Genomic DNA, 56291 nt, shown 5'->3' on the forward strand with positions numbered 1-56291 from the left:
AGTTGCTCACCTACAAGGACGAATACGAAGTGGCGCGGCTCTATACCGACGGCAGGTTCGAAAAGCAGCTTCGCGACCAGTTCGATGGCGACTTCAAGATCAGCTTCAACCTTGCCCCGCCGATGCTCGGTGGCGGCACCGATGCGCTGGGACGGCCACGCAAGCGCGCCTTTGGCGCCTGGATGATGCCGGTATTCCGTTTGCTGGCGAAGATGCGGGTGCTGCGCGGAACCGCCTTCGACATCTTCGGTCACAGCGCCGATCGTAAGCTCGAACGCGACCTGATCGTCGGATACGAGAAGGACGTCGCCACCGTGCTCGGCCTGTTGTCGCCGCTGACGCTGGAAACTTCGGTCGAGCTGTTGTCGTTGCCGGATCGCATCAGGGGCTACGGGCCGGTAAAGGAAAAGTCGGTCAGGGATGCCAAGGCGCGATACGCGCAACTGGCCGCCGATCTCACCAATCCCCCGCCGGCGCCGCGCCAGATCGCGGCGGAGTAGGCGGCGCTCCCACCGTCATCCTGAGGTGCGCCCTGTTGCGCGCCTCGAAGGATGGGCCGCCGGCACCTCTATCGCATCCATCCTTCGAGGCTCGCCGAAAACGGCGAGCCTCAGGATGACGGCGGTGGCTGGATCGGACCGTCTCGCCCCACGGAATATTTCGGTCCTTGCCAAGGCCTGCCTGACAGGCCACAAAAACCGCCGGGAAGAAACACCAGCGGAGAGCCGTATTGAGTATCAAGGGCAACGCCTATCTGGCCGGGATTTACGAGCATCCGGCCCGGCATGCACCCGATAAGTCCACTGCGCAATTGCACGCCGAAGTCGCCAGGGGCGTCTTGGAAGATGCCGGCCTGACCAAGGCCGATGTCGACGGCTATTTCTGTGCCGGCGACGCCCCCGGCGGGGTGATGGCGATGGCCGATTATCTCGGCCTGAAAGTGCGCCATTTCGATTCCACCGATACCGGCGGCTGCTCCTATCTGGTCCATCTCGGCCATGCCGCGGAGGCCATCGCTGCCGGCCGCTGTTCGGTTGCGCTGATCACCCTGGCGGGCAAGCCGCGCACCGGCGCGATGCCGCCGCGGGCGCAGGGCGCCGAGGCCGATTTCGAAGCCGCCTATGGCGCCACCACGCACAATATCTACGGCATGTGCGCCATGCGCCACATGCATGAATTCGGCACCACCAGCGAGCAACTGGCCTGGATCAAGGTCGCCGCCTCCCATCATGCGCAATACAACGAGCATGCGATGCTGCGCGATGTCGTCACCGTCGAGGATGTGCTCAACTCGCCGATGATTTCCGATCCGCTGCACCGGATGGATTGCTGCGTCGTCACCGACGGCGGCGGCGCGCTGATCGTCACCACGGAGGCGATGGCGCGCAGCCTGAAGAAGCCGCTGGTTCGAATGATCGGCGCCGGCGAGGCGCTCAAGGGACCGCGCGGCGGCAAGGATCTCAACCTGACCTATTCCGCCGGCGTATGGTCGGGGCCCGCGGCCTTCGCCATGGCCGGCGTGACGCCAAAAGATATCAAGTACGCCTCGATCTACGACAGCTTCACCATCACGGTACTGATGCAGCTCGAGGACCTGGGCTTTTGCAAGAAGGGCGAGGGCGGCAAGTTCGTCGCCGACGGCAACCTGATTTCCGGCGTCGGCAAGCTGCCGTTCAATACCGACGGCGGCGGGCTCTGCAACAATCACCCGGTCAATCGTGGCGGCATGACCAAGATCATCGAAGCAGTCAGGCAGTTGCGCGGCGAAGCGCATCCCAAAGTGCAGGTGCCGAACTGCGATCTGGCGCTGGCGCATGGCACCGGCGGTCTGCTTGGTGTTCGCCACGCCGCCTCGACCTGCATCCTGGAGCGCGTATGATGGATTCGACCGTGAAATATCCGGCCCCGCAGGGCAACCCTGAAACCAAAGCGTTCTGGGATGCCACCGTCGAGGGCAAGCTCATGATCAAACGCTGCACCGCCTGCGGCGAGCCGCATTATTTTCCGCGTTCGATCTGTCCATTTTGCTTCTCCGACAAGACGGTGTGGGAAGAAAGCTCCGGCGAGGGCGAGATCTATACCTTCAGCCTGATGCGCAAATCCGCCAGCGGACCGTATGCGATCGGCTACGTCACGCTGAAGGAGGGGCCTTCGCTGCTGACCAATTTCGTCGACTGCGACATGAGCAGCTTGAAGATCGGCCAGAAGGTCAAAGTCGTGTTCAAGACCACCGACGGCGCGCCGCTGCCGTTCTTTACGCCGGTGTAGCTCTACCTTCTCCCCTTGTGGGAGAAGGTGGCAGCCGAAGGCTGCCGGATGAGGGGTTTCTATCCGCGGGCAAATTGTCCGCTGCACCAACCCCTCACCGGAATGAGGTTGTGATCGGCGCCGATGATGTCCTCTCCCACAAGGGGGGAGGGCGATGCGACTGGCGCCAAAAAGAGAAGTTCGGGAGAAGACCCCAATGCCGATCAAGTACGACGAGCTGATGGCGCTGAAAAATCTTGGCCAGAAATACGCCTATAGCGACCGCGAGGTGATGCTGTACGCCTATGGCATCGGGCTCGGCGCCGATCCGATGGACGAGAAGGAGCTCGCGTTCGTCAATGAAGCCGCGGCTACGCCGCGCGCGTTGAAGGTGGTGCCGACCTTTGCTTCCGTTGCGGCATGGGGCGCCGGCCCCGGCGAAATGAACCTCAATCGCGTCATGGTGGTCGATGGCGAGCGCGACATCACGTTCCACAAACCACTGGCAAGCGCTGCCCACATCACCGCCGATTCCACTGTGCTCGACGTGTTCGACAAGGGCAAGGACAAGGGCGCGGTGATCCGGCACAAGACCGTGCTCAGGGATGACAAGGGCGAGCCGCTCGCGACCTTGGTCGCCTCCCGTTTCGCGCGTGGCGATGGCGGTTTTGGCGGGACTTCCGAAGGCCAGCCCGAACCGCACAAGGTGCCGGCCCGTGCGCCGGACAAATCCATCGATATTTCCACGCGTCCGGATCAGGCCCTGGTGTACCGGCTCTGCGGCGACCGCAATCCGCTGCACAGCGATCCCGAATTCGCCAAGCGCGCCGGCTTTCCCAGGCCGATCCTTCACGGCATGTGCACCTACGGCATTACCTGCCGCGGCATCCTGCAAACCTACGCCGACTATGATCCCCATGCCTTCAGACAGCACGTCGCGCGGTTTTCCTCGCCGGTCTATCCCGGCGAGACCGTGACGATGGATCTGTGGAGGGACGGCAATGTGATTTCATTCGAGGCGAAAGTGAAGGCGCGCAACGTCGCCGTGATCAGGAGCGGCAAGACGGTGTTGGGATAGCTGCCGTCATTGAAAGGGAGAAGACGTCATGGGACTACTCGACGGCAAGGTGGCGCTGATTACCGGCGCGGGCGGCGGCCTAGGTGAGGCCTATGCCAAACTGTTCGCGCGCGAGGGTGCTGCGGTCGTGGTCAACGATCTCGGCGGGCCCCGTGACGGCAGCGGCGGCGACAAATCGATGGCGCAGAAGGTAGTCGACGCGATCAAGGCGGAGGGCGGTCGCGCGGTCGCCAACGGCGCCGACATTTCGACCATGGCCGGCGGCCAGTCGGTATTCGACGACGCCATCAGGCATTTCGGTCGTGTCGACATCCTGGTCAACAACGCCGGCATCCTGCTCGACCAGACTTTTGCCAAGGCGACCGAGGCCGCTTGGGACAAGGTGTTGAAGGTGCATCTGAAGGGCACCTTCTGCGTCAGCCAGCCGGTGTTCCGATGGATGCGGGAGAACGGCGGTGGTGTCATCGTCAATACCTCGTCGACCTCGGGCCTGATCGGCAATTTCGGCCAGACCAATTACGGCGCCGCCAAGGGCGGCATCTGGGGGTTGTCGAACGTGCTGGCGATCGAGGGCCGTAAATACAACATCCGGGTCTGGACGCTGGCTCCGGGTGCGTTGACCCGCATGACCGCCGATCTGCCGCGCTATATCGAGAATCCCGGCGCCGCTTTGGGCCCGGACGGCATTGCGCCTGCCGTGCTATATATGGTCAGCGAATTGTCGGGCGATCAGACCGGCAAGGTTCTGGGCGTCTCCGGCCCGCGTGGCGTGCGCGAGATGCGGATGATGGAAAAGCCGGGCTGGAAGCCGCCGCATCAGGGCTGGAAGGCGCAGGATATCGTCGCACATGCCAAGGAGATTTTCTTCTCCGAGGAAGAAATCAAGATGGGCGCAAGAAGGTTTTAGGATGGTTGTCATTCCGGGCTCACGCTGCGCGCCCCGGAATGACGAATGAAAATGAGAGGCGCTATGACAAAACTCACCCACAAGGCCGCAGGCACCTTCGCGATCGCGCCAACGCCGTTTCACGATGACGGCCGCATCGACGACAAATCGATCGACCGGCTGACCGATTTCTACGCCGAGGTCGGCTGCGAAGGCGTCACCGTGCTCGGCATTCTGGGCGAAGCGCCGAAGCTGGAAGCTTCGGAAGCCGAGGCGGTGGCAAAACGCTTCACCAAGCGTGCGAAAAGTATGCAGATCATCGTCGGCGTCTCGGCGCCGGGATTTGCCGCGATGCGCTCGCTGGCGCGCGCCTCGATGGATGCCGGTGCGGCCGGGGTGATGATCGCGCCGCCGCCGCATCTGTGCACCGACGATCAGATCATCGGTTATTTCAAGCAGGCCGCCGAAGCCATCGGCGACGACATTCCCTGGGTGCTGCAGGATTATCCGCTGACCTTGTCGGTGGTGTTCACCCCGGCGGTGATCCGGAAAATCGTGATGGACAACCCGTCCTGCGTGATGCTCAAGCACGAGGATTGGCCGGGACTGGAAAAGATCTCCGCACTTCGCGGCTTTCAAAAGGACGGCTCGTTGCGACCGCTGTCGATTCTGACCGGAAACGGCGGGCTGTTTCTCGATTTCGAGATGGAACGCGGTGCCGATGGTGCGATGACCGGCTATGCTTTCCCGGAATTGCTGATCGATGTCGTCAGGCTATCGAAGGCCGGCAAGCGCGACGCCGCGCACGACCTGTTCGACGCGCATCTGCCGCTGATCCGCTATGAGCAACAGCCCGGCGCCGGACTGGCGGTGCGCAAATACGTGCTGCAGAAGCGCGGCGTGATCGCCTCATCCGCACAGCGCAAGCCGGGTTCGACCATGACGGCGGCGGCCAAGGCCGAGGTCGAATATCTGCTCTCGCGGGTCGCCAGGGTCGACAAGCGCGCCAACCTGCAACCGCAATCCAGTGCCGCGGAATGATCTGATGCCCGAAGCCGTCGCGCCGCGTCCTGCGTCGACCATCCTGTTGCTGCGCGATAATGCGGCGACAACAAGCGAGATCGAGGTCTTCATGATGGTGCGCCATTATGAGATCGACTTTAACTCCGGCGCGCTGGTGTTTCCGGGCGGGAGCGTCGACAAGGGCGATCAGGAGATCATCGGCCGATCGGAGCTTTATTCCGGCGGCGAGGGGCTCGATGCCAGCGCTTTAAGTTTCCGGATCGCCGCGATCCGCGAAACCTTCGAGGAAAGCGGAATCCTGCTGGCGCGGCCCAGGGAATCGAAAACCCTGGTCGACGCGAAGCGGGCAGCCGAGATCGAAGCCGCCAATCGCGCCTCGCTGTGCGAGGGCCAGACGACCTTTCTGAAGATACTCGCCGACAACGGGATGCTGCTGGCGCTCGATCTGCTGGTCCCTTACGCCCACTGGATCACGCCGGAAGGCATGCCGAAGCGGTTCGATACCTGGTTCTTCCTGGCTGCAGCGCCTCCGGAACAGGCCGGCCGCCATGATGGCAAGGAATCCACCGATTCGATCTGGCTGTCACCACGCGATGCGCTGGCGGGCGGCGAGAGCGGGCGGTTCAAGCTGCCGTTTCCGACCACCCGCAACCTGATCAGGCTCGGCAAGCAGCCAAGCGTGAAGGCCGCGCTCGACGACAGCAGGGGCAAGCCGATCGTGACCGTGATGCCGGTCATGACCCGGCTAAACGGCGGTCGCCAGCTTCGTATCCCCCTTGAGGCCGGTTATGACGGCGAACTGTTCGAGGTCGGCGCGGTGTAACGCGATTTTTCGGCGCCAGGCGACCGATTTGAGGACGACGTTGCCGTCTTGCTCGCGATCGGGATTGTCGGCATTCTGCCGATAAATTTGCAACGTCTCCAAGACGCCGCAGAAACGATCGGGGCAGGACACACCATGAAGACATGGCGCATCGGCGTAATCGTGGGGGTGTGGCTGACCGCCCTTGCCGCTGCAGGCACCGGATATGCCCAGGAGAATTTTCCCAATCGCCCGGTGCGCGTGCTCGTTCCCTATGCGCCCGGCAGTGTGGTCGATGTGTTTGGACGCATCGTCACCCAGAACATGGCCGAGCAGTGGAATGCCTCGATCATCCTCGAATCCAAATCCGGCGCCAACGGCTCGATCGCTGCCGAGGAAGCCGCTCGCGCTGCGCCGGACGGATACACCTGGCTGATGGTGACGACGTTCTTTACCGCGAGTCCCTCGCTGTTCGTCAAGTTGCGCTGGGACCCGGTGCGCGATTTTATCCCGATCGGGCAGATCTGCCGGGCGCCGAATTTCTTCATCGTGCCCGCCAGCCTGCCGGTAAAGAACGTCGCCGAATATGTCGCCCTGGCCAAGGAAAAGCCGGGCGTGCTGAATTACGGCCATCCGGGCAAGGGATCGACCGGGCATCTCGGCTTCGAACTGTTCAAGCGGCTGGCCGGAATCGATGTCCCCGATATCGGCTATCGCGGCTATCCGCAGATGGTGTCGGATATCGCCACAGGGCGGCTCACCTCGACCTTCCTGTCGGCCAACCAGGCGCTGGCGCAGGTGCAAACCGGCGCCATCAGGATCATCGGCGCCATCAACGACGGCCGCTCGAAATATTTCCCTGACGTGCCGACCATGGCCGAGCAGGGCTATGCCGAGGCGCAGGTGACGCCGTGGTTCGGCATCGTGGTGCCGGCGGGGACGCCGCAGCCGATCGTCGAGCGCATCAGCAAGGCGCTGGAGGCGGCGCTTGCGACATCGGAAGTGCAGCATAAACTCGACATTGCCGGATGTGAGCCGAAAGCCGCGTCGCCCGGGCAATTCGCCGACATCATCAAGGCCGACGTCGCACTATGGGCGAAGGTCGTCAAGGACGCCGGGATCACGGCGGACTGAGCCGGAACCGGTTTGGATCCGCAGGCCGGGCAGGTTCCCCAACGGACGGATTCCAGCGTATATAGGCGGACTGCCCGGAGTCGGTTTCGACCATGCCTCTTGCCGCCCTTATCCAACGGATACGGTCGTTTTCGCTTTCGATCGGCCAATTGACCTTTGGCGGCTTCCTGCTGGTGCTGGCGGTTATCACCGCGACCAGCATGGCCAGCGTCATCGCCATCAGGCACATCGATGCAACCTTCGCCGAGTTGCAGCGGCTGCAGGATGTCGGCGACCTCGCCGAGGAGGTCGACCGCCGCATGAACGAATTGCGGCTCGCCGCCCGCAATTTCGTGACCAATCCGGGCGCCCAGTCCGACCAGGTCGGAGAGGCGGCGGCGGCGCTAAGCGCGCTGTTGAAGAAGACCCGGCTGGAACTTGCGCCCGAACAGCGCGACATGATCGACGGCGTCACCGCGCGGCTGCAGAGCTACCGCGACGGTATCGAACGCGTGACCGCGCTGTTTGCGCGCCGCTCCAAACTGGAAACGGAACTGGCGCCGTTGCGTGAGCGGTTTGAAGCCGCGATCACCGAAGTACCCGACCGCGCCAGCGCCGGAAATCTTTTCCGCGCGCAAAACGAGATCGCCCAGGCGTTGCTCGCGCACGATCCGGCGGCTGCCGAACAGGCCGCCCAGCGCATGCGGACGCAATCGATCGAGGATCCGGCGCTTCGCTCGGTGGTCGATGCCTATGCCGGCGCAATTATCTTGATCGCGGGCACGGACGGCGAGATCGCCGAAATCGACAAGGACGTGCTCGGTACCGAAGGCCGATTGATCGGACAGGTGACCGAACTGCTGCGCGAAGTCAGCGCGCGGCAGGGCCGGGTGCTGGCCAGCGATTTTGCCAGGACGCTCGCCGACGACAAGTGGCAAAGCATTATCCTTGGCATAGCGGGAGTAATGATCGGACTTGTCGCGGCGCTGTTTGTGGTGCGCCGGACCGTGCGTCCGCTGGCGTCGATCGCCAACTCCATTCGCGCGCTGGCCGCGGGCGAGAAGAGCGCCTCGATCCCGGATACCGATATCAATAACGAGATCGGCGATATCGCGCGCGCCGCCGAAGTGTTTCGCCGGACGCTGGTCGACGCCGATACCGCGCGCGAAGCGGCGGTTCACGCGCTGGCCGAGCAACGGCTGGCCGAAGAAAGCTACCGCAAGCTGTTCGAAGGTTCCGTCGACGGAATCTACGTGACGACCCCGGCTGGCGCGCTTCTGAATGCGAATCCGGCGCTGGCACGGATGATGGGATATGAGACGCCGGAAGCGTTGATCCGCGGCGTCAACGACGTCACCCACCAGATCTACGTCCATCCGGCGGCGCGCGCCGAATACCAGTCGCTGATGCAGCGCGACGGCATGGTCCGCGAGTTCGAATATCAGGCGCGTCAGCGCGGCGGCACCACTCTCTGGCTCTCCGACAGCGCCACGGTGGTGCGCGACGAGGCCGGTGAGGTCATCCGCTATGAAGGCACCGTGCGCGATATCACCGATCAGAAGCGCGCCGAGGATGCCATCGCCGAAGGCCGACGAATGCTGCAGCAGGTGATCGACACGGTGCCCGCCGTCATCAACGTCAAGGACAAAAACCTCCGCTATACCCTGATGAACCGCTACATGGCCGGCATCTTCGGTATCGAGCCCGCGGCCGCCATCGGCCGCACGACCACCGACCTGATGTCGCGTTACGGCGCGCAAAAGACCGACGAGAACGACAAGCGTGTGCTGGAAGCGGGCAAGGGCCTGGGATTTTACGAAGAGGAATACATCGATTCGGCGGGCAACATGCGGCAATGGCTGGTGAACAAGCTTCCGCTGCTTGATCCGGAAGGCCACATCGAAAGCATCGTCACCGTCGCGCTCGACATCGGCGAGCGCAAGCGCGGCGAACTGGAGATGCGAAAGGCCAAGGATGACGCGGAAGCGGCGCTGCGCAATTTGCGGGAGACCCAGAAGTCGCTGATCGAGGCCGAAAAGCTCGCGGCACTTGGGCGGTTGGTGGCGGGTGTCGCCCACGAGGTCAACAATCCCGTCGGCATCAGCCTGACGGTTGCTTCATCGCTGGAGCGCAAAAGCGCCAACTTCGCCGCCGAAGTCGCGCGCGGCGATGTCAGGCGTTCCTCGCTCAATGAATTCCTGGAGACCAGCCGCGACGCGTCGTCGCAATTGGTAGCCAATCTCAACCGTGCGGCCGAACTGATCCAGTCGTTCAAGCAGGTCGCCGCCGACCGCAATTATTCCGACCAGCGCAGCTTCGACCTCGGCGATCTCACCGAGCAGGTCGTGATGAGCCTGCGGCCGGGATTGCGAAAGCACAATCTGACGCTCACCGTCGACTGCCAGCCGAATCTCGTGATGAATTCCTATCCCGGCCCCTACGGACAGGTGCTCACCAATCTGTTCCTCAATTCCATGGCGCACGCCTTTCCCGACGGCAAGCCGGGGGCGATCGATATCAAGGTGAGAGAGTCCGGCAAGGACAATGTCGAGATCATCTTTTCCGACAATGGTTGCGGCATGAGCCTAGACGTCCGGCGTCGTGCGTTCGATCCGTTCTTCACGACGCGTCGTGATCAGGGCGGCACCGGACTTGGACTTCATATCGTCTACAGCATCGTGACCAACCGTCTCGGCGGCCGGCTCGATCTGGATTCCGAGCCCGGTGAAGGCACCCGGATCCAGATTATCCTCCCCCGGGTCGCACCCTTGGAGCAGGCGGCGGAATAATGAGGTTGCGGGGTCCTTGGGCGCGGCGGAGCGGACTAGTCGACCTCGGCCAGCTTGCGCAAGGTAGCCGCGAAGATCTGGCTGGCTTTGCCCACCAGGGCCGTCCCGTTCATGACCGCCGCGGTATCGGTATAGGTGCCGGTGACGCCGATACCGACCGGACTCGGGCCGCCGAACAGCGGGTTGGCGTCGGGACTGCTGGTGTGACGCTGGACCAGAACCTCGCCCTTGAAGGTGCCGTCCTTCGCCGTATAGCTGCCGGTGTAAAACAGGTAGGCATCGCCGCCGAGGATTTTGCCGTCCCGGAACATGATCACGCCACTGCCTTTGCCGGACCGGCCATCCTGCAGGCTGACATGGATCGAATACAGACCGTTCTTCATGATGCGCCGGTTACGACCTCCGTCACGGCGGTCCAGTTACGCCGTTATGCCAAAGCGGGATACGCAACGTCAACGCGGCAGGTTGACCGCGTCATGACGCCTTTACGCAAACTTTCCGGGAATCCGGAAAATGCAAGATAACAAAAGAAGACGGTGGCGCGGCGGTTTAGGCGTATTTCTTGTCGCGCTCCAGAAGCTCGACCGAGATGCCCTGCGGTCCGCGGATGAAGCAGATGCGGACCCCCGGCCGGATGGTGGTCGGCTCCTTGGTGAATTCGACGCCCTTGGCCTTGATCTCGGCCGCAACCGCATCGATGTCCTTCACCGTCAGCCCGAAATGATCGAGGCCCTGATAGGGCGTCACCGGCGGCGTATTGACGCCATCGCCTGCCGTGACTGGCGCGATGAACACATTGGCGCCGCCAAGCTTGACGTCGATCCGCCCGGGGCCGCGAACGATGAGCCCGCCCAGAATATTCTCCAGCCAGGCGGCCATCGCCTCCGGATCGGGGCTACGCAAATGGACATGGTCCCAAGTGACGATCGGCATCGCTGGTCTCTCCCTTTTGGTTCTTATGCGTCGTCCGCCGCGAGGTTATGCGCCGGCCCGGGGCGCGCGAGCCGCCGCCCACCCGAGTTTAGCGGTCACCTTCTGCCTTGGCCACCCCGCGCCCCAAGAGCGGAGGCCGCCTGGCACGTGTTTTTTTTGTTGCGTCCGGATGCAACCATTTCCAGTTTCATGTATTACTGACTAGCGGCGGAACCGCGTGAATCGGCAGTCGTATTGGGAGCCGTGCGGTGTAACGCCCGCGCGGCTTTTTATGTGCGGCGCAGCAGGTATTTCGTTCGCCGTTGTCGGATGGCATGACGATGGACATTGCACCTTACCGCTTCGACTTGAGCAGACTAGCGGCGATCAAACGCCTCAAGCCGGGATTGATCGGCCCGGTTGTTCTACTGGGCTGTCTAGGTGTGTGGCTGTGGTCCGGCTATCCCGGTAACCCGGCCCAAAGCCAACCGGTGCGGCTGTCGACGGCGACCACGGAACCACCGGCGCTGAATCCCGCCACGCCCGCTACCGACGCCGCGCGGGAAGGGCCCTTGTTTGGCGATCCTGCGATCGCACCCGACGGGACGGCGGCGATCGATGGTCTCAAGATTTCATCGCAGTCCTGGCGCCGGGGAGGGCTGGGATCGAATGCCCTGGTGACGTTCACGCTGCGCAATGGCAATGACTATGCGGTAAGGGATATCGAGATTTCCTGCGTATTCACCCGCAGGGACGGAAGTCACCTGACCGACCGCACGCGGATGATCCATGACATCGTCAACATGAAAAGCCGTAGAACCTTTGCGCGCATGCACGTCGGTTACGTCAATGTCAACGCCAACCAGGCCAAATGCGCGCTGGTTGCGGCGACCCGCATCTAGCGACGAATTGCCCTTATACGCCAAGGAAGCGGTAACTTTGTTGTTAGATTGGGCGCCGCTGCGCGCGGAACCAATCGCACCATGACCGGTTAGGCGAGTGACCCGCGCACGCCGCGCGGCGGAGCGACGCCGATGCCTATGATGCGGTATTTCTTTTTTGTCGGTGGAGCGTTGCTCGCGCTGCTCTTCATTTTGGATGCGGCGCTGCCGAAGCCGCCGGTGGCGGATGGGCCCGATACGGCGGTTGATCTGACTACGGTGCGGATACACTCCGACCGGAAATGGCCGGAGCGGGTCGTGTTCGATACCAGCGTTCCCGCGGCCGTGCCTGCGACTGTTCCCGCGTCACCCGCTCAGATCGAGGCCAATGTCTCGGCGCCGGCGATTGTGGCCGACATTTCGGCGGGCGCGCGCGTACGGGACGTATTTGCGCAATTTGTGCCGGCCTATCCAAAAAAGCCGGAACTGAAGCCGCAGCAGAAACGTAAAACGGCAACAAGCCGGCTCGGCGTCCCGATGGTTCGGGTCGCGCAGCAGCCGCGTTTTGGCTTCTTGGCGAATGATACCTGGTAACTGGCGCGCTCGGAGAGATTCGAACTCCCGACCCTCGGATTCGAAGTCCGATGCTCTATCCAGCTGAGCTACGAGCGCAGTTTCGAACGCCGTGAATATCAGACTTGCCAGCGCAGTTCCATGACCCTTGGAGGGAACGTCCAAACCTCCTGTTCAGGGAATTGGTCACTTCACTTGCGTAAAGTTATTTGGAATGAAGTGGACGCCATGTCGACGCCATATCCAAGCGGCGCGATCGCGGTCTTTGCCCGATTTAGCGTGCTGGACGCAACACCAAGCCTTTTGCTTCAGGCCGGCCGATCTGCGGCTGTGGGGGCGATGGTTTTTCCTGAAGCCTTCCTCGATCTGCGACGGCCCTATGGTTCGTTTTGGCCTGACGGGATTTAGCGTACCCGCACTGACGTCGAGGCCCTCCGCAAGCCTGGCCGTTGCAAATTGTTTGGCGTCATCTTCGCTGGTGAAGGTTTGTGAACGGCGAGAATAATGTTCCCTGGTGTCCTCACGCGGGACGTAAACCGAAACGTACCAGGTGTTCGGATGTTCCTTGCCAACACGCGCTGCCGTCGTCCCAACCGTGCAGTCATGTTTTTCGTCGCGGCGGTGCGGCATTCAGTTCATGCGGGGAATCAATATTCCGGGGGAAACGCCCGAAATTCCGCGAAAATTCCGCTGCTGGACCGGTATTTCACCCCCGATCGGACTGCTTAACGAAATTCCAACACAGTCCGGCCAGAGTTGCGCCGTCTGGTTCCGCTAGGGACCATTTTCCGCTTCCCGACCGGCTACTTCTGGCTCCCGACCCGACCCATGCGCATCACGCCCTTCGCCCTGCCGTTGCTCTCGCTTTTGGTCGCTGCGCCCGCGCGCGCCGATCTGCGGATCACCAGCGACCACGGCGGCTATGTCGAAGAATACAAGGCGAGGTATGAGCGCATCCGCGACCGCCACGAGCGCGTCATCATCGATGGCATCTGCAATTCGGCCTGCACCTTGGTGTTCGGCATCGTGCCGCTGAACAAGGTCTGCGTCACGCCGCGCGCCAGTCTCGGCTTCCACCAGGCCTACTACGACAAGGCTTTCACCTTCGGGATCAAGGTCACGAGTTCGGAAGGAACTTCCGAGCTGATGTCCTATTATCCGGACACGGTGAAGGACTGGATCCGCCGCAATGGCGGCCTTACCACCGAGATGAAGAAGATCAAGAACGGTGAGGAACTCTGGAAGATCGTCGATCCCTGTCCGGAAGCGTTCTGATCTTCTCAAGCCAGTTCGATTGTTCCCGACATTACCGGTACGCAGCGGCCGCCGATGAAGGTCGCGGTGACGGTGCCATCTTTCTTTTCGGCCTCCGCCCGCAGGATGCTCGGACGACCCATCTCCACCCCTTGGGCGATCGTCTTGGTCAGCAAAAGATTTGCTTCCGGGCGCAGCTTGGCCAGCAATCCGATGAGAGCCACGTTGGCGCTGCCGGTTGCCGGATCCTCCGGGATGTTCAAATGAGGCGCAAACATCCGCGCCCGGATGTCGATGTCACCCTCATCGACCTGCGTGTAGAGCATGATGCTGACGGCCGGATGCTTGCTGACTTCGAGCCGAAACACATCGCCGTTCGGACTGGCCGCGGCGAGCGCGGCGCGGCTCTTTAATTCGGCCAGAATGAACGGCGCGCCGCAGGAAGCGATGCATGGACGATGACCGGCATTCGCGATATCGGCGAGTGGAACGCCGCAAGCCGATGCAATCAGCTCGGCTGGAACCTCCGCGCCGACCGAGAGCGGCTGCGGGGAAGCCAGCCTCGCGCCCACCACGGTTGTGCCGTCTCTCAGGATCTCGATCGGGACCAGCCCGGCCTTTTCCTCGAACACGACGCTGTCCCCATTGATGACCCGGCCGTAACAGACGCCCGCGCGGGCCAGCACGAAAGCGGTGCCGACATTGGGATGGCCGGCAAACGGCATCTCGCTGCGCGGCGTGAAGATCCACACCTCGGCCGTATGTGTGGCGTCCTGCGGGGGCCGGACAAAGGTCGTCTCCGCCAGATTGAATTCGGCGGCGATGGCCTGCATCTGCCCGACCGAGAGCCCTTCGGCGTTCAGGACGACGGCGAGCGGATTGCCCGCAAATTGCGTGCCGGTGAAGACATCGACGGTCTGGAATTGCAGCTGCATATGCCCCCTAAAACGTCACAACGCCGCGAATGGACTCGCCGCGCTTCATCAGCTCGAACGCGTTGTTGATCTCGGCGAGCGGCATCACATGCGTGATCATCGGATCGATCTCGATTTTGCCCTGCATGTACCAGTCCACGATCCTGGGAACGTCGGTGCGGCCGCGCGCGCCGCCGAACGCGGTACCCTTCCACACCCGGCCCGTCACCAGCTGGAACGGCCGTGTCGAAATTTCAGCGCCGGAGGGGGCGACCCCGATCACGATCGACTGGCCCCAGCCGCGATGGCAGGCTTCCAGCGCCTGCCGCATCGCCGTGACGTTGCCGGTGCAGTCGAAGGTGTAGTCAGCGCCGCCGATCTGATCGGCGCCCGCCTTGGTCATGTTGACGAGGTGAGGGACGAGATCCTTGCCGAGGTCTTTCGGGTTGATGAAATGGGTCATGCCGAAGCGTTCGCCCCAGGCCTTGCGGTCGTTGTTGATGTCGACGCCGATGATCATGTCGGCGCCGGCCAGCCGCAGGCCCTGCAGCACGTTGAGCCCGATGCCGCCGAGGCCGAACACGATGGCTTTGGCGCCTTGCTCGACCTTCGCGGTATTGATGACCGCGCCGATGCCGGTGGTGACGCCGCATCCGATGTAGCAGACCTTGTCGAACGGCGCGTCCTCGCGAATTTTGGCCACCGCGATTTCCGGCAGCACGGTGTAATTGGCGAAGGTCGAGGTGCCCATGTAGTGGTGAATCGGTTTGCCCCCCATCGAGAACCGCGAGGTGCCGTCGGGCATCAAGCCCTGGCCCTGGGTGGCGCGGATCGCGGTGCAGAGGTTGGTCTTGCGCGACAGGCAGGACGGGCATTGCCGGCATTCCGGCGTATAGAGCGGAATGACGTGGTCGCCTTGCTTGACGCTGCCCACGCCGCGGCCGATATCGACCACCACGCCGGCACCCTCGTGGCCGAGAATCGCCGGGAATAATCCTTCGGGGTCGGCTCCGGACAGCGTGAATTCATCGGTGTGGCAGACGCCGGTCGCCTTGATTTCGACCAGCACCTCACCCTCGCGCGGTCCCTCGAGCTGGACGGTCGTAATCTCCAGCGGCTTGCCGGCGGCGGTGGCAACGGCGGCGCGGACGTCCATGGCAATTCCTCATTCGCGGGTTTGGTTTCGTTATGTGATACCGGGCAGGACCCCTGCGCGTTTCACGATTGCCGGATAGCATATGTTCAGGCAATCAAAGCCGCAATGAACAGGGACTTCGAGGATTTTGCCGCGCGCGCGGCGCCGGCGATCTTTGTCGTGCTCTGGAGCACCGGCTTTATTGCCACCAAATACGTGCTGTATGACGCCGATCCGCTGACCTATCTCGCCATCCGCATGACGGTGGTGGTGGGATTGATGGCTGTTATCGTCGCGATCGGGCGGCCGCGATGGCCGGATCGTATCGGTATTGCCCACAGCGCAGTTGCGGGCATTCTGGTGCATGGCTTTTACCTGGGAGGGACGGCGATCGCGATCGCGCATTCGATCCCGGCCGGACTCTCGGCGCTGATTCCCGGCCTGCAGCCGATTCTGACCTCGACGCTGGCGAACCGCTGGCTCGGCGAACGCGTCACGCCGCTGCAGTGGACCGGGCTGTTGCTCGGGCTCGCAGGGGTGGTGCTGATCCTGCACAATCGCCCCATGAGCGGGGAAGCGGGTTGGGGCTGGCTGGCCTCGGGCGTGTCGCTGGTCAGCATCACCTTGGGCACGCTGTACCAGAAACGCTATTGCGGCCAGATCGACTGGCGTGCCGGAAATCTTGTGCAATATATCGCGGTCACGGCTTTCTTCGCGACCGGCGCGTGGCTGTTCGAGGACAATGCGGTGCATTGGACCGGCGAGTTCGTGCTGGCGCTGGCATGGCTCGCGGTGGTGCTGTCGATCGGGTCGATCGGGCTGTTGTACTGGCTGATCCGGCGGCGCTCCGCAGCGACATCGGTGGCGAGCCTGTTCTACCTCGTGCCGGCGGTGACGGCGATCATGGCCTATGTCCTGTTCGGCGAGCGGCTCGACACGGTGGCGATCGCAGGCATGGTGGCCTGTGCCGCCGCAGTATTTCTGGTCAACCGGCGCGGCCGGCTCTGACGCGTCCAAAACAAAAAGCCTCCGGGCCTTTACCCGGAGGCTCTCGTGAGCCAGCGCTCAGCGCCTGGATTTCTTCGTCTTCTTCTTTTTCTTCCTGGCGGCTTTCTTCGGAGCCGCCTTTTTGGCCTTCCTGGCCGATTTCTTCGCCGAAGACTTTTTCGAGGCCTTTTTCGAAGCCTTGGCTTTCTTCTTCGCCGTCACCTTCTTCTTGGCGGCCTTCCTGGCCTTTCTGACCGCGGGCTTGGCGGCTTCTTTCGGTGCTTCGGCAGGGCTGCTCATCGCCTCGGCCGCCGGCTCTACAACAGGCTTCTCGTCGTCCATATTTGCCCCCAGAGTTTATCGTAGTAACAACGATAGCGGAATTCGCCAACGTGTTAAAGAGATGCGTCAGGTTCACGCCGCAACTTTACCGGACCTCATCCGTATTACAGTTCGACACGTTACGCGGACGGAAAGCCGGGGGAGCCAAGTGAAGCGATACATCGTTCTTTATCTGGCGACGCTGATCGTTCTTGTCCCCGTCGATTTTCTGTTTCTGGGTATCCTCGCCAAGGGCTTTTTCAGCTCGCAGGTTGGCGACATGCTGGGTGAAATCAGACCGGCGCCTGCGATCCTGTTCTATCTGCTGTACGTCGTCGGCATCCTGATTTTCGTCAGCGGCGCGACCGCTGCGACCTGGTCATCGACACTGCCATACGGCGCGTTGTTCGGCTTTTTCTGCTACGCGACCTTCGAACTCACGTCATTGTCGCTGCTCAGGCACTGGACTTGGCCGGTGGTTGCGGTCGATGTGTGCTGGGGGACATTGGTGACGGCAATATCGTCGACGCTGGGGCTATCGATCGCCAATTGGATCGCGCCGAAGGTTTGAGGCCAAGCGTCGTCACGCCCGGGACATCCGGCGCGAAGACACGCTTCGCGCCTCTTTCCGGGCATGACGATTTTCGTCAACGATTCTCCAGGAGATGCGGCTATTTTGGCTGTGGCACGATCCGGATGTAGGGTTTGGGCGACTTCCAGCCCGCCGGATAGATGGTCTTGGCTTCGTCATCGGTGACCGAGCCCGCGATAATCACGTCCTCGCCCTGTTTCCAGTCGGCCGGCGTGGCGACGCGGTGCTTTGCGGTCATCTGCAGTGAATCGATCACGCGCAGGATTTCCTGGAAATTGCGTCCGGTCGTCATGGGATAGACCAGCACCAGCTTTATCTTCTTGTCCGGCCCGATGACGAAGACGTTGCGCACGGTGGCGTTGTCGGCGGCGGTGCGGTTGTTGGCATCGCCCGAGGTGGCGGCAGGCAGCATGTCGTAGAGCTTCGAGACCTTGAGGTCGGTATCGCCGATCATCGGAAAATTCGGCGCCGCGCCCTGGGTCTCCTTGATGTCCTCGGACCATTTGGCATGCCTGTCGACGGGATCGACGCTGAGCCCGATCAACTTGACGCCGCGCTTGTCGAACTCCGGCTTCAGTTTTGCGATCGCGCCGAGTTCGGTGGTGCAGACCGGAGTGAAATCCTTCGGATGCGAGAACAATAGTGTCCAGCTATTGCCGATCCAGTCGTGGAATTTGATCTTGCCGTCGGTGGTTTCAGCCTCGAAATCCGGGGCCACTGCGCCAATTGGGAGAGCCATGTTACGACCTCATGTCATTCAAGTTGCAAGGGAATTCGTCATTTTCAGTATAGGGTGTGAAGCCGCCTAAGTGAACGGCCGCCGCCAAAAGGATAAATCCTTCTCCGGGGCAGGGAACTCCTAGCATCTTCTTTTGATCCGTGTCTCTGCGTCCGAAAAACCACAGCGGCCACTATAACCCGATTGCCCCAATTTTGCCGCTTGCACGTCCCATCGACGCCGGCCCCGGCTGCGAAGTCCCCGAACCGTGACGCGGGGTCAGAGCGACCAATCAGCAACCATCAGGAAGAGACACCGCCGAAGTTTCGAATCGTTAACCACTCGTTTACGCCCGCATGGAAATGCTGCGTCAGAAATCAAGAAAATGAAAAGAGTACCAATGTCCGCCTCTGTCGCCAAGTTAGTCGAACCGCTCGCTGCCATCGAAACCCGGATCTCCTGCCGGGACACCGCCGCCGAAGCCCTGACCATGGTCCGCGATGGCGTGATCACCGGCGAAGGCCCGACCACAAGGGGCCGCATTCATTTTTCCCGCGTGCTGGATGCCGCTGACGCCGCCTGGTGCGCACGCATCCTGACCGCGACCGCCGTTGCGCATCAGCCGGTCAGCCGGGCCGAAGCCGAGGCGTTGTTCGAGATCAACGATGCCGCCGCCGAGCGCAGCGACGACGGCATCTTCGACGACCTCCTGGCCAAGGCCGTCGTGCACCATGCGGCGTCCGCGTCCGGGCTGCCGGTGCCGCCGCGCACCGTGGCGCTGTCGCCGGAAACCGCGATCGAGAGCTGGGCGCCCACAAGGGCTGTTGGCGTCGACACCGAAGTGCTGGAATGGATCGCCAGCCAAATGCGCGGCAAGCGCCGCGGCAACCGTACCCTGATGGCGCTGGTCGCCACCATCGTCGGCGCCGCCACGCTGCCGCTGACCCAACTGCCGAACGTGTTCGACATCGGGATGTGAATTCGGTCCGAGATAGCTGGTATCGCGACGGCGGGATTATTTCCCCGCCGTTTTTTGTTTGCCGCCGTCGGCATCCAGCCCGACCGTTCGCCCCGCAAATCCTGCCGCATCGAAATAGCGCTGCGTCAGCACGCGCTGGAAGTTCAGCACGGTGCGCAGGCCGTTGGCTGACGGCTCCGACTTGACCAAGCCGTAAAATACTTTCGGCGTCGCGCCATTGGGCATTGCTTCGGTCATCACCCGGCCGATCAGGTTGCCCTTCGGCTTCGGCGTGAGGCCGAGCAGCTTTGCCGCGGTAGCTCCGACATCGGCGTTGCTGACCGGCAACCCATCGACGTAACCGGTCTTAAAATCCGGACCGATCGCGGCGGTGAAGTTCATGGTGTCGCCGCGCCCGAAGCTGCCGTGCATGCCCTGGCCCTGCCGCAGCACGGTGTCGGCGATTTCGACCGAGCAGTTGGTCGGCTCGTCGCAGCCGGTCGTGTAGGAGCGGAAATTGACGACGATGGAAGGAGCCGGCGTCACTGCGCTGCCCCTGAGGCCGAGTTGCGAGGTCGGCAGCGTGCCGGCGAATCTGCCGAGATCGTCATTGACGAAAATTCCGCTGATATAGTCCTGCTCCAGCAGCGCCTTGACTGTGCGCGCGGCGAGCTTCTTGTCCTTGTTGGGCAGATAGATCAGGTCCGAGCCGCCATTGGTGGCAACCACGAGATCGGGTTTTGCGGGATCTTTGCCGAGCAGGCCGTTGCCGGCCTTGGGGCGGATATTGTCGGCAACGGGAGCGTTCTTGTCGTTCGGATCGAACAGCGGCAGGTCAAGCGCCTTGGCAAGGTCGATGGCGAGAAAACCCATCGGCAGAAAACCCTTGGGGGTATCGTCGTAGGTCCCGTTCACCGAAGGACTGGTCTTGCTCTCCTTTGAAATCGTCGAGAAACCGTGGTCGGACGAGATGATGATGTTGGTGGAGGCGGCAAGGCCGAGATCGTCGAGCGCCTTGCGCAACTGCGCCAGATTGTCATCGGCATTCTTGATGCCGGCGAGCGAGGTGGGGCCATTGATGCCGGGGGTGAGGGTGTTGAGGCTGTCGCCGCTGTTGTGCTGGCTGCCGTCGGGATCGCGCGACCAGAATACCAGCACGAACGGCTTGTTGCGGGCCTTGAACATCGGCAGTACCACCTTGGTGGCGACATCGGCAAACCAGGCCTGCTGGGCGGTATTCGGCACCGTGGTGCCCGGTGTCTTGGCGTCGCCGGCCTTGCCGTTGTCGCCGCGGGATGGCGTGGCGAGCGGAAGACCGGCCTTGGTCAACTCCGCCTGCATCTCCTGCGAGAGCGGCATTCCGCCCTTGCCGCCGGTGGAATCGTCGATCACGATCGAATGCAGGCCGTCGCCGCCGGTTTTGTCGGTGTGGTCGAAAATCAGGGTCGGGCCGAGCTTGCCCAGGGCGGCCGTGCTGTAGCCCTGGGCGCGCGCCATTTTCAGCACGGTTTCCTCGTTGAGATAGTCGCCGCCGAAGTGCTCGTCGGCATCGATGATCACCGGATCGGATTCGAGGAACGGCGTGACGGTGCCGCTGGCCGGCGCGACGGCATAGCCGGTAAAGATCGTGTTGGAAAAATCGCCGGTGTCGCCGAGGTAATGGCCGGTCGCCATCGCCGAGGCATTGGCCGTGGTGAAGGTCGGGAATAACGCGTGCGAGTTGCCAAAATTGACGCCCTTGTCGCGGACGTCAGCCATCGCCGGCGCGGTTTGTGGGGTCACGATCCGCCCGCGCAATCCGTCCGGCACGAACAGGATCAGGTTGCGCGGGGTCGCGTTCTGCGCCAACGCGATGTCCGCGGATAGCAGCGTTAACCCGGCGGACAGCAGGACGATTGAGCGATACATTAGGAAACTCCCATGAGGGGCGAATTTCGGCTCTCGCCGTTACCCCTGTTTAGTTTTGCTGTACGACGGAATTGTTACAGCGGCTTCTGAGCGCCCCGGCAGTTATAGGCCCGGCGAAATCCCTCGGCCTGGGCATCATCCTCGGTACAGAACCAGCGATCCGGGTTGGTCAAGGCGGGATAACTGCGGCAGCCCTGCAGGTGATAGACGCCGACCTTCCCGGTTACGCGGGCGCGCAGGGCGAATTTGCCCTTGATGCTGCAGCTTGGCGGCATCGCGGGATCCTCCGGAAACAGCACGGCGCGGATTTCGCGGTCCTTGTCGGCCCGGCAGGAACCGCCAAACAGCGTGCCGTCCTTTTTTCCCCAGCGAAATTCCTGGGGGGCGACAAAGCAGCCCTTCCAGAGCCCGCGGCGGTCGTCCCTAGCCGCGGCCTCGTCCTGCTTGAATCGCCCTTGGGCGTAGGGCTCGAAATTCAAGGCAAAGCCCGCGCGAACCGCGAGTTGGTTCAAGCTGTCGGTTTCGCCCTCGACGGTGCAAATACCGATATGCCGCTTCCTGTAGGTGGTGCCTATACCCAGATCCTTGCAGCGCACGGCGCGGCCGCCGATCAAGCCAGACAACCGATCGCGAGCTTCGACGCCGCAGGCCCAGGCGTCGGCGTGATCGTCGATACAGATCTGGTCGATTTCCGGCGCATCGATCCCATCGAGGCGGTACGTCACATCGCCGAGCTGAATGGTGCCGCCATCCCTGACGATCGCTGCATCGGCGGCCCAGGCATGGCTCGCCGGAAGGACCGTCAACACCAGAAAAAAACAACGCAGCGCAAGGAATGAAGGCCGTTTCTGCATTTGCTTCACGTCAAACCTGTTTCGTGACTCGAGATTTCCTAGCACATGCCGGCAGCCGGGTGTTCATGACGCTCCGTCTCGGTCGCCGTTTTTGCGGCGCACGAATATCTCCCCTGCGAGGCCTGTTTTCCGCATATCAGGCGTTGCCTCGGCCGGGTTTTGCTGTACGACGGAATTGTTACGTCCGCCCCCGCGTGCCAGATTGCGGTCCCGGTCCCTTGGGCTGGAACCCCGCCCAAAGGTTGCAGCAAGCCAGTCCATGTTCAAACGAATTCTGATCGCCAATCGCGGCGAGATCGCCTGCCGGATCACCAAGACCGCCCGCCGCATGGGGATAGAGACGGTTGCGGTGTATTCGGAGGCCGACCGCGACGCGCTCCACGTCGAAATGGCTGACGATGCCGTTCTGATCGGGCCGCCGGCCGCCGCCGAAAGCTATCTGGTCATCGACAAGATCGTCGAAGCCTGCCGCAAGACGGGTGCCGAAGCCGTGCATCCCGGCTACGGCTTCCTGTCCGAGCGCGAGGCCTTTCCGCGCGCGCTGGACAAGGCCGGCATCGTCTTCATCGGGCCCAATCCGGGCGCGATCGCCGCGATGGGCGACAAGATCGAATCCAAGAAAGCCGCCGCCAAGGCAAAAGTCTCGACCGTGCCGGGCCATCTCGGCGTGATCAAGGACGAGAAACATGCGGTGAAGATCGCCGACGAGATCGGTTATCCCGTGATGATCAAGGCCTCCGCCGGCGGCGGCGGCAAGGGGATGCGGATCGCGCATTCGACCTCCGAAGTCGCCGAAGGATTTAATCTCGCCAAGGCGGAAGCGAAATCGTCGTTCGGCGACGATCGCGTGTTCATCGAGAAATTCATCGTCGAACCCCGCCACATCGAAATCCAGGTGCTCGGCGACAAGCACGGTAATGTGATCCATCTCGGCGAGCGCGAATGCTCGATCCAGCGCCGCAACCAGAAAGTGATCGAGGAAGCGCCGTCGCCGCTGCTCGACGAGACCACCCGCCGCAAGATGGGCGAACAGGCGGTGGCCCTCGCCAAAGCCGTGAACTACGATTCCGCCGGCACGGTCGAGTTCGTCGCCGGCCAGGACAAGAGCTTTTTCTTCCTGGAGATGAATACGCGGCTGCAGGTCGAACATCCCGTGACCGAGTTGATTACCGGCATCGACCTGGTCGAGCAGATGATCCGGGTGGCGGCCGGCGAGAAGCTGGCGCTGGCGCAGAAGGACATCACGTTGACGGGATGGGCGGTGGAGTCGCGGGTCTATGCCGAAGATCCGTTCCGCAATTTCCTGCCTTCGATCGGGCGGCTGGTGAAATATCGCCCGCCCGCCGAAAGCACCGTCGATGGCATTACCGTGCGCAACGACACCGGCGTGCAGGAAGGCGGTGAAATCTCGATCTACTACGATCCGATGATTGCCAAGCTCGTGACCCACGCGCCGTCGCGCGCGGCCGCTATCGAGGCGCAGTCGGCCGCGCTCGATTCATTCTATATCGACGGCATCCGCCACAACATTCCGTTCCTGTCGGCGCTGATGAATCATCCGCGCTGGCGCGAGGGCAATCTTTCCACCGGCTTCATCGCCGAGGAGTTTCCGAAAGGGTTTGCGGTTCGCATGCCCGAAGGCGAAATCGCGCGCCGGCTGGCCGCGGTCGCAGCCGCCGTCGATCACGTGCTCGGCGAACGCAAGCGGCAGATTTCCGGGCAGATGAACGGCCGGCTGGTGCAACGCAAACGCCGCCGCGCGGTATGGCTCGAGCGCAACGAGATCGCGCTTGAGGTTGCCCGCGAAACCGAAGGCATCGCGGTGCGCTTTGTCGCCGCCGACGGCATATTGGGCCACTCTCATCATCTGGTTTCACCGTGGACGCCGGGTGAAGCGGTCTGGCAGGGCACCATCGACAGCCATCCGCTGGCGATGCAGGTGCGCCCCGTCGCCAACGGCATCCGCCTTGCGCACCAGGGATATGAAGTCGCGGTCAATGTCTTCACCGAGACCGAGGCGGCGGCGGCGCGGCTGATGCCGGTCGGGACCAAGGCCGATACCGGCAAGAAGCTGTTGTGCCCGATGCCCGGGCTCGTGGTGTCGATCGCGGTGACCGAAGGCCAGGAGGTCAAGGCCGGCGAAACGCTGGCCGTGGTTGAGGCGATGAAGATGCAGAACGTGTTGCGCGCCGAACGCGACGGCACCGTGAAGAAAATTCACGCAGCCGCCGGCGCGACGCTGGCGGTCGATGCGCTGATTCTCGAATTCGCATAGTTCAAACAAATCGTCGTTGCTGAGCCAACGGGTCGCGCGAATGCGCGCCCGATGATAAACTCCGCGAAGCAATCCATAGCGGTGGTGCAAAGAAAAAGACAAGATGGATTGTTGGTCGCTTCGCACGTCGCAATGAAGACAAACTCTAAGGACTTTCAAAATGGCCTTCCGAAAACGCCGCGGCGTGTTGCGTTCGATCCTGTCGGGCTCGGCTTGCATTCGTCCGGGATCGGTCTATGACGCCACCTCGATCCGCATTGCCGAGGATCTCGGTTTCGAGGTCGGCATGTTCGGCGGGTCGGTGGCGTCGCTGGCGGTGCTCGGCGATCCCGATGTCGCGCTGATCACGCTGACCGAACTCGCCGAACAGATGCGCCGGATGTCGCGAGCGGCCTCGTTGCCTGTGCTGGTCGATGCCGACCACGGTTATGGCAACGCGCTCAATGTCCGCCGCACCGTGCAGGAACTGGAGGCCGCCGGCGCTGCCGGTCTCACCATCGAGGATACCTTGCTGCCGCAAGCTTTCGGGCAGGCTAAGACCCAACTGATCTCGCTGGAGGAGGGCGTCGGCAAGATGAAAGCCGCCCTCGATGGGCGTAGCGACCCGTCGCTGGTCATCCTGGGGCGCACCAGCGCTGCGGCGATCACCGGCCTCGACGATGCGGTCGCCCGCCTCAAGGCTTACGAAGCCGCTGGAGTCGATGGGCTGTTCCTTGTCGGGCTTAAGACCCGCGGCGAACTGCAAGCGATTGCGGCGGCGACGACGCTGCCGATCGTGCTCGGCGGCTTCCCCGAGGACATGATCGAGCGGGATTATCTGGTAAGCCAGCGGGTTCGGATCGCGTTGCAGGGTCACGCGCCGTTCGCCGCGGCAACCCAGGCGGTTTACGAAACGCTGAAGGCGCTGCGCGATGGGCAGGCGCCGAAGAACCTGAAAGGCCTTGCCTCATCCGAACTGACCGGCCGGGTCACGCGCGAGGCCGACGTGAAAGCGCGCAGCACCGAATTTCTCGGACTCAAGAAATAGATGAGCGGCACGATCCGTCAGGTCACGGTCCGTGGCCGGGTGCAGGGCGTCGGCTACCGCGCCTGGATCGTGCATCAGGCGATGGCGCGCGGGCTCGATGGATGGGTGCGCAACCGCCGGGACGGCAGCGTGGAAGCGTTGTTTGCGGGACCGGAGGAGGTCGTATCCGACATGGTTATGTTGTGCCGGCGCGGCCCGGCCTACGCGCGCGTCGAAACGCTTGCGGAGGAACCGGCCAATTCCGATGCGCTGAATCTGCGGCGGACCGGCGAGCGATTTTCGGTGCTGCCGACGATCTGAAATCAGCGCGCGCCGGACCGCAAGCGGAGGCGTCGGCCGTCAGAAAAGTCCGAGGCTCAAATCGAGGCCATAGATTATCAGCAACAGGGATACGAACAGCGCCGACCCGCAAAGCATGGCAATCGTTTTAAGCGTTTCGACCTCCGCCCGATTGGCGGGAAGCATGTGCGTAAGCATTTTTGCGATGGCTGCCATTTGCAATCTCCAAATCTGGATCCCGGTGATTGGGTTAGTTCGGGGATTGATAGTTCAGCCCGCGCGCGGTGAATGTGAATCAGGTCACATTGAGCGTGGTCCTGTCGATACCGCCTCAACCTAGTGCGTAAATTTTGGAATTTGTTCCGTGAATCCGTTGAAGCAGGCCAGCCGCTCGTCTTCCTCCTTGAGGAAGCGGCAATCCATCACCTTTTTTGGGTTTTTTGCAGTGGCAGGATTTGACTTGGGTTGCGGAGGAAGGACGGCGTCGAAGCAATCCAGCCGGGGTTTCGTCCCGTCATCGATTTTGAGGCACGCCTGAAGCCTTTCGGCAATCGACTTGGAGTTCGAAACTGCGGCCTTCGGCGTCGCCTGCGCCGGGGGTTTGTCGCCGGCCGGGGCGGGCGCGCTTTGGGCCAAAGCAGCGGTCGCCACCGACATCGCGCCCAGCGCAAGTAAAATCCTCATCATTGTTTTCTCTTCGCCCTTGTCTGATCAGTCAGGAACATCGTCAGCAAACCGACGCGCGCCTAAGAGCGCTCAAGTCGTTTACCGCAGGTACCGTCGAGGCAACAAACACCTCCTCAAACGACCGCCGTAGCGCGACATCGGCATCGGCCATCGTCGTGGTATGGCCCAGATCGGCCAGGCTTGTCACGCCATAGCGCGGGTCGGCGACGCCGCAGGCCACGATGGCGTCGAAATGCGTCAGGTCCGGAGCGATATTAAGCGAAATGCCGTGGAACGACACCCAGCGCCGCAACCGCACGCCGATCGCCGCGATCTTGTCTTCAAAGCCCTCGCCCTTGTCCGGCCGATTCACCCAAACGCCGACGCGATCCTCGCGACGCTCGCCCTCTACCTCGAAGGCGGCAAGGGTGCGGATGATCCATTGCTCGAGGCTGGCCACATAGGCCCGCACATCGGGCCGCCTTCGTTTGAGGTCGAGCATCACATAGGCCACGCGCTGGCCGGGGCCGTGATAGGTGAGCTGTCCGCCGCGCCCGGTAGCGAACATCGGAAAGCGCGGGTCGAGCAGGTGATCGTCCCTGCCGCTGGTGCCGGAGGTGTAGAGGGAAGGGTGTTCCAGCAGCCAGACCAGTTCAGGCGCGTCGCGGGCCGCGATATCGGTCACCCGCGCTTCCATGGCCGCCACAGCCTCAAGATAGGGTACCGGCATGCTGGACACCCGCCATTCGACCGCATCGCCGCCGGCCGGCGGCGCAAACGTCTTCAAATCCAGGCTTTGGCGGGTATTAACCATTGGCTAACCATAACGTGTTGATCTGGAACCGCGCAATTTTGCATTTGTGTGTTCGGGTCCCAGTTTGGTGGTTTGAAAGTGCCAACCCTCGATAAAGTCACCGTCGATCTCATGGTGGTCCTCGGGACCACGTCGATGCCGATCCATCAGGTCATGCGGCTGAGCCGTGGCGCCATCATTGAACTGGATGCCACCGAGGCGGACGAGGTCAAGATCCTCGCCAACAACCTGCCCATCGCCAGCGGCGTGGTGCTGGTCGACCGCAACCGGATCGCGGTCGAAGTCAAGCAAATGCAGCCGCGGCTTCCGGGCACCAGATAGGCCGAACGCTTGCGGCCGCGGGCCTTGTCCCTCTATCCCCGATTTGTTACATCCGCGCCGTTGATCCGATCCTTGATCGGGTCCGGCGCGATCCTGGTGCCGATCTCCCGAGCGCTCGTGGCGGAATTGGTAGACGCGCTGCCTTGAGGTGGCAGTGAGTAAAATCGTGGGGGTTCGAGTCCCTCCGAGCGCACCACCTCGGTTGTGAAATCCTCAGGAAATGTCGATCAGATTTTTCGACTGCCGCGGAGAAAATCTCCGGGAACGAGCGCAGTGGTGAAGCGCTGGCGCCGAATCGAATCAGAGGGCGAAACCGGCAGCCGAACCGCCGGCCGATAGCAGGGCTGGAAATCACGATTCCCAGGATACCGTTTTTGATCCGGTAAGCCCGCTAGCAGGCTGAATTTGTGGCCTTTTTGCACCACGTGGCCGGATAATCATAAGAGCCATGTCGCTTTTCGTTGCCGAGACTCACCTCCCAATGTTTCTAAATAATACGAACACTTTTGGCGGCGTATATTTTTGCCTGGAACTGTCCACAACTAACGCTCTCTAGCGGGGGAATAGAAATGATTGGAATGCGATCTGGGGCCTTGGTGGCCGTTTTGGCGGTAGCAGCGGGACCGGCTTTTGCGGCGGACATGCCGGTAAAGGCTGCGCCCATGGCGCCCGTTCCCTACATCATGAACGGCATCGTTCAGTCGAACAACCAGATCAGTGTTGATTTTATTGAGACAAATTTGAATTATGCCGAGCGCCTCCCCAATGGCATACTGTTTGATACTGAAAAGGGCTGGTTCCCGGGGGTGAGTGTCACCGCGTCGTCGATGACGGATACCTTGGTCCAGCATCTTTACCTGTGGGGCCAGGTCTCCTGGATCAACGGTAAACCGATTACTGGAGTGCCCCCCAGCAGGGCCATAGCGGCCTTGACGTAGTGGATGCGGATTTCCGCATCGGTAAAGGCTTCGATCTCAGCGCAACCACGATGTTGACGCCCTACCTGGGTGCGGGCTGGCGAGACTGGCATAGAGATCTCACCCCGCTTGGGCCGAGCGGCTACAAGGAAGATTACACCCATGGGTACGTCGGAGCAGGTTTGCTGTTTCAATGGGCGCCGGCCAGCCGATGGGTCGTGTCCGCCAACGGCTTGGTTGGGTCGACATTTGATCCGCATATCGACGTTACCTTGTTCCCCATACCGCCTGCCAATTTTGGCGAGGGCCTAGGGACTAACGTCATCTACATGGCGGGTCTTGCGGTCGATTACGCGATCACCAACCAGTGGCACGCGAATGCCGGTGTCGATTTCACCCACTTCGCATATGGCGCGGGGCCGATGTTGCCGCCTGATGGGAGGAATGAACCGGATAGCCGCACCAATCTTTGGACGGTGAAGGCTGGTTTCGGTTACTCTTGGGGCGCTCCCATCGTCGCGAAGTACTGATATCTCGCGATCCTGAACTTAAAGCCCCGGCATTGTCCGGGGCTTTTTGTTGTTTGCGGCGATTTCCTGCGATGTTTGACTATCGCCCGAGGCTGCGCTCGACGATTGAACGACGACGCGTCGATATGGCGTTCACAAGTCAGTCGTCGTTGATCTCGCGCAGGTTGCTGGCGAGCATCATGCTGCGAGCGGCACATGCTCATCGGGCAGGACGGGATCCGGTCGTCCTTACCCACCGGCCATCGCTTCATGTCCACGTCTGAACAGGCACGCCAAGAGCATGAGGACATGCCTGCCCGGGATTTGACGACGCACACCAGGTCGACGATCCGTTCGGATAGCTTTTACCGTTGGCAATACAGGAGCCCCGCCCATTTTCCGCAACCTGCCCGAGGGCGGGCGCCGCCATTGTTGCCGCCAATATCGCAATGGTAAGTAAATTCCGCGGCCTGCGCATGTCCACCTTCCCATACCTGTCGTGAGCCAGCTCAAATGGCGATGCCGCGGCGCGTCATGCGTAGCGTCAAATTTCGGCGATCATCTGACACCCGCCGGGCGCACCAGTCAAAACCGATTCGGCGAAATCCAACCCATTGATCGGCGGCCGGACACGCGCAGCGATCGCGTCGGTGCGCGCGGTTGCCAAATCCGCCGGGATGTCGAAGCGATCTGTTAATGATCTCCGTAAAGGGTAATTCGCGTCTTCGATTGACGATCGGCATGGTGAAACTATTGATGTGGGCCAATCGCAACCCTAAGGCACACAGCCATGACAATGTCCCGCGTCAATGCCGCCCTGATCGCTTCAGCCGTCGCAGCAATCGCCGTCCCGACCGCCGCGTCCGCCGGATGTTACAACTGCTACGCACCACCGCAGCCGTGCGGCACCTGCTATCAGCAGCAGGTCATTCCGCCGCAATACCGCACCGTGCAGGAAACCGTGATGGTGTCGCCCGGCAGTGTCATTGCTCATCGCACGCCGGCGCAGTATCGCACCGTGATGGTACCGCAGACCGTGATGGTGGCGCCGGAAGGCGTCGAGTACGAGCGGACTGCGCCTCAGTACGCCGTCCGCGAGCGCGTCGAGATGGTCGCTCCCGCCCGCAGCTATTACGTCGCAGTGCCGCCGCGTTGCGCCACCTGCGGCTACTGACGGATCAAACCGTCACACGCTTCTTTTCTTGACCTGGACCAAACGCCGTAGCGTGCCCCGATGGGCATGCGCGGCGATCCGGTCGCGGTGACCGGCAACCCTGGACGCGCGGTGTTGTCGGCCGTGGCCCAAATGAGTCCGCCCGCGGATCGTGTGCCTGGTATCGCCGTCATCGGCCGAGACCAGTTTTGTGCGGCGGTCCGTTTCACGCTCGGTCGATAACGGTGGCTCCGCGCGATGCGATGACGGAGCGATAACCGCAAACGACTTTTCCGGTATCGCGAACAGGCTCTGCGCCGGCACGGGCAGGGTGAGTGCCGCGCTCTCCAGCGGCAGCGACAATTGCCGCGGCCATGGCGCTTCCAGCGGCAGCGGCACGCCGCGCGTACGCGGTCTGGCGCGGTCGAACGGTTCGGCAAGGTCCATCACCTCTCCGTCACCCAAGGCCACATCGATCAGCGCGGGGGCGGGAAGCAGGTCGGCCTCGGCAAAAACGAAACCAGGAATTTTGGGCCAGTGTGAGATCGCGACGGTTTCCGAGGGCGGGTGCAACTGCCATTCCTGCGGCTCCGTCGGCGTCGCCAGCCGCTCCGATGTCGCCGGCACCACGTGGACGATGCGATAGCCCCGCACCTTCAACTCAGCCAGGATCCGCGGCAATGCGGCGACGGTTCGCGGCTGGATGTCGTGCAACAGCAGAATGCCTCTTCCCTTGTCCTCAAGCCGGTTGATGGCGAGATCGTAGACACGCGCCGACGAAATATGCCGCCAGTCGTCGGCCAGAAAATCGGCACTCCAGACCTGGATGCCCTGCGACGCCAGATAGTCCTCGACGTCCGTGGCGCGCGCCAGGCCGGGGATGCGGAAGAACGGAGCAAGCGCCGCGTCATCGCCAAGCGCGGTTTTCACCGAGGCTATCCCGTCGTCGATCTCCTGCTTGGCGCGCTCGAGCGACATCCGGTTCATGTTGAGCGGATGACTCTGGCTGTGGGCGCCGATGCTGTGGCCCTCGTCGCGGAGCTTGCGGATGCCTTCCGGATAGGCTTGCGCCATGCGGCCGACCTCGAAGAAGGTCGCCTTTACGCATTGCGAGGCCAGGATTTCCAGAATCTGGTTGCTGTTGCGCGGCAGCGGCCCGTCATCGAACGTCAGCACCACCTCGTGGTCCCTCAGCGGCAGCGTTTCCGGATACTGCATGGTGCCGATCCGGGGATGTTCCCTGGGATCGACCACCAGGGTTCGCGAAGTGCCGAGCGCGTCGGGATGGCCGGGGCAATCGGCAGCCGACGCGGTTCGCACGGCGAAACAGGTAAGCAGCCCCAAGCCCAGCGCGGCCCACTGCCTGATCCGAACACCCATCACTCATCACCGATCATAGGACACCGTCACATCGGCTATTTTGCGCAGAAAGCTACAGTTGATACCACAAACATCGCACTAACCGCCTGATTTCCCCACATGATTATCAGGGGACGCCATCGAAGCTAGCGCCGGGCGCGGCCGGCACCAGATGGACCACGCGATAATCGTTGTCGCGCAGATAGCGCAGAAAAGCCGGCAGCATGGCGGCGGTGTGGGCCTTGGGATCGTGCAGCAGGATGATGCCCCTGCGGGCGACGTTGAGCCGGCCGATCAGCAATTTCAGTTCCTGCTTCGCCGTCATCGGGTTCCAGTCGCTGGCCCAGAGGTCTGCGCCGAACACCGCGATGCTGCGCGACTGCAGCAGGTCGAGTGTTTCAGGCGTGGTCTCGAAGCCCGGAAAGCGAAAGAACGGCGTGCTCGGGGTTGTGGTCGCGACGCCGTGAAGCGCCATCTCGACCGCGGCAATACCGTGCTCGATTTCATCCGTCGTTTCGCTCGGCTTGATCCGCCGCAGGCTGCGATGCGACCAGGTATGATGTCCGATGGTATGGCCTTCGGCCGCGATCCTGCGCACCAGGTCCGGGTGTTCCGACGCCGGCTTGCCTATCAAAAAGAACGTCGCGCGCACGCACTCGTTGGCGAGCGCTGCCAGCACCCGCGGCGCGGTCGGCGGCCACGGACCGTCATCGAAGGTCAGCACGACCTCGTGATCGGCAAGCGGCAGCGTCTGCGGAAAGTTTTTCAGCCCGACCCGCGGCGTGGCGGCGGCATCGACCTTCATGATACGCGAGGTGCCGAGCGTTCCCTCGCGCGGGCAGTCCGCCGCGTGCGCCGAAACGATCCAGGGCGCGGAGGCAACGAGGGCGACCCCCAACGCCTTCTTGAGTTTTTGAGCCGGTGTTTGCCGTCGCATAATTATCATTGCGCTTGATATTGCCCGATGGCTAATGCGTGAAGCGACAACAGACGAGTTCAGCAACTCTGTCAAACCGGCGAGGCGCGACATGGCCGAAGGTGTGAACGTTGCACAAACGGCCGATTTATCGGTGCTTGATCGTTTCCCGATGCGGGACCAGGACGGTAACATTCGGCCGGAGTTTGTCGAAAAAATCGCCACCGCCGTCAAAGCCGTCGATACCGCATTTTTGCGCGAAGTCGTCGCCGAACTCCATGAAGCCGACCTCGGCGACCTGATCGAGGCGCTCGAACCCGACGATCGTGTCAGTCTGGTGGAACTGACCGGCGCGGATTTCGATTTTTCGGCGCTGAACGAAGTCGACGATTCCGTCCGCGAGGAAATCCTCGAGGAACTGGAACCGGAGACGGTCGCCGAGGGCGTTCGCGAACTCGATTCCGACGACGCCGTCGAGTTGCTGGAAGGACTGGACCAGGAGGACCAGGAAGAGATCCTGGAAAAGCTGCCGCCATCGGAGCGCGATGCGCTCGAGCGCAGCCTGGAATATCCGGAAAATTCCGCCGGACGCCGGATGCAAACCGAATTCATCGCGGTGCCGCCGGATTGGACCGTCGGACAGGCGATCGACTACATGCGCGACACGCCGGAATTGCCCCACCGGTTTTACGAAATCTACGCCGTCGATAGCGCCCAGCGCTGGCAGGGTGCGGTGTCGCTGGATGCGCTGCTGCGCGCACGCCGGCCGGTGCCGCTCGCGGACCTGATCGACGAAGACCGCCGCCGCGTCTCGGTGATGGACGACCAGGAAGAAGTGGCCCGGCTGTTCGGCAAATACAACCTGGTCTCGGTCCCCGTGGTCGATACCGCCAACCGGCTGGTCGGCGTTATCACGGTCGACGACGTGGTCGACGTGATCGAGGAGGAGGCCGACGAAGACTTGAAAGCGCTCGGCGGCGTCACCAGCGACGAACAACTTTCCGACAATGTCTGGACCATCGCCAAGGGCCGCTTCAACTGGCTTCTGGTCAACCTTGCCACCGCCTTCCTGGCGTCCTCGGTGCTCGGCCTGTTCGAAGGTCAGCTGGAAAAAATGGTGGCGCTGGCGGTTTTGGCGCCGATCGTCGCCAGTCAGGGCGGCAATGCCGCGACCCAGACCATGACCGTTGCGGTCCGTGCGCTGGCGACCCGCGAACTCGGTCCGAACAACGCCTTTCGCGTTGTGATGCGCGAGGGCCTGGTCGGTCTCGTCAACGGTCTGGCATTTGCCGTCATCACCGGCATTGCCGCGGTGACCTGGTTTCGGATTCCCGGTCTGGGCGTCGTGATCGGGCTCGCAATTGTCTGCAACCTCGTTGCCGGCGCGCTCGGCGGCATCTTGATCCCGATGGTGCTGGACCGGGTACGGGCGGACCCAGCGGTAGCCTCCGGCACCTTCGTCACCACGGTCACCGATGTCGTCGGCTTCTTCTCGTTTCTCGGCATTGCCACGCTGTGGTTCGGGCTGAAATAATCCGATGCGTCTAACCGGCGCATCGTTAATCAAACCTTAACGCGCATCGCCGACCATGCCACGGGAGCGGAGTCGGACATGCAGCGCTTGCGGCTGAAAGCGGACGGACGGATCGTGGAATTGCGGGATGGGCGGGAGTTTCCGCTCGCGCCGTCGCCGGCTTTCGCGGTTGCACCGCTAGAGGCGACGGCCGAGACGGCAACACCTCCAGCGGTTCGCGACCTTCGCCGCCGCGCGCGCCTGACCCAGATGGAATTTGCCAACCGGCTCGGCGTGCCTGTCGAGACCATCCGGAACTGGGAGCAAGGCAAGCGCATGCCGCGCGGGCCGGCGCGCGCGTTGCTCGCCGTCTTTGCCCATGCGCCGGACACGGTGTTCGCCGCATTGGCTTCGGAACCATTGCCGGTCTGAGCGAAACCCTTCGCGGCAATATTGGCAGCGCAATCCCCGCGGGACATAATGGCGTTCGGTTGGTCCGGGTATCCGCGATGCAATTCGTCGAAGCCAATGGCGCAAAAATCCCGGCGATCGGACTCGGAACCTGGGAGTTGCGCGGGCGAGCCTGCGCGCGGCTGGTCGAGCAGGCGATCAAACTCGGCTATCGGCACATCGACACCGCGCAGGTCTATGAGAACGAACGCGAGGTCGGCGAAGGCCTGCGCGCTTCCGGGGTGAGGCGCGACGATGTATTCGTCACGACCAAGGTCTGGACCACGCATTTTGCGCCGAACGATCTGGAGCGGTCGACCAGGGAAAGTCTGGCAAAACTGCGGCTTTCCGAGGTCGACCTGTTGCTGCTGCACTGGCCCAATCCCCAGGTGCCGCTGGCGGAAACGCTCGGCGCGCTGGCGCGCGTCAGGAAGCTCGGCATGGCCAGGCACATCGGCGTCTCGAACTTCACCGTGGCCTTGATCGAGGAGGCGGTTGCCGCCTGTCCCGAACCTCTGGTGTGCGATCAGGTCGAGTACCATCCCTATCTCGATCAGACCAAGGTGCTGGCGGCGTGCGCGCGTCATGGCCTGGCGCTGGTGGCCTATAGTCCGATCGCGAAGGGCCGCATCAAGGGCGACGAGTTACTGGGCCGGATCGGCAGGAAATACCGCAAGACCGCGGCGCAGGTTGGCCTGCGCTGGCTGGTGCAGCAAAGCGTCGTTGCCATTCCGCGTACCTCGAAAATCGAACGGCTGTCGGAAAACATCGAGATCTTCGACTTCGAACTGTCCGACGACGAGATGCAGTCGATCTTTCGGATGGGCAGCGCCGGAAATCGGCTGACCGATTTCGGTTTCGCGCCGAAATGGGATTGAGGCGGTCTTGCCTGAGGCGGCCTTGCCTGGGCGGCCTTGCCGCAGCCGATCGAAATTGGATAAAAAAGCGAACACGCGGGCGGTATTGCCCGCTATGCTCCGGCGGGCACATTGCAACGTTGATCGAGTAGGGTGAGACTACCGCGGTTCATACGCCTGGGCATTGCGGCATCGGTGATCGGCCATCTGTCAGCGGTGGCGGCGGTCCTGGTCTACGCCGAAGTGCATCCGTTCGATCCGGCGGCCACCGAGCCGATCGCGGTCGATATCGTTTTGCCGGAAGATGCTGCGCCGGTTCCAAAAGCTTCCGAGCCTCCCGCACCGATCGTACCACCTCCGGACTCCTTCGACCTCTCTTCGAAATCCCCCACGGCCGTTCAGCCGCCCCCACAACAAGCCCAGCAGCCGGCTCCACAACCCAAGCAGCCGCCGAAGCAGGCGGCCGTGCAACCGCCGTCACCACCCCCGGCGCCGGCAGTTGCGCAACCGCCGCCGGTCTCCCAGGTGCCGCCCGCTCCGGAGCCCGATCTTTCGATCAAATATCACGTGCAGCTCGGCCTGCCTGCCAAGGAAGAAGCCGGAGGTTTCGATGCGCCGGAGAAGACCGCGGATATCGGCACCGAATCTGTCGCGGAGTTTCGCCGCCGCCTCAAGATGTGCTCGACGCTGCCGAAGTCGGTTGCGCCCTCCGATGCCATCAAGATCGTGCTGCGGGTATTCATGACGCCCGACGGCCGCCTCGCCAGGGAGCCGGTGCTGGTCGAGGCCAGCGCGTCCGCAAAGGGACCCGCGCTGATGCAAAGCGCGGTCAATGCCCTGCAGGCGTGTCAGCCGTACGTCATGCTGCCGGTGGACAAATACCGTGACTGGAAAGTGCTCGATCTGAGTTTCACGCCGCAGGACTTTACCGGCGGGTAGGCGGCCTGCCGAAAATGCTCGATCTATCCGGACGCTGGTTGAGCCCTCAAAGCGAAGACCCTATTGCCCCATCGCGCGCCAGGCGTTCGAGGCGAACTGCCTTCGCCACGTCACGATGACCACCGCCGCGGTCGTGACGAACAGGATCCAGGGACTGACGAACCAGCCGAGATAGCCGAGCGCGAAGAAAAACGCGCGCTGGCCGCGATTGAAATGCCGGGCCGCAGTTTCGAACAACCTCGTGGTCCGGATGACATGTGCTTCGGCTTCGGGCGTGTCGCGAAGTTTTGTCTGCGGCATCGCCCCCAGCAGGATGGCGACATAGTTGAACAGCCGGTAGGACCAGGCGAACTTGAAGAACGCATAGACGAAAATCAGGATCAGCCCGAGGCATTTGATTTCCCACAGCGCGGGCGAGGGCCGAAGATCGATCGGCAAGGTGCCGAGCACGGCCATGGCTTCGTTGGTCGAGCGCAGCAGCGCCAGCGCGCCGCCGACCGCGAGGAGGCTGGTGGAGGCAAAAAACGCCGTGCCGTTTTGCAGCGACGCCAGGATCTGCATGTCGACCATGCGGGTTTCGCGGTCGAGCATGCGCCGGACCCAGACCTCGCGGTACCGATGCATGCGGGCAGACAGGCTGTCGCGTCCGTAGGCGGTGTGCTCCAGCGTTACCGCGTACACCGTCCATTCGAGGGCGAAAAAGCCGATCGCCAGAATATCGACCCAATACGAACCCATGTTTCATCCTTCACGATCGGGAATGCTGCCACGCATGCCCAATCGCGGCAACCGGCGCCAAGCGGGTTGATCAGATCCGAGACCGCGTGGCAGGATGGCGCCTCCTCACATGGAGCTTCCTCGGCATGGCTTTGACGCTGGTGATCGGCAACAAGAATTATTCGTCATGGTCGATGCGGCCGTGGCTGGCGCTAAAAGCCGGCCATATCGCCTTCGAGGAAGTGTTCATCCCGCTTTATACCGGCGCCGCGGACAAGCAGCGCATCCTTGATTTCACCCGTTCCGGCAAGGTGCCGGTTCTGGTCGATGGCGACGTCACGGTCTGGGATTCCCTGGCCATCATCGAATACGCCGCCGAACGGTTTCCGCAAGCGCGGCTGTGGCCGGAGGACCGCGCCAGCCGGGCCCACGCGCGTTCGATTTCGGCGGAGATGCATTCGGGTTTTGCGGCGCTGCGTAACGAATGCGGCATGAACCTGCATCGTCCCGTAGGCGCGATCGATTTGTCAGCCGAGGCGCGCGGGGACATCGCGCGAATTCAGCAGATCTGGACTGATTGCCGCGCGCGCTACGGAAAGTCCGGGCCGTTCCTGTTCGGGGCTTTCAGCGGGGCGGACGCCATGTTCGGTCCGGTGGTGCATCGCTTCCGGACCTACGCGATCGAGGTTGCGCCCGTGGTGCGGGATTACATGGATGCGATGATGGCGTTGCCGGCCTTTCAGGAATGGACCAGCGCGGCTCTGGCCGAAACCATTATTATCGAGAAATTTGAGACGGCTTGAAGACGGCTGGCGCTCGAATTGCGGAATGTTGACCGCAGCGCAACTTGACGGACGCCCGCGAAAGCGGTCTGAATTTGGAACCGTAGTTCCGCATTTAATGAGAGGGTGTGACCAATGGGAATTCTCGATTCACTGGAAAATTCAGACGCGTTCAAGGGCGCACTCGGCCAGCTTGAGGGGGCTGTGCTCCCGGTCGTGCTGAGCGAAGTCCTGGGCAATGGCAGCCAGGGCGGACTTTCGGCGATCGTTGCCAAGCTGCAGCAGGCAGGCTTCGGCGATCAGGTCAAGTCCTGGCTCGGAAACGGCCAGAACCTGCCGATCACGGCCGAGCAGTTGCAACAGGTGCTGGGCAGCGACACCGTCAAGCAATTGGCGGCGCGGTTCAATATTCCGGTCGATCAACTCGCCAAGGTGCTGGCGCAACAGCTTCCCAACGCCGTGGATAAGGCCAGCCCGAATGGCAAGCTCCCGGCCGGGGCGTAGGGTTGCCCGTTGCGATGGTTCCGGACGCGAAGAGGACGGCGTCAAGGCGGATTCGCCCGGAATCATCTAAATGGTGTTTATCGCACTGAAAAACCTGCAAAATCTGCGTATTTGCCATGTCCTGATGTGACTGGCCAAAAAGCCTGGCGCCATGCTAGGCTATATTTGTGTTTTTCAGTCAGCCGTAGCTAGCGGGACCGTGAGCACGGCCGGCGTTTTTGCGTGATGGAGAGGGCGTTGAAGCACAAATTTACCGTTGGGGAGACCGTCTATTTCACTGCCAGCAACGTTGCCCGTCCGGCCGCCAGCGGCACCTATGAGGTGATCCGGCTGCTTCCGACCGATGGCGACGACTGCCAGTATCGGATCAAAAGCTCGACCGAGGCTTTCGAACGGGTGGCCAAGGAAAGTCAGCTCGACGTTTCCTAAAGTTGTGCGCATGACAGGGTGAAGCGGTTTCCATTTTCCCCTGTCGTCAAAAAGCCCGGTTCGCAGAATCATTCCGGCATTTCCTTTTTCGGGATGAGCTTTATGCTGCGTTGAGGGACATCGGCGCATGAACTGGGCCTGGGCTAATTCGCTCGATCAACTCTGGCGTTCACCGGCATTTCCAATGTGGCTGACATTGGCCGCGGCGGGATTCTTCGGAATCATCGTTCTCATCACGCTGTTGAAAGCGGAGAAATCCGTTGCCAATGGCGCACTGACGGTGATTACACTTTTGGCCGTGGGCATCGCGGTTGCTGCCACCATCAGAGGGTTCGGCCCGGGCGGCCGGGGCGGGCTTGGCGGAACCCGGTTCGCCCAGCCTATGAATGCTTCGCTGCCGGCGTTGTCGTGTATGGACGACATGGCCGGAGAAACGGTTTTGACGGCGTGCGAAAAAGTATTGTTCGGTTCGCCCGAATCCACCGCTGCGGCGCTGTCCTATGCGACGTCCCAGATTACGCGGTTGACCGCGTTCGGCGATGTCGCGGCCGCGAACCAGAGCATGTCCCCCGAACTGCAAGCGCTGCGGCGCGCCGTCGAGCGCGATCGCTATGGGTTGATGGCCTATGCGCTTGCCGCGCGCGATCATTGCACGCCGTCGGATTGCGCAGCGTTCCGCTCGCTGACCGATCACACCCAGATCTCGGCGAATATGGATCAACGGGTCTACGAGGGCCTGATCATACGCTATTCGCCGTCCTGGAACGCGCCGGCAGCGGCAGTGCCGGTCGCAGCGCTGCCGCCACCGGCGCTGCCGACTGGCAAACCGACCAATGCGGAATTTCCGACCGCAGCCTCGACCCCGCCCGTCAGCATCATGGCGCCGGAACCGGGTACAACACCGTCGCCATCCGCGCCGCGTCCGACGGCGCCGGTCGCCAACGCGCCCGTGCCGTCGCCACGGCCGACACCGAGTCCGACGTTGGCGGCGGTCAAAAAGCAGGCCGCGGCGAAAACGCGCGTGGCCCCTCCGACGCAGATCGCGCCGTCAGCGCAGGCCCCGGCGCCGGCGAATGATTGATGCTTTCAAAAGCCGCCGCTGATTGCTAACACCCCGGCCATGCCGTTACATCTCATCAAGCTTGCCGTCGGCTGCGAGTCGGTCAGGGAACTCAAGGGCTGGGTCGCCGAGCGCATGCGAACCGCCAAGAAAAAAGGCTTGCCGCAACGTCATATCCACATCACCCGGATGACGCCGAAGCGCGACGAGGAGTTGCTCGCGGGCGGTTCGCTTTACTGGGTGATCCGCGGTGAAATCTCGGCTCGCGAGAAAATCATCGCGATTGAACCGTTCCGCGATCGCGACGGTATCGGGCGGTGCCGGCTGGTGATGCAGCCTAAAGTGATCCCGGTGCTGCAGCGGCCGATGCGGCCGTTCCAGGGCTGGCGCTATCTCGCTCCAGGCGACGCCCCGCCGGATCTGGGGTCGGTCGGCGCCGGTGTCGCCGAGATGCCCGAGCCATTGCGACGCGAATTGCGCGATCTCGGGCTGCTGTAACCTTGTAATGAAGACCCGGTAACGATGCGCAGCCGGATCCATTCGAGTGGCGGGCTTTCGGTTTGACGCCGGGCCTCTGAATTCTGGTCGACGATGTCGAAGAGTTCCGGAACCGAAGTGCTCGGACGGGCGAATTGAGCGGGGTTAACGAAGCAACATAACCCTGGCGGCGCGGCGTGTCGCCGGCCGCACCAGCGACACATGGCCGTCATGGAGCGCCGCCATGGTTGGAACCCAGGGCGGTGGTGCTTTTTTGATACGGAAGCCGTCGAGGGCGCGGCGCGACGCGGGGATCATGCGGACGATCAGGGGCCTTGCGACATCAGGACTCGAGCCCATTGCGGCATTGCCAGGAGCAGTCCGGTCGGGTGCGCGTCAACCCCCGGCGTGCGCCCGGTCATTGGCGAAAAGAGCGGCAGCGCTACCGCGGGTTAGGCGAAATTCATGATTAAAACCGGACGATCGGCGATCCGGCGCCGTCGTTGCGCATTTTACTTGACCGATGCCGCGGGTAATTTGAAGATATTGTCGGCAAAGGGGGTCGACAAAGAATGTTGGTGCAGACTAGTCAGGGGCAATCGGGCTCGGCACATGTGGTTGTCCTGGGTAACGAGAAGGGCGGTTCGGGTAAATCCACCACCGCCTTGCATATCGCCGTCGCGCTTTTGAAAGCCGGCCAGCGGGTCGCCACCATCGATCTTGATTGCCGCCAGCAAAGCTTCACCCGTTACATCGACAACCGGCGCGCCTGGGCGCGCCGCACCGGTCTCGATCTTGAACTCCCCACCCATTGCTGCATCAAGCTCGGCGAGACCATGCAGATCGCCGACAATGAATCTTCCGAGTTCCAGCAATTCATGGATGCGGTGAGCGCGGTCGAGCGTACCTTCGATTTCATCGTCATCGACACGCCGGGGACGGATAGTTATCTGATGCGCCTTGCGCACTCGATGGCCGATTCGCTGGTGACGCCGATCAACGACAGCTTCCTCGATTTCGACGTGCTCGGAACCGTCGATCCCACCACCTATTCGGTGACCGGCGAAAGCCACTATGCGGCGATGGTGCGCGACACCCGGCGCAAGCGCCGCCAGGTCGATGGCGCCTCCACCGACTGGATCGTGGTGCGCAACCGGTTGTCGATGCTGGGATCGCGCAACAAGCAGCTCGTCGCCGACGGCCTCAACGACCTGTCATTCCGGCTCGGCTTCCGCTCGATCGACGGCTTTGCCGAGCGGGTGGTCTACCGCGAATTTTTCCCGCGCGGGCTGACCGCGCTCGACGATCTCGACGAGGCCACGCTTGGCACCCGTCCGAGCATGGGCCATGTGACGGCGCGCGAGGAGGTCACGAGCCTGTTGCGCAAGTTGAAACTGCCGCTCGATGAGCGCGGCCGGCGCCGCGCGGCCAATCGTGCCGAATGGTTCAGCCAGATCGACAAGCCGCTCGAGGTCCACGACATCCTTGGCGCCTAGGCCTTTGCTGCCAGGACATTTCGGCTTGCGCCATTTTGGGACGCTTTAAGCAATTTTTAGCCATGCCTGCCGTAGTTTGACGGCATTGCGGGCATTTCGCCCCGCCGGACGCGCGACTCCGTCTTTCAGCCAGCCGAGGTTTCATGCGGTCTGTTCGCTTTCAGCTTCGGCTGACCCACAAGATCGCAGCCATCGGCCTCGTCGGTGTCCTGGGTCTCGCCGCGGTCGGGCTGATCTACGAGGAGGGGACCTGGTCGCAGGATCGCGCGCGCAAGGTCGCGGAAGACTCGCGCGCGATCGCCGGTCTCACCAGGCGTATTTCGATCGAAATGCTGGAGGTGCGGCGCGACGAGAAAAATTTCCTGCTGCGCAAGCAGGAGTCTTACGTGAAGCACCACGCGCAATTGTCGGGCGCGATCGGCCGCGACTTCGACGAGTTAAAGGTGATGGTCAAATCGAGCGGCTACGGCGCTCTGGCAGACCAGCTTGAAGTCATCCACGATGCATTCGAAAGCTATGCCGACGATTTTGCGGTACTGGCGATGGTCCAGACCAAAATCGGGCTGGACGAGACTTCCGGACTTTCCGGCTCGCTGCGCAAGGCGGTCGATGTCGTCGAGGCCGGGGTCGCCGAGATCAACGACCCGAAACTCACCGGACGTCTTCTGGTCATGCGCCGGTTTGAGAAGGATTTCATGCTGTGGCGCGATGACAAATATGCCGCCGAATTCAACAAGGCCGCAGTGGCGTTCTCGCTGGCGCTGACGGAAATGGATTTGCCGCATGAGGTGCAGGAAAAGCTTTCGCTGAATCTCGACGAATACTCCCGCGACTTTGCCGGCTGGGTCGGCGCCATCAGGCAGATCGTTCGCTCCGATTCCGATCTCGGGACCAACTTTCAGAACCTGGAGCCCAAGGTGGCGGAAGCAATCAGCGAGATAGACCGGTTGTCGGGCCTCGCCGATGCTTCGGAGCGGGCGCTGCGCGATACCATGAAACTGCGAATGGTAAGTGCGCTCGCGTTGGCGGCGTTGGCGATGTGCGGGTTGTCATTTCTGCTGGGCCGGGCGGTTTCGCAACCGATTTCGGCGATGACGGGCGCGTTGACCAAACTGGCGGACGGCGATTTCCATGTCGCGTTACCGGGACTGGATCGTAGCGACGAGATCGGCAAAATGGCCGGTGCCGCCCGGATATTCAAGGACAACATGATCGAGGCCGAGCGCCTGCGCGCCGAACAGCTTGCCGACCAGCAGGCAAGGTCGGTCCAGCGCCGGGACGAGCGGTTGCGGCTGGCTTCCGGCTTTCACGACGCGGTGGGCTCGATCGTCGACAAGGTTTCGTCCGAAGCGGCCGAACTGGAAGCGGCGGCGGCGACCCTGACCCGGACCGCGGAGACCACGCTGGAATTGTCCGGCGTGGTGGCGGGAGCCTCCGGCGAGGCCTCGAGCAGTATTCGATCGGTGGCGGCGGCAACCGGCGAGATGACGTCCTCGGTAGAGCAGATCGGCCGGCAGGTGGTGGAATCCCGCAAGATCGCGCAAGTTGCGGTCGAGCATGCCAGGACAACCGATGCGCGCATGACGGCGCTGTCGCAGGCGGCGGGACGGATCGGCGAAGTCGTCCAGCTCATCACCGGGATCGCCGAGCAGACCAACCTGCTGGCGCTCAATGCCACCATCGAGGCGGCTCGCGCGGGCGAGGCCGGCCGCGGCTTTGCCGTGGTCGCCCAGGAGGTGAAGGCGCTGGCGGCGCAAACTGCGAAGGCGACCGAGGAGATCGGCAAGCAGATCCTGGGAATGCAGACCGCAACCGAGGAATCGCTCGAGGCGATCAAGGAAATCGGGGCGGTAATCCTGCAGATTTCCGATGTATCCGGGGTGATCGCGGCGGCGATGGAAGAGCAGGGCATCGCAACGCGCGAGATTGCGCGCAATGTGCAGACCGCGTCCGATGGCGCAGCGCGGGTCGGCAGCGCCATTTCCGACGTGCACCACGGCGCCGCCGATACCGGTTCGGCCTCAGGCCAGGTGCTTTCGTCGGCCCAGTCGCTGTCGAGCCAGGCCAACCGGCTGAAGCTGGAAGTCGATAGCTTCCTGGCGTCGATTCGGGCCGCCTGACCCCAAAAGTTCCCGACTGTGCACCCGCACAATAAACGCGTGCATCGCACAATCATCGGGCGGTTAATTCACAACATTTGAGCTTCCCGTCACGTCGCGGTGACGTATATAAAGCACTAGGATCGCGGAATCTTGAACAGTGGAAATTTGACCGCCAGGTCAGTACGCCGAGGACGAACATGAAACGTGGAATTACCATTCTGCTCTCGCTTTGCGTGCTGGCGACGGTTGCATATTTCACCATCAGCAAATGGGCGATCCGTCACGAGACGCTGACGTGGAATGATCCGGCGCGCGACAATCGTCCGGTCCCGGTAGATGTCGCAATCCGGCGCGACAAGGAAATGCAGGCCAACGCCGGCATGATCAAACTGCCGGTGGCGATCCTCAACCACGGCAACACCGTCAAATTTACCGAGTATTCCTTCCTGGCGAACGTGTTCGCCGCCCGCGGTTATCTCGCGATCAGCATCCAGCACGATCTGCCGAGCGATCCACCGATGGTGACGAAAGTCGGCGAACTCTATGTCGGCCGCTTGCCGCAGTATGAACGCGACGTCGCCAACATCCGCTTTGCCATCGACCAAATGAAGCAGGTCGAGCCGAACGCGGATTATGATCACCTGACCATGATCGGGCACTCCATGGGCGGCGATGTCGCCATGTACTTCGCCAAGACCTATCCCGATGAAATCAGGAGGGTGGTGACACTCGACAATCTGCGGGTGCCGTTCGTGACCAGCGGCAGATTCAAGACCCTGTCGTTCCGTTCCAAGGATCCCGTGTTCAAGACCGACCCCGGCGTCATTCCCAGTGACGAAATCTGCGACAAGTCCGGTATCCAGATTGTGCAGACCGGTTACCAGCACACCGAAATGAGCGATCGCGGTCCCGACGAGGTGAAGGCGACCATCCAGGGCATGCTCGACAAGTTCCTCGATGACGAAAGTCCGCTCAAGCCGGTCGCTACCGACAAGCCGAAAATCGCCGCCGAACCTGGGTCAGTCGCGCTCAATGCCGCGGCCAAGAACTGACGAACCGGCACCGCTCCTCGATCGAAAACCTGGATCGTATCCGGCGCCGGATGACTGGCGCTTCGATCGCGCATTGACCGCTCCCCGATCCCGCTCCACATAGAGCTTGCGGCAATTTGCGAGCGTTCATGTCCGGCGAACCGACCAAACCGAAATCTGCAACCGGGGTGTCGCCGGCGCAAAAGGCTGTTTCGGATGATCCCGGCGCATTGCCGGAGACGCGGTCGTCGGCTTCGGAAGAGATCGCGGCCTTTGTCGCCAAGGCCCGGGCGACGTCCCCCTATGCCGCGGGAGCCAGGGCCCGGCTGGTATTCGCGCTCGACGCCACCATGAGCCGGCAACCGACATGGGACATGGCATGCGCGCTGCAGGCCGATATGTTCCGCGAGGCGGCGGCGCTTGGCAGTCTCGATATCCGCCTTGTCTATTATCGCGGCCTCAACGAATGCCGCGCCACGGGGTGGATTGCCGACAGCGCACACCTCGCCAAGCTGATGGGCGGGATCGCCTGTCAGGGCGGCAATACCCAGATCGGCAAGGTGTTGTCGGAAGCGCGGCGCGAGGCCATCGCCTCGGGTGTGCGCGCGGTGGTGTTCGTCGGTGACGCCATGGAGGAGGCGCTCGATGACCTCTGCGTCAAGGCGGGCGAGCTTGGGCTGCTCAAGGTGCCGGTGTTCATGTTTCAGGAGGGCCAGGACAGTGTCGCCGAGCAGGCGTTCCGCCAGATCGCCCGCCTGACCGGCGGCGCATGGTGCAGGTTCGACCCCGGAGCTGCGGCGCAACTGCGCGAGCTGCTGCGGGCGGCGGCAGCCTATGCCGCCGGTGGCCGCGAGGCGCTGTTGCGGCTGTCGAAAACCGCAAGCGGTGCAGCCCGATTGCTCGGGCAGATGAAGTGATCCCGATTTCACTTTATCCGTAGGGAACGGCAGCGACCGGCATGCTTTTTCACGGTCATCCCACTATATTGGCTTCATGCCCGCTCTGATCGCCGGCGTCGTCGCCGTTATCCTGCTCTACCTGCTGCTGCAGATGTTCCGCGCGGCCAATCCGGTCATTCTGGCCCGCACCATCAAAATCGGCGGCGGCGTCGTGGCGCTCGCGGTTGCGGCCTTTATCGGCGTCAAGGGCGAGCTTGCGGTGGCGGTTCCGCTTGGGATCTTCGGCGCCGGGCTGCTCGGCTGGTCGCCGTTCGGTGCATCGGGCTTCAGCATCGGTGGCTTGTTCGGGGGGTCGACTACCAGGCGCTCGCCGGGCCAGGCGTCGCGGGTCCGCTCGCAATTTCTCGATATGAGTCTCGATCATGACAGCGGCGCGCTTACCGGCCAGATCGTCGCCGGGCCGCATGCCGGCCATTCGCTCGACGAATTCGACCTGCCGCAACTGACGGCGATGATACCGGCCTTCGACGCCGAAAGCGTGTCGTTACTTGAAAGCTATCTGGACCGCAGATTTCCCGCCTGGCGTCAGGACGCGCAGGGCAACGCGGCAGGGCGGCAGAGCCGCCCGGCGGCGAGCGGCAAAATGACGAACGAGGAGGCCTATCAGATCCTTGGCCTGCAGCCGGGCGCGGGGCGCGACGAGATCGGGCGCGCGCACCGTGCGCTCATGAAGAAACTGCATCCCGACCAGGGGGGGTCGACGTACCTTGCCGCCCGAGTAAACGAGGCCAAGGATACTTTGCTTCGCACGCATCACAGCTAACTCCGGCAACGCTACTAAACGCCACGAACCGCTGCTTCCCGCTTGCTTCTCCGTCCGACGCCCCGTTGCCGCCCGCCGTTATCCGGCATGGTCGATCCTTCAGCCTGACATCATTAACTGCAAAATCTTGACGAGAAGTTTGCAGGACGCCGATTTGCGGCACGCCGGACCGGCTCACGGCTCTGCAGGGCCCGCGCGTGACGCCGGCATTCCGTCATTGCCTGAATTGCGGCTTAGTTCCGAACGGTGATGCAGGAGATGTCGGAGCGCTTCAGCGTCCGGCATACCGCTTCGGCCTGATCGCGGTCGAGACCGGCGAAACGGGCCCGGAACAGCTTTCGATCGCCCTTGGCGACCACCGGCTCGGTGAACGGGTCGGCCTTGCTGAGCAGGCCGTGGGCCTGGTTGCGCGCCGCCTCGATGCGCAGCCGAGCTTCGCTTTCGCTCTCCAGCGCCCCGACCTGAATGATCCACCCGGTATGGGCTGCGATCGGCTTGATGGCGCCGTCTTGCTGAATGGTCTGCGGTTGCGAATGGGACGCTGGATCGGCGTAAGCCATCGCCTGCGACGTGGGGGATGGCGGGCTCGAGGCCGGCAACACCCCGAGTATGCCGTTTCCGGTGCCGTGGTTTGCCGGCTGTGGCGGCATTTCGGTTTTGGCGGCTTCCGGTTTCCTGACCTCGGTTTTATCGGTTTCAGCTTTGGCCAAGACTGCGCTCGAGGACTCCGGCACTGCCGGTCGTCCCGCGGCCGATATCGAACTGGTGACGGGCGTAGCGGGTTGGGACGGACCGGCCGAGGCAAGCTTGGTCTGGCCGGCCTTGATCTGGACGGTCTTCACTTTGACCGGCTTCATCGGCTCCGACGAACCGGGGATTGTCCCAATTGGCTGAGTTTGAATCACGCCGTTGGTGAAGGGCGCCGGCTCGGTCCTGGCTTGCTCGGGCTTGGCTTGCGGCGGAGGTACAGCCGCGGTTGCGGCGGCGATCAGGGATCGCGACGGCGCCGTGCGTGCCGGAGCGGCAACCGGCTCCGGAGCCGCGGAAGCCACCTGGACCGCGCCCTGGACCTGAACCATCTGGGTCGGCCGCGACGCAGCTTCGTCTTCCGCAACATCGGCATTGGCATCCGATGGACTGCGTTCGGTGATCGCGGCGACGGTATGCTTGCTCGCGGCTTTTTCGAGATTCTCGGCGAGCAGGTTGCGCATGATGGCGTCGCGCGAACCGCCGCTGCGGCCTCCCATGACAACGCCGACCAGATAGCGGTTGCCGCGGCGCATCGAGGTTACGAGATTGAAGCCGGACGCGCGGGTGTAGCCGGTCTTGATCCCGTCGACGCCTTCGACGCTGCCGAGCAGGTGATTGTGGTTGCGGATGGAATGGCCGTGGTAGTTGAAAGCCTGGGTGGAGAAGTAGCGGTAGTAACGCGGAAAACGCTCCTGGATGGCGCGGCCGAGGGTGGACTGATCGCGCGCCGTGGTGACCTGGTCGTCGTCGGGCAGGCCTGAGGCATTGCGGTAAACCGTCCGGGTCATGCCGAGCGCGCGCGCCTTGCGGGTCATCAGCTTGGCGAAATCGCCTTCGTCGCCGGCGATGGCTTCGGCGATCACGACGGCGGCATCGTTGGCCGAACGTGTCACCAGTCCCTTGATGGCGTCTTCGACCTGGATGGTTTGACCGGGACGCAGGCCGAGCTTGGTGGGAGCTTGCTCGGAGGCGTGTTCGGTAACGTTCATCTCGCTATCGAGCTTCATCTTGCCGGCCTCGAGGCGCTCGAACAGCAGATAAAGCGTCATGATCTTGGTGAGCGAGGCGGGATGACGGCTCGCGTCGGGATTGCTGGAGGCGAGGGTCGCGCCGGAATTGCCGTCTACGATGATGGAGGAAAACGCCGGGCTATAGCTTTCCTGGACTTCATGCCGAACGTAATGGCGATGCCTGTAGTAGCGGCGCGCATCGGCGGTACTGGTTGTCAGAATGACCGCTGATGTGATTGTGACCAGCCCGAAAACGCAAACCCGCAAGACCTGCGAGGAAGCCAGTTTTGTACGAAGCATAGACTTCCCCGTCCCAATTTCCGTCTTGATCACCGGTTCGTGAGGCCAAATTATGCCCAACCCCCGGCAAGTTTCGCCAGCCTGCAGGTCCGATCCACAGAAGCATTTGCGGCGCTCTCGCCGATCGGACCGAAGATCTAGCTAAGGTCCTGTACACAAAGAGTTTTTGGACTGTTGCCCGGAATACGAGCAGCTTCAGAGTGAGGTTAGGTTGCCCGGGTTTCCAAAAGATTAAGCAACCCTTGCGCCATCTTGCCGGATTCGCGGCTAATTGATCCATATTTGTGCGATGCACAAAGATTCTTGACTTTATTGTGCGATGCACTATATAGGGGACGCGTCCAAGGAGCCGGAACCTCCCGGCACGTCATTTACACATCGGTCCGGGAAAGGACTTTCATCATGGTCAAGGTTGAAGACATTCAGGCGTACGGAAAAGAGCATTTCGACACGATGGTTGCATCGGCAGCCACCCTGCAAAGCGGCGTTCAGGCGATCGCAAGCGCCTACGGCGAATACACCAAGAAGTCGTTCGAAGACACCAAATCGTTCGTCGAGAAGCTGTCGGGCGTGAAGTCGCTGGACAAGGCGGTCGAAGTGCAGACCGAATACGCGAAGTCCGCCTACGAGACTTTCGTGGCCGAGTCGCAGAAGATCGCCGGCATGTATACCGATCTCGCCAAGGAGACCTTCAAGCCGCTGCAAGGCATGGTTGCGAAGTTCACTCCGGCTGCCGCGGCGTAATAGCGACAAGCGGTTTTTCCAATATCAAAAAGCCCGGCCGTATGGCCGGGCTTTTCTTGTTTCCGGATGTGCTAGCGATTATCGCGCGACGCGCAGTTGCGACAGCGAAGTTCCGATCGAATTGAAGGTGGTGACGATCTCGTTTGCCGAGGTCAGCATAAAGAATTTGCTGGGATCGGTCGCACAGTTCTGCAGCACGCTCGAAGTGGGGTCGGCGGGCGAACTGGTGTTCACCTGAATCGTATAGATCGTGTACATCGGCCCGTTGGTCTTGGGGTCGATCATGGCCTTGATATTCTGGCACAGCAGCGCCTGGCGGTTGTCGATCAAACCGTTACCATGCGCGTCGACATTTTGCGTGCTGCCGTCGCCGTTGGCCGGCCACCGGTCCTCGGTGTTCAAACCGTCGGACAACAGGATGATCGCCCTGTTGTAGGTGTAGGTGGAATCCTCCGCTGGTGCATTCATCGGCGCCGACTGCAATAGCGACTCCCACGCCCAGGCAAGCCCGATCGCCTGGTCGGTACCGCCCGTCGGTTGCATCGCCGCGATAGTGGCTTTGAGCGAGGTCCAGTTGTAGCTCAGCGGCACGATCTGCTGCAGGGGCGTAGAGCTGTTGGGGTCGCAGTAGGCTGTGCCGTTCTCGTAATACTGGTTGGCCGGGAACAGCGTCGCCGTGGTGGTCGTCGTCGGCGTGGTGTTTTGAGCGTCATAGGGCTGGGTGCGATCGGTGACGCAGCCCGTCCAGGTGCTGGTCGCATTGGCGACCCAAGTGTGATCGTACAGGGAGACGGTGCAGACCTTGCCGCTGCCGCTGCAGGAGCACGTGGAGTTGGCGCCGCTGCAACTGGCGGACCCGCCGGTGGAGTAGGTGGCCGTCTGCGCCGGACTTTTAAGCGCGCTGGTCCAGCAGCCATTATACATGGTGTGCGAGTTGGCATCGAGCCCGGGACAAATGTAGCCTTTGTAAGAACCGCTCGACGGTATCGAGGAGGTGTTCGAACTGGCGTTGACCGGGCTGGTCGTGCAGACGAAACCGCTGTTGCTGGTCGTGAACGAACACGTCGAGCCCGGTCCGATCGAGGACCAGTTGCTCGGCAAGGTTGGCTGCGGCGAAAGGGTCGGCTGCACGGTTGGCGGGTTGGCCCAGTCGGTCCAGTCGATCCAGTTCTGGGTATAGTTGCTGGCGCCGACATTGACGACCTTGGCAAAGGGAATGATCGAAATGTAGACGTCGCCGGAATTTTGGGCGAGCGCGCTGAGCTGGTTGATCAGATTGGTCGCGGCGGTTCTCAGCGCGGTTATTTTGCCGTCGGCCGCCATCGATCCGGTATTGTCGAGCGCCATCGCCACGCGCATTTTCACATTGCCCCATGCGGCGGTCGAACTGGTGTTGAAGCTGATGTTCGGGAAGCCGGCGACCCTCATGAAATCGGTGGTAATGGATCCGGATCCATTGACCTGTATGGTCGAACCCAGGCTGCCATTGCTGGCAGTGTAGGCCGCGTTGATCGAAACCGACTGGGCGTCGGGATTGGTGTAGAGTGCGGCGAAATAGGTTTGAGCCTTGGCATTGATCTGCGATGTCGTGATCAGCCCGCTGGACAGATCCTTCGAAAGCATCAAGGCGGTCGAGTCGAGGGCCGCCTGCATCGACGAGCGCGCGCTGTTGGCGCGGGAATAATCGACCGCCGCGCCGACGAAGCTGATCACCGGCACCAGCGCAATCGCGAAGATCACCGCGATATTGCCCTGATTGGCCCCGATGAAGCGGCCGGCTGCCGCGCGAACACGCCTGATAGTGGATGCACCGAACATGACTGTCACCGAAATTGGGTTTTCGCCCCTGTTTCGGTTGTCGCGACTAAAGAGGTGGTAAACCCGTCCGGTGAAAACCGGGCCGAAGTCGCGTGAACCGCGAATCGGGCGTCCCAAGCGATTGCTAGGGTCAACGGCCGCTAAACGGCCGGCGGCTTTATTTTGTCAAATCGGACGGGATTGATTAACCTTGGGCGATCGCCGAGCCGGGAATCAGGCCCGCCGCAAACCGCGTTTGATGAGAGTTTGCGTGCTTGCGGTGAGCCTGGGCCCGACCCATATTCCTGCAATCGATTAAGCGGATGGGTCAGGCCGGCCGGGAGCGGCGATCCGGAAAATGCATCTGGGGAACCTCTTAAGATGGCTCCGGCGGAAGCCATCATTTGAGAGGGGCGCCTTGGCTGCTAGCCGGTTCCCATGGGGATTTCGAACGCCAGTGCCATGTTGCAATTAACTTCCCAATTTGATCTGAGCGGGTTGTCCGGCTTTTCCGCATCCGCTCCCCGAATGGGCAATGACGAGACCCGAGGCGGTGGCGGCGGGGGTCCGGCCACATCCGTTATCGCCAAGGTCAAGCCGAAGACCAAGCGCCCGAACCTCTATCGCGTGCTGATATTGAACGACGATTACACGCCGATGGAATTCGTCGTTCATGTTCTGGAGAAGTTCTTCCAGAAGGATGCCGAAGCCGCGACCAAGATCATGCTGCACGTCCATCATCACGGAATAGGGGAGTGCGGCGTGTTCACCTACGAGATCGCCGAGACCAAGGTGACGCAAGTGATGGATTTTGCACGCAAGCACCAGCATCCCCTGCAATGCGTGATGGAAAAAAAGTGAAGTAGCCTCACAGTGAACCCTCCAAAACAGGAACGGGTTTTGCATTGATCCGTCCGAATCGATTCGGAAAGGGGCCGCTTCCCGCAGTTTGCGGGACCGGTTTGGCGTGAAAGCGGCGCGCATATTAGAGGAAAACCACGGTTGCGGAGCCGGCCTTTCGCCTTGATCGTGCGTAACTATATGACAAAGGTTGTTGTTGCCTGATCGGGCAACGCCGATCATGATGGTGGGGGCCACAGAGGACGCGAATGCCGACTTTTTCCCAGAGCCTAGAACAATCCCTGCATCGTGCGCTGGCGATAGCCAACGAGCGCCACCACCAGTATGCGACGCTTGAACACCTGTTGTTGTCGTTGATCGATGATTCGGACGCGGCCGCCGTGATGCGGGCCTGCAGCGTCGATCTTGACAAGCTGCGCACCAGCCTCGTCAATTATCTCGAAACCGAGTTCGAAAACCTGGTGACTGATGGCGCTGACGACGCCAAGCCGACCGCGGGCTTTCAGCGGGTGATCCAGCGCGCGGTGATTCACGTCCAGTCATCCGGCCGCGAGGAAGTTACCGGCGCCAACGTGCTGATCGCGATCTTCGCGGAGCGCGAAAGCCACGCCGCCTATTTCCTGCAGGAGCAGGACATGACCCGCTACGACGCGGTCAACTACATCAGCCATGGCATCGCCAAGCGGCCCGGGGTGTCGGAAGCCCGTCCGGTGCGCGGGGTCGACGAAGAGACCGAGACCAAGGGCAATGAGGATTCCAAGAAAAAGGGCGAGGCGCTCGATACTTACTGCGTGAACCTCAACAAGAAGGCGCGCGACGGCAAGATCGACCCGGTGATCGGGCGAAATGCCGAGATCAACCGCGCCATTCAGGTGTTATGCCGCCGGCAGAAAAACAACCCGCTGTTCGTGGGCGAGGCCGGCGTCGGCAAGACCGCGATTGCGGAAGGGCTTGCCAAGCGCATCGTCGACAGCGAAGTGCCGGAAGTGCTGGCTGCCGCAACCGTGTTCTCGCTCGACATGGGCACGTTGCTGGCGGGCACGCGCTACCGGGGCGATTTCGAGGAGCGGCTGAAGCAGGTCCTCAAGGAGCTCGAGGCCCATCCGAACGCGATCCTGTTCATCGACGAAATTCATACCGTGATCGGCGCCGGTGCAACCTCCGGCGGCGCAATGGACGCCTCCAATCTGCTCAAGCCGGCACTCGCCTCGGGCATCATCCGCTGCATGGGATCGACCACCTACAAGGAATATCGCCAGCATTTCGAAAAGGATCGCGCGCTGGTACGCCGGTTCCAGAAGATCGATATCAACGAACCGACGGTGGAAGACGCGATCGCGATCCTCAAGGGCCTGAAACCCTATTTCGAGGACTATCACCGGCTGAAATATACCAACGAGGCCATCGAGGCCGCGGTGCAATTGTCTTCACGTTACATCCACGACCGCAAGTTGCCGGACAAGGCGATCGATGTGATCGATGAATCCGGCGCGGCGCAGATGCTGGTCGCCGAGAACAAGCGCAAGAAAACCATCGGCATCAAGGAAATCGAGACCACGATCGCGACCATGGCGCGGATCCCGCCCAAGAGCGTGTCGAAGGACGACGCCGAAGTGCTCAAGCATCTCGAACAGACGCTCAAGCGCGTGGTGTTCGGCCAGGAGAAGGCGATCGACGCGTTGGCGGCGTCGATCAAGCTGGCGCGCGCCGGGTTGCGCGAACCGGAAAAGCCGATCGGCTCCTATCTGTTCTCGGGTCCGACCGGCGTCGGCAAGACCGAGGTGGCAAAACAGCTTGCCGCCTCGCTCGGCGTCGAACTGATCCGGTTCGACATGTCGGAATATATGGAGCGTCACACCGTGTCGCGCCTGATCGGCGCGCCTCCGGGCTATGTCGGCTTCGACCAGGGCGGCCTGCTCACCGATGGCGTCGACCAGCATCCGCATTGCGTGGTGTTGCTCGACGAAATCGAGAAGGCGCATCCGGACCTGTACAACGTGCTGCTGCAGATCATGGATCACGGCAAGCTGACCGATCACAACGGCAAGCAGGTCAATTTCCGCAACGTCATCCTGATCATGACCACCAATGCCGGCGCGGCCGACCTTGCGCGCCAGGCGTTCGGCTTCACGCGAAACAAGCGCGAAGGCGACGACCACGAAGCGATCAACCGGCAGTTCGCGCCCGAGTTCCGCAACCGGCTCGATGCCATCGTCTCGTTCGCGCATCTCAATGTCGATGTCATCGGCATGGTGGTCGAGAAATTCGTGCTGCAGCTCGAGGCGCAGCTCGCCGACCGCGACGTCACCATCGAACTGTCGGAGCCCGCCAAGGCCTGGCTGATTCAGCATGGTTACGACGAGCAGATGGGCGCCCGCCCGATGGCGCGGGTGATCCAGGAGCACATCAAGAAGCCGCTGGCGGACGAAGTGCTGTTCGGCAAGCTGAAGGGCGGCGGCCACGTCCGCGTCGTGCTGGTCAAGGACGAGGCGAGCGCGGAGGCGGCCCAGGAAAAAATCGGCTTCGAATATGTCGAGGGGCCGGTGACGCCGAAGCCGGAAAAGCTGCCGGGCACGCGCAAGCGCCCGGTGCCGCGCAAGCCGAAATCGAGCGGCCCCAGCGGTGGGTCGAAGGGCCCGGCCTCGCGAGGTCCACTGGTCAAGGTCTGATACGACCGATATTGTCAATGAGAGCCGGCGCGTCGCAAGACCGCCGGCTTTTCGATTGGGCGGTGGCGGGAAGGCGCCCATCAGTTCCAAGGCGAGCGCGGCGGCCGCGCTCTGATCTAGGGTCGCGTGCAGCGCGGTTCTGACGGCAGGCAGGCAATGCCGACATTCGAGCAATAGACACCATCGGAATTGCGCCCGCAGGTTCGGCAACCGTCGGTCCACGCCGTGCAGGTAGCGTGCGGGCCCCTGGCAAACTCTTCGAGCCGCGTGTCGCCGCCAACCTTGGGTTCGTCTCGATGCCGCGTTTGGGAGTGGTTGGGAACGAGAGGCAGGTCGGCGGCAAATGCCGACCGCGTCCCGGAAGTTGGACCGAGAACCAACAGGGTGACGAGGGCGGCTATCTGGCACGGGCGCGACAAGGGAGTCCTCCGGTGCTGAGATTTACACCATCGAAGCCAGCATTTCACATTTCGGGGAATAACGGGGTGAGAAAGATTGCGCGGAGCAGCTGGCGTAAAGCGCTCGATAGGCCGCGGCGAACTCGCGGAAAACACACCGGGGCGGAACGCCCGTTAAAATTGGTTGCCGATCAGAGGGATATCGATGGGACTTAATAAGCGACTGTCGAGGTAGTTCGTCCGTCACCACGTGCTGGCTGCCTGGTGCGGCATGCATTCAGCCTTCGCCGAGAAGCTCCTTGATGCGGCGCTGAAGCTGGCGCTTTTTCAGTTCGCTCTTGCGCAGCCTCGCCTCAAGATCGGAGACGGGCAGTTCGGAAGAGGTGTCGGAGTTGAAGGCAACGCCGACGAAATTGTCGCGCCACCAGATGACCCTGGCGAGAAAGGAACGGCCTTTTCGCGCGATGGTCAGCGACATCTGTTTTGTGGGAAGCTTGATGACGTTGCTGAATTCAAGGCCGGCGCCGTTTTCGGAGATATTGCGCACGACGCAATCCCGCGTCGCGCCGCGTTCGCCGATCTCGGCGACGCCGCCGTAAATTACCTTGTCGCGCGCACCCTGGCGTCGATCCGGCATCGAACAGTACTCCCGATAAACGAGGGCGGACCTTACTCCGCTTCGTCGTATCCGAAAGACCATGGCCGGCAAAATGCCGCGTTAACGTAAACCGATCATGGCCGGAACGACGTTGATTTCTTCGGTTTTGGATGGTCCGGAGGGCCTTGCGCCGCGTTGTTTTTGCATCCTTGCGCGGTCGGATCACGTCTTGCGCTCCCACGCGCCCGCCATCATTCTTTGGTGGCCAAGGTTCCCTGTGTCCAGCGGGGGTCTGCAGACACCAAAACTGCCATGCGAATAACCATAGACCTGCATGCCGCGCTTAACGTTATGGTCGGGACGCTGCTGTTGGCGGCGCCGGCGATCGCGCAGGATAGGGCGCCTGCCGCGGGCGGAGGCGAGGTTGTGAAACCGAGCGTCGAAGAACTGGCCATGCCGGTGCCCAAGACGGCTGACCTTATAGGAAATACCGACACCCGCGAAGCGATGTGCCTGATGATCGAATCGGCGGCGCGGGCGCAAGACTTGCCGCTGGAATTTTTCGCGCGCGTGATCTGGCAGGAAAGCCGCTTTCAATCCGACGCGGTGGGACCGGTGACGCGCAACGGGCAACGCGCGCAGGGCATCGCGCAATTCATGCCGGGCACCGCGAGTGAACGCCGCCTGCTGGATCCTTTCGATCCGGTCCAGGCGCTGCCGAAATCCGCCGAATTCCTCGCTGAATTGCGCGGCCAGTTCGGCAATCTCGGGCTGGCCGCCGCGGCTTACAATGCCGGACCGCGGCGGGTGCAGGAATGGCTCGCCGGCACCGGCCCCATGCCGCAGCAGACCCGCAATTATGTGCTCGCCATTACCGGCACGCCGGTCGATGACTGGGCCACGG

General features: G+C 62.2%; 58 protein-coding genes and 2 tRNA genes (1 of these 60 running past the window's edge). 41 read left to right on the top strand and 19 right to left on the bottom strand.

Translation table 11 applies throughout. The features are described from left to right. From E7813_RS11860 to E7813_RS11900, 9 genes are all read left to right on the top strand, one after another. Window positions 1–500, top strand: a 500-nt coding sequence (locus E7813_RS11860; protein WP_363331171.1) for a DUF6537 domain-containing protein, incomplete at its 5' end; no start/stop codon positions are given. A gap of 230 nt (window positions 501–730) precedes the next feature. Continuing rightward, window positions 731–1879: a thiolase domain-containing protein gene (locus tag E7813_RS11865; RefSeq protein WP_291574063.1), complete on the top strand. Its 1149-nt coding sequence runs from the start codon at window positions 731–733 to the stop codon at window positions 1877–1879. Continuing rightward, a complete protein-coding gene (locus E7813_RS11870) occupies window positions 1879–2268 on the top strand; it encodes an OB-fold domain-containing protein (protein WP_291574173.1) in 390 nt (129 codons plus the stop codon). The genes E7813_RS11865 and E7813_RS11870 overlap by 1 nt, the downstream gene beginning before the upstream one ends. A gap of 196 nt (window positions 2269–2464) precedes the next feature. Then, window positions 2465–3325, top strand: a complete 861-nt coding sequence (locus E7813_RS11875) for a MaoC/PaaZ C-terminal domain-containing protein (protein WP_291574065.1) — start codon at window positions 2465–2467, stop codon at window positions 3323–3325. 28 nt (window positions 3326–3353) lie between these two features. Continuing rightward, window positions 3354–4232 carry an SDR family oxidoreductase gene (locus E7813_RS11880; RefSeq protein ID WP_291574067.1) on the top strand — a complete coding sequence of 293 codons (879 nt, stop codon included), beginning with the start codon at window positions 3354–3356 and terminating at the stop codon, window positions 4230–4232. A 63-nt stretch (window positions 4233–4295) separates the two neighbouring features. Continuing rightward, window positions 4296–5252 (top strand): dihydrodipicolinate synthase family protein, encoded by a 957-nt coding sequence (locus E7813_RS11885; RefSeq protein WP_291574069.1) that lies wholly within the window; start codon window positions 4296–4298, stop codon window positions 5250–5252. Between the two features lie 4 nt (window positions 5253–5256). Then, window positions 5257–6057 carry an NUDIX hydrolase gene (locus E7813_RS11890; RefSeq protein ID WP_291574071.1) on the top strand — a complete coding sequence of 267 codons (801 nt, stop codon included), beginning with the start codon at window positions 5257–5259 and terminating at the stop codon, window positions 6055–6057. A gap of 135 nt (window positions 6058–6192) precedes the next feature. Continuing rightward, entirely contained in the window at window positions 6193–7170 is a 978-nt protein-coding gene (locus tag E7813_RS11895; RefSeq protein WP_291574073.1) for a tripartite tricarboxylate transporter substrate-binding protein, read from the top strand. Window positions 7171–7262: 92 nt separating this feature from the next. Continuing rightward, the gene (locus E7813_RS11900) at window positions 7263–9938 is read left to right on the top strand and encodes a PAS domain S-box protein (RefSeq protein WP_291574074.1); all 2676 of its coding nucleotides are present in this window, start codon (window positions 7263–7265) and stop codon (window positions 9936–9938) included. Between the two features lie 35 nt (window positions 9939–9973). On the opposite strand, the gene E7813_RS11905 is transcribed toward E7813_RS11900, so the two are convergent. Both E7813_RS11905 and E7813_RS11910 read right to left on the bottom strand, forming a co-directional pair. Continuing rightward, window positions 9974–10321 (bottom strand): GrlR family regulatory protein, encoded by a 348-nt coding sequence (locus E7813_RS11905; RefSeq protein WP_291574076.1) that lies wholly within the window; start codon window positions 10319–10321, stop codon window positions 9974–9976. Between the two features lie 166 nt (window positions 10322–10487). Continuing rightward, the gene (locus tag E7813_RS11910; RefSeq protein WP_291574077.1) at window positions 10488–10871 is read right to left on the bottom strand and encodes a VOC family protein; all 384 of its coding nucleotides are present in this window, start codon (window positions 10869–10871) and stop codon (window positions 10488–10490) included. A gap of 320 nt (window positions 10872–11191) precedes the next feature. Here E7813_RS11910 and E7813_RS11915 point away from each other — a divergent pair, with 320 nt between their 5' ends. Together E7813_RS11915 and E7813_RS11920 are read left to right on the top strand one after the other, a co-directional pair. Beyond that, window positions 11192–11752 (top strand): hypothetical protein, encoded by a 561-nt coding sequence (locus E7813_RS11915; RefSeq protein WP_291574079.1) that lies wholly within the window; start codon window positions 11192–11194, stop codon window positions 11750–11752. Window positions 11753–11923: 171 nt separating this feature from the next. Then, the gene (locus tag E7813_RS11920; RefSeq protein ID WP_363331172.1) at window positions 11924–12325 is read left to right on the top strand and encodes a hypothetical protein; all 402 of its coding nucleotides are present in this window, start codon (window positions 11924–11926) and stop codon (window positions 12323–12325) included. 1 nt (window position 12326) lies between these two features. Here the strand turns inward: E7813_RS11920 and E7813_RS11925 are convergent. Both E7813_RS11925 and E7813_RS11930 read right to left on the bottom strand, forming a co-directional pair. Then, window positions 12327–12403 (bottom strand) — tRNA-Arg (locus E7813_RS11925). 87 nt (window positions 12404–12490) lie between these two features. After that, window positions 12491–12934, bottom strand: a complete 444-nt coding sequence (locus E7813_RS11930) for a hypothetical protein (protein ID WP_291574082.1) — start codon at window positions 12932–12934, stop codon at window positions 12491–12493. 198 nt (window positions 12935–13132) lie between these two features. Between E7813_RS11930 and E7813_RS11935 the strand changes: the two genes are divergently transcribed. Further along, window positions 13133–13579 carry a hypothetical protein gene (locus E7813_RS11935; RefSeq protein WP_291574084.1) on the top strand — a complete coding sequence of 149 codons (447 nt, stop codon included), beginning with the start codon at window positions 13133–13135 and terminating at the stop codon, window positions 13577–13579. Between the two features lie 5 nt (window positions 13580–13584). Here the strand turns inward: E7813_RS11935 and E7813_RS11940 are convergent, their stop codons facing one another. Next, the gene (locus tag E7813_RS11940) at window positions 13585–14493 is read right to left on the bottom strand and encodes a PhzF family phenazine biosynthesis protein (RefSeq protein ID WP_291574086.1); all 909 of its coding nucleotides are present in this window, start codon (window positions 14491–14493) and stop codon (window positions 13585–13587) included. A gap of 7 nt (window positions 14494–14500) precedes the next feature. Beyond that, window positions 14501–15628, bottom strand: a complete 1128-nt coding sequence (locus E7813_RS11945; RefSeq protein WP_291574088.1) for an S-(hydroxymethyl)glutathione dehydrogenase/class III alcohol dehydrogenase — start codon at window positions 15626–15628, stop codon at window positions 14501–14503. A 105-nt stretch (window positions 15629–15733) separates the two neighbouring features. Between E7813_RS11945 and E7813_RS11950 the strand changes: the two genes are divergently transcribed. Together E7813_RS11950 and E7813_RS11955 are read left to right on the top strand one after the other, a co-directional pair. Beyond that, complete coding sequence (locus E7813_RS11950; RefSeq protein WP_291574090.1) at window positions 15734–16615, top strand: DMT family transporter; 882 nt, start codon at window positions 15734–15736, stop codon at window positions 16613–16615. A 469-nt stretch (window positions 16616–17084) separates the two neighbouring features. Continuing rightward, complete coding sequence (locus E7813_RS11955) at window positions 17085–17486, top strand: DUF2177 family protein (protein ID WP_291574175.1); 402 nt, start codon at window positions 17085–17087, stop codon at window positions 17484–17486. Between the two features lie 100 nt (window positions 17487–17586). On the opposite strand, the gene E7813_RS11960 is transcribed toward E7813_RS11955, so the two are convergent. After that, entirely contained in the window at window positions 17587–18246 is a 660-nt protein-coding gene (locus E7813_RS11960; protein ID WP_291574092.1) for a peroxiredoxin, read from the bottom strand. A 379-nt stretch (window positions 18247–18625) separates the two neighbouring features. Here E7813_RS11960 and E7813_RS11965 point away from each other — a divergent pair, with 379 nt between their 5' ends. Next, complete coding sequence (locus E7813_RS11965) at window positions 18626–19204, top strand: hypothetical protein (RefSeq protein WP_291574093.1); 579 nt, start codon at window positions 18626–18628, stop codon at window positions 19202–19204. A gap of 36 nt (window positions 19205–19240) precedes the next feature. Here E7813_RS11965 and E7813_RS11970 read toward each other — a convergent pair whose 3' ends face one another. Beyond that, window positions 19241–21091 (bottom strand): alkaline phosphatase family protein, encoded by a 1851-nt coding sequence (locus tag E7813_RS11970; protein ID WP_291574095.1) that lies wholly within the window; start codon window positions 21089–21091, stop codon window positions 19241–19243. A gap of 74 nt (window positions 21092–21165) precedes the next feature. Then, complete coding sequence (locus tag E7813_RS11975; RefSeq protein ID WP_291574098.1) at window positions 21166–21945, bottom strand: thermonuclease family protein; 780 nt, start codon at window positions 21943–21945, stop codon at window positions 21166–21168. Window positions 21946–22204: 259 nt separating this feature from the next. Here E7813_RS11975 and E7813_RS11980 point away from each other — a divergent pair, with 259 nt between their 5' ends. From E7813_RS11980 to E7813_RS11990, 3 genes are all read left to right on the top strand, one after another. Continuing rightward, window positions 22205–24220 carry an acetyl/propionyl/methylcrotonyl-CoA carboxylase subunit alpha gene (locus E7813_RS11980; protein WP_291574100.1) on the top strand — a complete coding sequence of 672 codons (2016 nt, stop codon included), beginning with the start codon at window positions 22205–22207 and terminating at the stop codon, window positions 24218–24220. Between the two features lie 160 nt (window positions 24221–24380). After that, window positions 24381–25247, top strand: coding sequence for an isocitrate lyase/PEP mutase family protein (locus tag E7813_RS11985; protein ID WP_291574102.1), 867 nt, complete (start codon window positions 24381–24383; stop codon window positions 25245–25247). Further along, window positions 25248–25547, top strand: coding sequence for an acylphosphatase (locus E7813_RS11990; RefSeq protein WP_291574103.1), 300 nt, complete (start codon window positions 25248–25250; stop codon window positions 25545–25547). Between the two features lie 39 nt (window positions 25548–25586). Here E7813_RS11990 and E7813_RS11995 read toward each other — a convergent pair whose 3' ends face one another. The 3 genes from E7813_RS11995 to lipB form a co-directional block, all read right to left on the bottom strand. Further along, window positions 25587–25742: a hypothetical protein gene (locus E7813_RS11995; protein ID WP_291574106.1), complete on the bottom strand. Its 156-nt coding sequence runs from the start codon at window positions 25740–25742 to the stop codon at window positions 25587–25589. A gap of 120 nt (window positions 25743–25862) precedes the next feature. After that, window positions 25863–26210, bottom strand: a complete 348-nt coding sequence (locus E7813_RS12000) for a hypothetical protein (RefSeq protein ID WP_291574177.1) — start codon at window positions 26208–26210, stop codon at window positions 25863–25865. A 43-nt stretch (window positions 26211–26253) separates the two neighbouring features. Further along, entirely contained in the window at window positions 26254–27006 is a 753-nt protein-coding gene (gene lipB, locus E7813_RS12005) for a lipoyl(octanoyl) transferase LipB (RefSeq protein WP_291574108.1), read from the bottom strand. Window positions 27007–27084: 78 nt separating this feature from the next. Here lipB and E7813_RS12010 point away from each other — a divergent pair, with 78 nt between their 5' ends. The 5 genes from E7813_RS12010 to E7813_RS12030 all read left to right on the top strand — a co-directional run bounded on the left by E7813_RS12010 (window position 27085) and on the right by E7813_RS12030 (window position 29927). Further along, entirely contained in the window at window positions 27085–27327 is a 243-nt protein-coding gene (locus E7813_RS12010; protein ID WP_291574110.1) for a FliM/FliN family flagellar motor switch protein, read from the top strand. Between the two features lie 111 nt (window positions 27328–27438). Beyond that, window positions 27439–27523: transfer RNA gene (locus E7813_RS12015), tRNA-Leu, on the top strand. A 400-nt stretch (window positions 27524–27923) separates the two neighbouring features. Then, window positions 27924–28265 (top strand): hypothetical protein, encoded by a 342-nt coding sequence (locus tag E7813_RS12020; RefSeq protein WP_291574112.1) that lies wholly within the window; start codon window positions 27924–27926, stop codon window positions 28263–28265. Further along, window positions 28265–28774 carry a hypothetical protein gene (locus E7813_RS12025; protein ID WP_291574113.1) on the top strand — a complete coding sequence of 170 codons (510 nt, stop codon included), beginning with the start codon at window positions 28265–28267 and terminating at the stop codon, window positions 28772–28774. Before E7813_RS12020 ends, E7813_RS12025 begins: the two co-directional genes overlap by 1 nt. 775 nt (window positions 28775–29549) lie before the next feature. After that, window positions 29550–29927, top strand: a complete 378-nt coding sequence (locus E7813_RS12030; RefSeq protein ID WP_291574179.1) for a hypothetical protein — start codon at window positions 29550–29552, stop codon at window positions 29925–29927. Between the two features lie 12 nt (window positions 29928–29939). Here E7813_RS12030 and E7813_RS12035 read toward each other — a convergent pair whose 3' ends face one another. Next, on the bottom strand, window positions 29940–31286 hold the full coding sequence (locus E7813_RS12035; RefSeq protein WP_291574115.1) for a polysaccharide deacetylase family protein: 1347 nt from the start codon (window positions 31284–31286) through the stop codon (window positions 29940–29942). 106 nt (window positions 31287–31392) lie between these two features. Beyond that, window positions 31393–32202, bottom strand: coding sequence for a polysaccharide deacetylase family protein (locus tag E7813_RS12040; RefSeq protein ID WP_291574117.1), 810 nt, complete (start codon window positions 32200–32202; stop codon window positions 31393–31395). A gap of 91 nt (window positions 32203–32293) precedes the next feature. On the opposite strand from E7813_RS12040, the gene mgtE reads away from it, so the two are divergent. The 4 genes from mgtE (at window position 32294) to E7813_RS12060 (ending at window position 35940) form a co-directional block, all read left to right on the top strand. Next, window positions 32294–33715 carry a magnesium transporter gene (mgtE, locus tag E7813_RS12045; RefSeq protein WP_291574118.1) on the top strand — a complete coding sequence of 474 codons (1422 nt, stop codon included), beginning with the start codon at window positions 32294–32296 and terminating at the stop codon, window positions 33713–33715. Window positions 33716–33793: 78 nt separating this feature from the next. Continuing rightward, complete coding sequence (locus E7813_RS12050; protein WP_291574120.1) at window positions 33794–34126, top strand: helix-turn-helix domain-containing protein; 333 nt, start codon at window positions 33794–33796, stop codon at window positions 34124–34126. 77 nt (window positions 34127–34203) lie between these two features. Next, window positions 34204–35022: an aldo/keto reductase gene (locus E7813_RS12055; protein ID WP_291574122.1), complete on the top strand. Its 819-nt coding sequence runs from the start codon at window positions 34204–34206 to the stop codon at window positions 35020–35022. A gap of 132 nt (window positions 35023–35154) precedes the next feature. Further along, entirely contained in the window at window positions 35155–35940 is a 786-nt protein-coding gene (locus E7813_RS12060; RefSeq protein WP_291574124.1) for a hypothetical protein, read from the top strand. Between the two features lie 60 nt (window positions 35941–36000). Here E7813_RS12060 and E7813_RS12065 read toward each other — a convergent pair whose 3' ends face one another. Beyond that, window positions 36001–36678 (bottom strand): DUF599 domain-containing protein, encoded by a 678-nt coding sequence (locus E7813_RS12065; RefSeq protein ID WP_291574125.1) that lies wholly within the window; start codon window positions 36676–36678, stop codon window positions 36001–36003. Between the two features lie 125 nt (window positions 36679–36803). On the opposite strand from E7813_RS12065, the gene E7813_RS12070 reads away from it, so the two are divergent. From E7813_RS12070 to E7813_RS12090, 5 genes are all read left to right on the top strand, one after another. Further along, window positions 36804–37460, top strand: a complete 657-nt coding sequence (locus E7813_RS12070; RefSeq protein WP_291574127.1) for a glutathione S-transferase family protein — start codon at window positions 36804–36806, stop codon at window positions 37458–37460. A gap of 114 nt (window positions 37461–37574) precedes the next feature. Beyond that, window positions 37575–37943, top strand: coding sequence for a YidB family protein (locus E7813_RS12075; protein ID WP_291574129.1), 369 nt, complete (start codon window positions 37575–37577; stop codon window positions 37941–37943). 225 nt (window positions 37944–38168) lie between these two features. Beyond that, window positions 38169–38372 carry a hypothetical protein gene (locus tag E7813_RS12080; protein WP_291574181.1) on the top strand — a complete coding sequence of 68 codons (204 nt, stop codon included), beginning with the start codon at window positions 38169–38171 and terminating at the stop codon, window positions 38370–38372. A gap of 127 nt (window positions 38373–38499) precedes the next feature. Continuing rightward, complete coding sequence (locus E7813_RS12085) at window positions 38500–39453, top strand: hypothetical protein (RefSeq protein WP_291574131.1); 954 nt, start codon at window positions 38500–38502, stop codon at window positions 39451–39453. 39 nt (window positions 39454–39492) lie between these two features. Next, a complete protein-coding gene (locus E7813_RS12090) occupies window positions 39493–39930 on the top strand; it encodes a DUF1489 domain-containing protein (RefSeq protein WP_291574133.1) in 438 nt (145 codons plus the stop codon). Window positions 39931–40074: 144 nt separating this feature from the next. Here the strand turns inward: E7813_RS12090 and E7813_RS12095 are convergent, their stop codons facing one another. Beyond that, on the bottom strand, window positions 40075–40269 hold the full coding sequence (locus E7813_RS12095) for a pantoate--beta-alanine ligase (RefSeq protein ID WP_363331173.1): 195 nt from the start codon (window positions 40267–40269) through the stop codon (window positions 40075–40077). A 212-nt stretch (window positions 40270–40481) separates the two neighbouring features. Between E7813_RS12095 and E7813_RS12100 the strand changes: the two genes are divergently transcribed. From E7813_RS12100 to E7813_RS12120, 5 genes are all read left to right on the top strand, one after another. Further along, window positions 40482–41405 (top strand): division plane positioning ATPase MipZ, encoded by a 924-nt coding sequence (locus E7813_RS12100; RefSeq protein ID WP_291574134.1) that lies wholly within the window; start codon window positions 40482–40484, stop codon window positions 41403–41405. A 143-nt stretch (window positions 41406–41548) separates the two neighbouring features. After that, window positions 41549–43525 carry a methyl-accepting chemotaxis protein gene (locus E7813_RS12105; protein WP_291574136.1) on the top strand — a complete coding sequence of 659 codons (1977 nt, stop codon included), beginning with the start codon at window positions 41549–41551 and terminating at the stop codon, window positions 43523–43525. Between the two features lie 179 nt (window positions 43526–43704). Continuing rightward, entirely contained in the window at window positions 43705–44559 is an 855-nt protein-coding gene (locus tag E7813_RS12110; RefSeq protein ID WP_291574138.1) for an alpha/beta fold hydrolase, read from the top strand. Between the two features lie 128 nt (window positions 44560–44687). Continuing rightward, window positions 44688–45455, top strand: a complete 768-nt coding sequence (locus tag E7813_RS12115; protein ID WP_291574140.1) for a VWA domain-containing protein — start codon at window positions 44688–44690, stop codon at window positions 45453–45455. Between the two features lie 76 nt (window positions 45456–45531). Beyond that, entirely contained in the window at window positions 45532–46260 is a 729-nt protein-coding gene (locus tag E7813_RS12120; protein WP_291574141.1) for a DnaJ domain-containing protein, read from the top strand. A gap of 233 nt (window positions 46261–46493) precedes the next feature. On the opposite strand, the gene E7813_RS12125 is transcribed toward E7813_RS12120, so the two are convergent. Continuing rightward, window positions 46494–48320, bottom strand: a complete 1827-nt coding sequence (locus tag E7813_RS12125; protein WP_291574143.1) for a D-alanyl-D-alanine carboxypeptidase — start codon at window positions 48318–48320, stop codon at window positions 46494–46496. Window positions 48321–48722: 402 nt separating this feature from the next. Between E7813_RS12125 and E7813_RS12130 the strand changes: the two genes are divergently transcribed. Next, complete coding sequence (locus E7813_RS12130) at window positions 48723–49064, top strand: phasin family protein (protein ID WP_291574145.1); 342 nt, start codon at window positions 48723–48725, stop codon at window positions 49062–49064. A 78-nt stretch (window positions 49065–49142) separates the two neighbouring features. On the opposite strand, the gene E7813_RS12135 is transcribed toward E7813_RS12130, so the two are convergent. Further along, complete coding sequence (locus E7813_RS12135) at window positions 49143–50882, bottom strand: TadE/TadG family type IV pilus assembly protein (RefSeq protein ID WP_291574147.1); 1740 nt, start codon at window positions 50880–50882, stop codon at window positions 49143–49145. 507 nt (window positions 50883–51389) lie between these two features. Between E7813_RS12135 and clpS the strand changes: the two genes are divergently transcribed. Beyond that, complete coding sequence (gene clpS / locus E7813_RS12140) at window positions 51390–51722, top strand: ATP-dependent Clp protease adapter ClpS (protein ID WP_291574149.1); 333 nt, start codon at window positions 51390–51392, stop codon at window positions 51720–51722. Window positions 51723–51970: 248 nt separating this feature from the next. Beyond that, window positions 51971–54391: an ATP-dependent Clp protease ATP-binding subunit ClpA gene (clpA, locus tag E7813_RS12145; protein ID WP_291574151.1), complete on the top strand. Its 2421-nt coding sequence runs from the start codon at window positions 51971–51973 to the stop codon at window positions 54389–54391. Window positions 54392–55066: 675 nt separating this feature from the next. On the opposite strand, the gene E7813_RS12150 is transcribed toward clpA, so the two are convergent. Beyond that, complete coding sequence (locus tag E7813_RS12150; RefSeq protein ID WP_291574152.1) at window positions 55067–55426, bottom strand: PilZ domain-containing protein; 360 nt, start codon at window positions 55424–55426, stop codon at window positions 55067–55069. A 273-nt stretch (window positions 55427–55699) separates the two neighbouring features. On the opposite strand from E7813_RS12150, the gene E7813_RS12155 reads away from it, so the two are divergent. Continuing rightward, on the top strand, window positions 55700–56291 hold the 5' portion of the coding sequence (locus E7813_RS12155) for a lytic transglycosylase domain-containing protein (protein ID WP_291574154.1). The gene runs 395 nt beyond the window's last position; the window shows 592 of its 987 coding nt (coding positions 1–592); the start codon lies at window positions 55700–55702; its stop codon lies off the right edge, out of view.

This window comes from Bradyrhizobium sp. (assembly GCF_004799405.1).
GTDB lineage: Bacteria > Pseudomonadota > Alphaproteobacteria > Rhizobiales > Xanthobacteraceae > Bradyrhizobium.

Coding starts and splice junctions, on each gene's coding strand:
- E7813_RS11890 (WP_291574071.1), top strand. CDS start 5,257: ATGCCCGAAGCCGTCGCGCCGCGTCCTGCGTCGACCATCCTGTTGCTG.
- lipB (WP_291574108.1), bottom strand. CDS start 27,006: ATGGTTAATACCCGCCAAAGCCTGGATTTGAAGACGTTTGCGCCGCCG.
- E7813_RS12105 (WP_291574136.1), top strand. CDS start 41,549: ATGCGGTCTGTTCGCTTTCAGCTTCGGCTGACCCACAAGATCGCAGCC.
- E7813_RS12115 (WP_291574140.1), top strand. CDS start 44,688: ATGTCCGGCGAACCGACCAAACCGAAATCTGCAACCGGGGTGTCGCCG.
- E7813_RS11995 (WP_291574106.1), bottom strand. CDS start 25,742: ATGGCAGCCATCGCAAAAATGCTTACGCACATGCTTCCCGCCAATCGG.
- E7813_RS11960 (WP_291574092.1), bottom strand. CDS start 18,246: ATGGCTCTCCCAATTGGCGCAGTGGCCCCGGATTTCGAGGCTGAAACC.
- E7813_RS11945 (WP_291574088.1), bottom strand. CDS start 15,628: ATGGACGTCCGCGCCGCCGTTGCCACCGCCGCCGGCAAGCCGCTGGAG.
- E7813_RS11895 (WP_291574073.1), top strand. CDS start 6,193: ATGAAGACATGGCGCATCGGCGTAATCGTGGGGGTGTGGCTGACCGCC.
- E7813_RS12055 (WP_291574122.1), top strand. CDS start 34,204: ATGCAATTCGTCGAAGCCAATGGCGCAAAAATCCCGGCGATCGGACTC.
- clpA (WP_291574151.1), top strand. CDS start 51,971: ATGCCGACTTTTTCCCAGAGCCTAGAACAATCCCTGCATCGTGCGCTG.
- E7813_RS11935 (WP_291574084.1), top strand. CDS start 13,133: ATGCGCATCACGCCCTTCGCCCTGCCGTTGCTCTCGCTTTTGGTCGCT.
- E7813_RS12070 (WP_291574127.1), top strand. CDS start 36,804: ATGGCTTTGACGCTGGTGATCGGCAACAAGAATTATTCGTCATGGTCG.
- E7813_RS12040 (WP_291574117.1), bottom strand. CDS start 32,202: ATGCGACGGCAAACACCGGCTCAAAAACTCAAGAAGGCGTTGGGGGTC.
- E7813_RS11990 (WP_291574103.1), top strand. CDS start 25,248: ATGAGCGGCACGATCCGTCAGGTCACGGTCCGTGGCCGGGTGCAGGGC.
- E7813_RS11950 (WP_291574090.1), top strand. CDS start 15,734: ATGAACAGGGACTTCGAGGATTTTGCCGCGCGCGCGGCGCCGGCGATC.
- E7813_RS11940 (WP_291574086.1), bottom strand. CDS start 14,493: ATGCAGCTGCAATTCCAGACCGTCGATGTCTTCACCGGCACGCAATTT.
- E7813_RS12150 (WP_291574152.1), bottom strand. CDS start 55,426: ATGCCGGATCGACGCCAGGGTGCGCGCGACAAGGTAATTTACGGCGGC.
- mgtE (WP_291574118.1), top strand. CDS start 32,294: ATGGCCGAAGGTGTGAACGTTGCACAAACGGCCGATTTATCGGTGCTT.
- E7813_RS12130 (WP_291574145.1), top strand. CDS start 48,723: ATGGTCAAGGTTGAAGACATTCAGGCGTACGGAAAAGAGCATTTCGAC.
- E7813_RS12000 (WP_291574177.1), bottom strand. CDS start 26,210: ATGAGGATTTTACTTGCGCTGGGCGCGATGTCGGTGGCGACCGCTGCT.
- E7813_RS11930 (WP_291574082.1), bottom strand. CDS start 12,934: ATGCCGCACCGCCGCGACGAAAAACATGACTGCACGGTTGGGACGACG.
- E7813_RS12125 (WP_291574143.1), bottom strand. CDS start 48,320: ATGCTTCGTACAAAACTGGCTTCCTCGCAGGTCTTGCGGGTTTGCGTT.
- E7813_RS11970 (WP_291574095.1), bottom strand. CDS start 21,091: ATGTATCGCTCAATCGTCCTGCTGTCCGCCGGGTTAACGCTGCTATCC.
- E7813_RS11910 (WP_291574077.1), bottom strand. CDS start 10,871: ATGCCGATCGTCACTTGGGACCATGTCCATTTGCGTAGCCCCGATCCG.
- E7813_RS12065 (WP_291574125.1), bottom strand. CDS start 36,678: ATGGGTTCGTATTGGGTCGATATTCTGGCGATCGGCTTTTTCGCCCTC.
- E7813_RS11965 (WP_291574093.1), top strand. CDS start 18,626: ATGTCCGCCTCTGTCGCCAAGTTAGTCGAACCGCTCGCTGCCATCGAA.
- E7813_RS12100 (WP_291574134.1), top strand. CDS start 40,482: ATGTTGGTGCAGACTAGTCAGGGGCAATCGGGCTCGGCACATGTGGTT.
- E7813_RS11985 (WP_291574102.1), top strand. CDS start 24,381: ATGGCCTTCCGAAAACGCCGCGGCGTGTTGCGTTCGATCCTGTCGGGC.
- E7813_RS12075 (WP_291574129.1), top strand. CDS start 37,575: ATGGGAATTCTCGATTCACTGGAAAATTCAGACGCGTTCAAGGGCGCA.
- E7813_RS12080 (WP_291574181.1), top strand. CDS start 38,169: ATGGAGAGGGCGTTGAAGCACAAATTTACCGTTGGGGAGACCGTCTAT.
- E7813_RS12135 (WP_291574147.1), bottom strand. CDS start 50,882: ATGTTCGGTGCATCCACTATCAGGCGTGTTCGCGCGGCAGCCGGCCGC.
- E7813_RS12085 (WP_291574131.1), top strand. CDS start 38,500: ATGAACTGGGCCTGGGCTAATTCGCTCGATCAACTCTGGCGTTCACCG.
- clpS (WP_291574149.1), top strand. CDS start 51,390: ATGGGCAATGACGAGACCCGAGGCGGTGGCGGCGGGGGTCCGGCCACA.
- E7813_RS11870 (WP_291574173.1), top strand. CDS start 1,879: ATGGATTCGACCGTGAAATATCCGGCCCCGCAGGGCAACCCTGAAACC.
- E7813_RS11980 (WP_291574100.1), top strand. CDS start 22,205: ATGTTCAAACGAATTCTGATCGCCAATCGCGGCGAGATCGCCTGCCGG.
- E7813_RS11880 (WP_291574067.1), top strand. CDS start 3,354: ATGGGACTACTCGACGGCAAGGTGGCGCTGATTACCGGCGCGGGCGGC.
- E7813_RS12050 (WP_291574120.1), top strand. CDS start 33,794: ATGCAGCGCTTGCGGCTGAAAGCGGACGGACGGATCGTGGAATTGCGG.
- E7813_RS11885 (WP_291574069.1), top strand. CDS start 4,296: ATGACAAAACTCACCCACAAGGCCGCAGGCACCTTCGCGATCGCGCCA.
- E7813_RS12030 (WP_291574179.1), top strand. CDS start 29,550: ATGTCCCGCGTCAATGCCGCCCTGATCGCTTCAGCCGTCGCAGCAATC.
- E7813_RS11975 (WP_291574098.1), bottom strand. CDS start 21,945: ATGCAGAAACGGCCTTCATTCCTTGCGCTGCGTTGTTTTTTTCTGGTG.
- E7813_RS12095 (WP_363331173.1), bottom strand. CDS start 40,269: ATGGGCTCGAGTCCTGATGTCGCAAGGCCCCTGATCGTCCGCATGATC.
- E7813_RS12090 (WP_291574133.1), top strand. CDS start 39,493: ATGCCGTTACATCTCATCAAGCTTGCCGTCGGCTGCGAGTCGGTCAGG.
- E7813_RS12110 (WP_291574138.1), top strand. CDS start 43,705: ATGAAACGTGGAATTACCATTCTGCTCTCGCTTTGCGTGCTGGCGACG.
- E7813_RS11900 (WP_291574074.1), top strand. CDS start 7,263: ATGCCTCTTGCCGCCCTTATCCAACGGATACGGTCGTTTTCGCTTTCG.
- E7813_RS12035 (WP_291574115.1), bottom strand. CDS start 31,286: ATGGGTGTTCGGATCAGGCAGTGGGCCGCGCTGGGCTTGGGGCTGCTT.
- E7813_RS11915 (WP_291574079.1), top strand. CDS start 11,192: ATGGACATTGCACCTTACCGCTTCGACTTGAGCAGACTAGCGGCGATC.
- E7813_RS12120 (WP_291574141.1), top strand. CDS start 45,532: ATGCCCGCTCTGATCGCCGGCGTCGTCGCCGTTATCCTGCTCTACCTG.
- E7813_RS11905 (WP_291574076.1), bottom strand. CDS start 10,321: ATGAAGAACGGTCTGTATTCGATCCATGTCAGCCTGCAGGATGGCCGG.
- E7813_RS11875 (WP_291574065.1), top strand. CDS start 2,465: ATGCCGATCAAGTACGACGAGCTGATGGCGCTGAAAAATCTTGGCCAG.